Here is a 57,671-nt window from a genome sequence, read left to right as displayed (position 1 = left end):
GCAAGCAGTGCCGACGGCAAACTTGCGCTTGTTCGGTTGTGGCTCGCGCAATGGAACACCCCGACCCGGGGTATCTGGTTTCCGTCGATGACCGAAGGCGACTGGTGGAGGACAAAGGGCGGCGTAAAACAGCACGCGGGTAAGTTCCAAGCAATCGAGCGTTGGCTCGATTCAAAGGCGGCGAGGAAGATATTTGCGGACGATTGGCTGCAGACGTTGCTCACAACTTTCTGCGAACCAGTGGCCGGCAAGTTTCGGTTGTTGGCCCAGAACGTTGCCCTGGAACTCGGCGGGCTCTGGGGATATTGCGAACGCTGCCGCTTCACGCAACGGCCGTTTCCCGGAACAACCCGATGCGTCAACTGCGGGCACGACCGCGTTCGCACGCTAAATCCCGACACCGATCCGGTCTTCCAGGCCCGAAAGGGCTACTACCGTGCCAGTGCGGCCCGGGCTTTGAGTGAACCGCCCGAGCCTCCATTGAGCATCATCGCCGCCGAGCACACGGCACAGCTCAATGCCGCCCAGTCCGACGCCGTATTCTCCACAGCGGAAGAACACGAGTTGCTGTTCCAAGACGTCGACCTCGGCTTGACCCGCCAAGGAGAGCAGTCACGCGCCGCCATCGACGTTCTGTCCTGCACGACCACCATGGAAGTTGGCATCGACATCGGCAGCCTGACCGGCGTCGCGCTGCGCAACATGCCACCGTCGCGCGCCAACTACCAGCAGCGCGCAGGGCGGGCGGGGCGTCGCGGCAACGCTGTCGCTACCGTACTGGCCTTCGGGAGCGCCGACACACACGACGACCACTACTTCCGTCAACCAGAGCTCATGATCCGCGGCAAAGTCGACGACCCAGTGCTGACGATGAACAACGACGAAATCGCGCGGCGCCACGTTATCGCTTACCTGCTGCAGCGCTATCACCAGGATCGACTGCCGGCGATCGAGCCTGACGACCAGCCGCAGCTCTTCGAAGTCCTTGGCACTATCGAGCACTTCGTCGGGACAGCCTCTCCTCTAAATCGGACCGACTTGGAAGAGTGGCTGAGGTCCGAGGGAGACAAGCTGCGTGAGGAGATTGCATCATGGCTTCCCAGTGAACTGAGCCAGACGGACCGCAGAGTCGTCCTAAGCGGTGTCGTCACGAACACACTCCGCGAGATCGACAAGGCACTTGACCTCGATCTCGACGGGAGTCTGCCAGCTACCTCCGAGGGCGATGCGGCACCAGACCCCGATGAGGTCGAGGCAGAGGGCCCCGCCGAAGACGGCGCCGAGGAGCCGAACGCCCGTCGGAGCCAGGCGAACCTGCTTGATCGGCTGCTGTACAAGGGGGTCCTGCCGCGCTATGCGTTTCCGACGGATGTCGTGGCCTTCCACGTCTTCGATCTCGATCGGTCAACGCCATTCAAGGCCGAGTTCCACTATGCACCCAGTCAGGGACTCCCAGTGGCCCTCAGCCAGTACGCACCCGGCAAAGTGGTGTGGGTTGATAACAAGGAGTGGACCTCCGGCGCCATCTACGCACCGGTCCAAGAGGAACGCTTCCAAGCCTGGCGAGACAAACTGCTTTACTTCGAGTGCCAGGTATGCCACTACGCCAAGCATTTCCCTCACGACCCGGCAGAACGGGGGAAAGAGCGCGACTGTCCAGCCTGCGGTGCCGAGGGAAAATTCGGCAAGGCGAAAAACTGGATGCGACCGCCAGGCTTTGCGCACCCGGCCGATAAGGCGCCGGGCACAAGCCCAGACGACGCGCCGGCCCGCAGTTACGCCACACGTGCCAAACTCATGGCGCCCGGACCAACCGAGGAAGCTGCCTGGCAGCGCGTCACCGATCGCTTGGCACAGACCTACCGCCGCGAAACCCTGCTCGTCACCAACACCGGCCCACGCAACGAGGGATACACCTACTGCACGCGCTGCGGGCTAATCGAGCCAACTGCGACGGCGACTGGGGTGGTCGTCGGTACGCACAAGAAGCCGTACCCCGATGAAAAGGCCCCGAACTGTCCCGGCACAGCCTCAACGCGGGGCTTGGTACTCGGGACTGACTTCATTTCGGATGTACTTCTGGTTCGCTTGAAGGTGGCCTCGCCAATCACATTGGGGCCAGCTCTGCTGTCGACGCACGTCGCGCTCCGTACGGTCGCTGAGGCGCTGACGATCGCCGCAACCCAAAGGCTTGATATTGAGGCGACGGAACTACAGGCAGAATACCGTCCTGCACTGACTCCCCTCGGCAAAGAAGGGCTTGAGGCCGAGATCTACGTGTACGACACGCTCGCGGGTGGAGCTGGCTTCGCTCGACGGGTCAGAGACTACGGAGTGGAAATCCTTGAACGGACGCTCGAGCGCCTCGAAGAATGCCCGGCGAACTGCGACGAGTCCTGCTACCGCTGTCTACGGAGCTTCCGTAACCGATTCGAGCACAACCTCCTCGACCGGCACGTCGGTGCCAGTCTGCTGCGCTACCTGATTCACGGGACCCCGCCGAGTCTAGACGAGGGGCGACTCGAACGATCGGCCGACAAGCTCTACGAGGACCTCAACAGCCGGGCGCTCCCCGACATTTCCTTCACTCGAAGGGACAAAATCGACGTTACGGGAGTTGGAACGGTCACCGCACCTATCTTGGCAAAACACGGTGACCAGCGATGGATCTTGGGCGTACACGGCCCGCTGAGCCCTGAGTTGGCTCCAACTGCCGAGTTGCGTGCCGCGCAGCAGTCCGGGAACGTGGTGGTCCATCTGATCGACGACATGGTGATCTCTCACAATCTCCCGTTCGCCAGCCAGCAGGTACTGCAAGCACTGGCCTGAGCGAAATCAGGATCTGGCTCGCCACCGGCGCCGCGGCGCCGGTGGCGGTCCTGTCGTCACCCCCCAACGCCGCCGTTGGCATAACGAAGCCTGAGAACAAAATGAATAGACTTTAGGACGCTTTGACCGCTGGCAGCGACACTAGGAGGGGCATATATGCCGGCCGATGACCTCGAAGAGGCCATGGGTGAAGATGACCTTGCAGAGGGGCAAGTGCCTATCACGGCACTGCAAGAACATTTCAGCGTGTCATTTACGCGAATGATCGCTTACGCCGCTGGATGCTCGATAAAACCTCACGAGACTGACTATGAGGGCGTTGACATTACAATCGTTTCCTCAACGGAGTACCGCGGTTACTACGGTCCACAGTTCGAGCTTCAACTTAAGTGCACTTATCAAGAAAATCTGCTCAAAGATGACAGCATGACCTGGCAGATGAAGGCGAAGCCTTTTCGGAAATTGACGCGCAGAAAGCGATATATCCCTGCCTATCTCGGCGTACTCCTTATCCCGCGCGAGCCAGAGCCATGGCTCCGAGCCGACGAATTTGGATTGTTCACGCGTAGCCGCATGTTCTGGGAGTCTGCCGATAACCTGAGATACGACGGACCGATCAAGGAATATCGCACGGTACATTTGCCACGTCGAAACCTGTTCACAGGCGAGCAACTTTTGGGCATAATGAAAACGATCGGGGACGCAGAGGAGGGTTCACGGTGAGCCGATCTATACTCGACAGTTACCGTGAAATTGCATGCGCGTTGACCCCTCTCGCTGTCTCCCAGTTCCTGGCTTCTCATGATTGGGAGCTGGAGCATCAGCAGCCAGAAGTTCGTCAGGTCTGGCGCTACGGCTTGGGTCACTTGTCCACCGCGCCTCGCATCATGATCCCGCTCGCTACGGACTTCGCAGATTTCATGCCGCGCTTCGTGGATGCTCTCGAGTCGCTAGGACATATTCACGACTGGGATGCAAACCAGCTACTGGAACGCGTCATCGCTACACGCGCGGACCTCTTTTTTGTTCGCCTCGACCAAGGCATGATCGACGGCACAATCCCATTCCAGCAGGCCGAAAAGACGCTGCAGGCTATTTACAAGATGATGAAGGCAGCAGCGACCAGCACCGCTGACCCCCATCACTCGCATAAGGGACGCAGGCCAGCGGCAGTGGGAGAATTTCTGGATGAAGATGTACGGCTTGGCCACACGAAGCGTGGCAGTTTTGTGTTCACTGTCGTAACGCGCTTGGGGGACCCTGGCCCTCAGGCTGCAGAAGGCCCCGAGCGCTCAAACATTGTCTTTCCTCGACGGGTCATGGAAACCCTGGCTAGAGGGCTTGAGACCACAAAGCGCCTGACGCAATCATGGGAACAGGAGGCCCTCAATTTCCCAAGCAGTGTTGGGCTAAGTGCAGGGCTGGTCGAATCGCTCGAAGATATGTCACAGCCCGAGCATCTTCGTTCGCTGGACTTGTCTTTCCAATGGGCAGCAGCTGAACCTAAGCCGGACGTAGGACTCGCAACCATTGTGCTGGACCGCGATGTGATTGACGAGCTCCCGCGAGTTCGGGAGCGGCTCGTACGAAGGGAAGAGCCCGTACGACGGGAGACGTTGGTCGGACTCGTTAAATCACTCACGCGGAATGATGCGACACCGAGCGACAACGAATCGGCAATTATCACCGTGGCGGCGGAGGTAAGGGGTAAAACTCTGCGAGTCCAGGTTCCACTAACTGGAGAGAACCACGGCTGGGCAATAATGGCTTATAGGCGCCAACTGCCCTTTACGGTGGCCGGTGACCTCTCCTACGAACGCCGTGCATGGCGTCTGACGGGCAATATCGAAGTCGATTCGAGCTTCCTGCAGCATCTCTCAGGATCGTCAACCCCCGACTTGGGCGAGGCATGAAGCCAGAGCACTGCAAGCGTCACTGCCCGTCCCTTGCGGGCTGCGATACGCCGGCTCCGGGGTATCGCAGCCCGAGGAACCATCGTGTCGGACGGCCTCCCAGGCAGCGCGTGGGCTGACACCAACGTCTGGGGCAGGTGACGACGGTCTCTTAACTGGAGATGGGGAACATTTCCTCTCCGGGAGTCGACATTCCCTCTCCGACGGGCAGCGGTACGCGGGCACCGTGCTCAACTGGACGGACCAACCGATGCGACCGCATGGACTCAAGAACATGGTCTTGTGTGGCGCGCCGTCGGCACCAGCGCTCAAGCCACCACTCGGAGACCTTGGCGTCCGCTTTGGTAAGTTCGGGATTCAGCAGGTACTTCGGCTCTTGGTCGACTCCGAGCGAGTAGTCCCGCAGGTTCTCGACCAGGGGAACGCCGTACAGGATGCGTTCGCGTCCGTGCTTGAGAAGCTCGTTGGCAGGCCAGCCAAGTGCGGCCAACCCCACTCGGACCTTACGTAGTCGAGGACTGACACCCTCGCCGAAGAGGCTGTTGATCCGGACGGACGAGCCACGCAACGCCGACACTCGGACCAGGGCATCGACGGTCTCATCGGAGAAGTGAGAGGTCCCGAAGGAGCGTGACCGTCCAAGTTCGTGAAAGCCCATGCGGATGTCGCTATCGCCCCCCATGACGTCAGCAGGCCAAAACAGTCGGTTGTACTGACTTGAACCGGTGCCGTAGAGCGACGTGGTTCCGACGAAGGAGAGTCGGGGCTCACGGAGGATCGGGCGGCCGGCCATCGCCGACGCAATCTCACTTGCGCGTGCATACTTCTCGCGGTAAGCGGATAGCACCTGGGGCGAGACGGCAAGCGCCCCCACCAGCTTTCCCGCCGCTAGCGCGTTGTACGGCGCCACAGCGCCGCAAACAGTGAGGTCGGCGATGACAGTTCCGACCCGCTCTCCGCGCGCACGACGCACCACTCGGCGCATCTGCGAACGAGCCTTCGGATCCGAAAAGGCCTTGGTTAGTCCTTCGACCGTGGGCGGAGAGAGATAGCCTCCGAGCAGGCTGGCGATCTCCAGAGCTTCTGCGAGCGCTGACGAACGCTTGCTCCGAAATAGATCAGTCGTGGCGCGCTCCACCCACGCTTCGCGGTCGATGTTGCGGACCGCGCGGATCGTGGTTGCCTGGTGATGCCTCTGCCGGTGACGATCGGCATCGCCCCGGAGCCGAGCGATTACCTCAGGCGTGGGCGCTGCCAGGTCGGTCGGCTGGAGAATCCCATCACGAAGGAGATCGTCGACGTAGATCTCGTGCTGCTGGCCCTCGATCCGCTGAGCCAGCCAGCCAGCAATACCAGCAGTGGGTTCAGCTTGTACCTGCTCGAGAAACTGATCAGTTTCCCAGCCCATCCAGTGGTCACGCTCAGCAATCTGGACAACGGGGCTGGAGATGGCCGCCAACCCGATCACGGCGTGGAACTCCGTGGCAGCGTCCCGGACCAAGATCGGCATCGAACGGCCGGGCACGGTCGCGTAAGCGTTGGACCATGTATGGCGGAAGTAGCGCCAGATGTCGTGAAGCTTGAATCCAGTTAGATCACAAGTCGATGAGTCGACGATCTGAACGTAGGGCTTAACGACGTCCGCAGACGCGCCAACGCGCTGAAGCGCGTCCGCCAGCTCTCGGCCGTCACGCATCAGGTTAAAAACGGAGACCAATCGGCCGCCGTGCTGGTGCGTACGCTCCATCCCCTCGACGAATCGTCGAACACTGCTCTTCCTGAGCTGTCCGTCACGACGGAGATGCTCCTGACGCCGGATCCGGGCCTTCTCCACCTTGCGGTCGCCGTGAACCGAAGAGGGAGTAAAAACGGTCTTGGAGCCATCCACTCGAACCGTCCAGCCTTGATCCACAAGATCGATGGCAACGTGAGCAGCTGCAGCGAGCAGAGGCTGGTCGTACAAGTTATTGATCTTGGATGCCTTCATCCACCGCGCGTGGTCTCCCGCGGCTTCGGCTCCCACCGGCATGCTCGCAAGCTGGGTGCAGAGCCGGGCGAACCCTTGCCGTTCCCGACGGGAGGCGTCGGCCGGAAGGCTGAGAGCAACAAACTTGGCCTCTTCTTTCATGACTTTTGGAGCATCCGTCCGTAGGTCCTGCTCCACATGCGCAGGAGATCGTCGCAGTTGTGACCGTCGCGGCTCAGAAGTGTTGTGGTGCGGGCGAAGGACAGGAGGAACAGTTCGAGAGCAGTGCGGAGTTCTCCTGCCGCCTCATCACCCAACGTCTGGAGAGGCCGGTACAACGCTGCGAAGGCAGGGTGGTCAACGTTCAGCGTGACATCGAGCGTCCGCCGCTTCAGAGTGGAGGCGAACATCTTATCGATCGAAAGTTGCTCAGATCCAATCCGGTAGCTCAGGGCGCCCGAGCCCTTCCCTGCCGTCCGGATGACAGGCAGATCGACGTCAGCAGCCTCCGCTACGCGGCACGACGTCTCCGTGGCCGCTTGAAACTTGACCTCCTCAAAAGCTTGACGGACTCGCGAGTTCAAAAGCCGAGCGATCGCCTCCAACTCCGGCCCGAGGGCCTCCTGGAGTACTTGGGAAGGCCGGATTCCCTGCTTATTGATGGTGATACCAAAGTGCTCGTCGAGGATGGGATCGAACTCGATCTCGCAACGCCACCAGTCGTCGTAGTTCTCTTTACGCTTCGCGCCCATGAGGTGCCAGCCGCTCGCGATCTCTCGACCGGCACGGAGGATGGAGACTCCAGCTCCGCCGACAATGCCGACGCGCCGCTTGGTCACGTTGTCCAGGCGATTCCAATGCTGCACCGGCAGCATCGCGAACCGAACCGTGACGAAGGCCGTCTTGCCCGACGATGCTGCCAGTTCGTAGCGGAGAGGCTCGAACGCCAGGCGTGCGCTGTGGCCCTCGGTCTTCGCGGTCAGGAGCATAGGATCGACTGGATCCACCCGCTTCCCATTGATCGTCAACGCAAGGTCCCCGCTACTGAGGAAGCGGCGGTAGATGCGTCCAAGGTCCCGCCGCAGCGCACGCTCGAGCCAGGCGAGGCGCCGGTACTCGATACGGTCACACTGCTGCCAGGTCACCAAGCAACCCGACCCCGTAGTGGCGCCAGGCTGACGGCGAGCCCGAAGATCGACTGGAGTCCCGTCTGCGATGGCGTCGACGTCCAAGCAGACCTGGTTGGCTGCCTGACCGTTCTGCCATGAGGTCACCTCTACTCGCCGCGCCTGGCTGAGAGACGCGGCTGGCAGCCCCATACCGAACCGGCCGAACGACTGTCTTTCATCGAAGCGTGACGAGCCACCGAAGCGGAGGCATGCCTCGAGTCGGGAGCGCGACATCCCCTCCCCGTCGTCCTCCACACGGATCTCCGGGAGACTGCCCGGCTTGGCTCTCGTGATCGTGACCGCGACCTCCGTCGCTGCTGCCTGGAGCGAGTTGTCGATGAGTTCTGCGAGGGCGGTCGAGAGGCTGACGTAGCCCGACTCCCGGACTGCGCGGATGAAGTTGGAGGAGACCAGAAGGTCGTCCTTACGTTGCGTCTGCCGGCCCATCGCTTCTCCCGATGACTTGCTCAGATTCCTGCGTCGAGAGTAGCTGCATCGAGGCCGCCTGGAAAGCCGGTCATTCGGTGCGGCAACGTCACTCAGACCTGGTCACGATCGTGACCGTGATCCGCTTCGTCTTGGCCGGCTCAGTCAGGTCCACGCCTGATCCGTCAGCCATGAGGAGGCGGACAGTAGGGCGGCTGACCCCGGCAACATGCTGGTAGGGCTCGGCGGATTCGAGCATTACGACCCGGCCCGTACGTTGCAGATCGAACGAGATGCGGTGGCCAGTCGTGTGCATGTTGATGATGCGCTCAGCAACGTCCACCTCTGTCACCGCCTCCCCCACAAGCGCCTCTGGAAGAGGTGAAACGGACTTGAGCGAGTTGACGCCGAGCACCTGAAGCGTGGCGATCTTCTTCCCCTTGAGTCGCTCCAGGAGCGGTGCGATCTCGGCTGCTGACTGGATGGTGGCCATGTGAGCATCATGGCTGAAGAGACAGGCCGTGTGCGCCAAGGCGGTCAGTTGCTGCCTCGAGTATCCGCTGCCCTTCCTGTCAACCTGTGGTGATACACCCGGTATGGCGGATTGTCCGCCCTGAGCAAGACAGGATCCCCGCCCAGATGACCCGCACAAACGGGCCCTAGCCGCAACGCCGTTCAGTTAGGCGTGGGGGCTGTTCGTCAAGGCTGGTGAACGAGGCAGCGGAGCTGCTGTAGAAGAGGTTTGTCCTCCAAGACATCCTCACTACAGGAGCTCCGCTGTTGGAACAGGCTGCCATAACCAGGACGGTCGGGGTAGCGGACGGGGTGTTCGCGCCGGGGCATATCGGTGAGCTGACCCGGATCGTCCCGTTCGAGATGGTCGACGAGGTGCTGGCGGAGACCGGGGCGGTGCAGCGCAGGATCCGTTTGGTGCCGGCGCGGGTCACGGTGTACCTGCTGCTGGCCGAAGCGCTCTTCAACGGGCTGGGATACCGGCAGGTCTTCGACCGGCTGTGCGCCGGGCTGTCGGGCCTGGCAACGGTCCGGCCCGGCGGCAGCGCTCTTCGCCAAGCCCGCCAGCGGCTGGGGCCGGCACCGATGAAAGCACTGTTCCGCCTGGTGAGCGGACCTGCGGCCACGACCGCTGCCGCCGGGCGGTGGCGAGGTTTGAGAGTCGTCGCGGTCGACGGCACCCTCCTGTCGGTTCCGGATTGTCCGGCCAACCTCGCGGTATTCACCCGGCAGCGGCTCGGCAACGGGATCTCGGGTTATCCGCAGCTGCGTCTGGCCGCGCTGGTGGCCTGCGGGACCCGGTCGGTGATCGGGGCCGTGTTCGGTCCGGCCGCAACCGGTGAGCTGGAGTACGCCCGTCGCTTGGCGGCGGACCTGCGGCCCGGGATGCTGCTGCTGGGCGACCGGAACTTCGCCGCCGCCACACTGCTGAACCAGATGGCCGCCACCGGCGCCGATCTGCTGGTGCGCTGCAAGGCAAACCGGAAGCTGCCGACGGTGGCCCGCTGCCGCGACGGCTCGACGCTGACCCGCATCGGGCCGCTGACCCTGCGTGTCATCGACGCCGAGATCACCATCCGTACCGCTCAGGGCACCCGCACCGGCCACTACCGGCTGCTGACCACCCTCACCGACCCCGCTACCCACCCGGCCGGTGAACTCGTCCGGCTCTACCACGAGCGCTGGGAGATCGAGACGGCCTATGCGGAGCTGAAGTCGACAGTCCTGGGCGGGCGCGTCCTGCGGGCCCGCACCCCGGACGGCATCGAGCAGGAAGTCTGGGCCCTGCTGACCGCCTACCAGGCATTACGCACGGCGATGACCGACGCCACCGACAGCGTCCCGGGCACCGACCCGGACCGGGCCGGCTTCACCACCGCCCTTGCCGCCGCCCGCGACCAGCTCGTCCTGGCCGCCGGCGTCATCACCGGCACCGACATCGACCTCGTCGGCACCATCGGCCGCCACATCCTGGCCCACCTACTGCCGACCCGGCGGGTCCGCACCAAAGACCGCATCGTCAAACGCGCGATCTCCAAATACAACGCACGCGGACCCGCCATCGACCGCACCACCTACAAAGCCACCATCAGCATCGCCATACTCACAAGCGACCCTTGACACCCCCAGCCCCGCCCTAACTGAACGGCGTTGGGACTAGCCGGGCCCATGGTCATGGCGTCAAGACCGACTCATCGTTGCGTCTCCCCGGAGCAGAAGCTGTGCATGGTCGCCGAGTACCACGCCGTCTTGACCGGGGGGCGAAGGGGCGATTCTGCACCGTCGGCGGCTACACCGCGGCCGCTACCTGCGCAGCACCCCAACCCGAGAACGTGCGGCAGATCAGTCCGTGGACAGACCTGGAATACATGCCGCAGTTGATCGATTGGCCTGTTCCAGACACCGATTGCGAAGGGGGGTGGGGCCAGTGAGCGATCTGAAACTCTTCCGGGTCGGTGGTGGCCAGGCTGCCGAGATCCCAGGAGCGGCGGTGGCGCTGGAGCGTCACCTACAGACGTTGATCGAGCAGAACATGGAAACCATGCTCGGAATCCGGTTCCTGGCGTCCGAGTACAGCACCGGTTCGTGGCACCGTGGGCGGATCGACTCCCTCGGCCTGGACGAGAGTGGCAACCCGGTGATCGTCGAGTACAAGCGTTCGAATGGTAAGGCGGTGATCACTCAGGCTCTTTCGTACCTGTCGTGGCTGCGGGACCACCGCCATGAGTTCGAGAGCCTGGTGAAGGAGCGGCTGGGCGACGAGGCGGCTGGCTCCGTCGACTGGAGCAACCCCCGCCTGGTGTGCATCGCCGGAGACTTCACGTCGCACGACACGCACGCGTTGGAGGAGATCAGTCGTCGGATCGATCTCGTGAGCTACCGGGACTTCGGTGGGGGCCTGATCGCTCTGCAGCTTGTCGCCTCCGTGACGGCTCGGCGACATCATTCCGAATCCCGAGCACGCCCGCGGGGGCGAATGGACCCGCCGCAGGTCCTGGAGTGGGTGGTTCGACGGTCAAGTCGGTCCGGCAGTTCTACGACGAGGCGCCTCAGTCCCTTCGGGATCTGTACGCCGACCTCGACGCCATGCTGATCTCCGATGCTGATGTGCAGAAGGAGTTCCAGTTGCATTACGTCGCCTACCGGCGGATCAAGAACGTCGCCACAGTCCGATTCCAGCCGCGCAGCCACACCCTCGTGGTCCGGCTTGCCGTCGACCCCGACACGGTCAAGCTGGCCGAGGGCTTCACCCGTGACGTTCGCAAGATCGGCTGTCTAGGAACCGGCCCTCTGGAACTGCGGATCCGGTCGCAGGAGGACCTGGCGAGAGCCAGCGACCTCGTCCGGCGAAGCGTCGACGGCCTCTGACGATCGTCTGGGGGCGGATGTGCATCGGTATTCCGACGGCACACCCGCCCCCGTTCTACGTGTCATCAGGGGTGGCAGTCTGGCGTGGTCTGGTCTCATTCTTCGGGTCCTGCCAGATCGAAGTCGTCCTGGGTCAGGGCGTTACGGAGGCGCTGTTCGGCAATGTCCGCGTAGTGGTCAGAGAGTTCCACACCTACGAACCGGCGGCCTTCAAGGAGAGCGGCGACGCCGGTCGTTCCGGAACCGGTGAAGGGATCGAGCACTGTTCCGGCTGGTGGGCAGATCTTGACCAGTTCGCGCATCACTTCGACCGGCTTCTGGGTGATGTGCACGCGGTCCTTCCTGGGCTGGCTGGCGGTGTAGAGGCCAGGCAGGTAGACGGGGTTCCGGTTGGCGTCAACCGGGCCCTTGGTTCCCCAGACGATGTATTCGCAGGACTGCTTGAGCCTGCCCTTCTGGGGACGGGAGACCGGCTTGTGCCATGACGCGATGCCGCGCCAGGTCCATCCCGCTGCCTGCAGGGCGTCGGTCGTGGTCGGAAGCTGTCGCCAGTCGGTGAAGACGAGTGCGGTGCCGGACTCGACTGTCGCTCGGTAGGACTCAGTGAGCAGGAGAGTGAGCCAGTAGCCGTACGAGCGCTGGTCGCGGTTCTCATCGGGGAAGTTGGCGAGGTTGTGCTCGGCATCGGCCGAGGTGTACTTCGACCGCGCGGTGCGCCCCGTGCGCTCGCTGCTCGTTCGGCCACCGCTGTTGTAGGGCGGGTCGGTGATGACGGCATCGACGCTGCTGTCGGGGATGCCGGTGAGCGCGGTGAGCGCGTCGCCGCGGTGCAGGGTGTACGGCAATTGCACGATTGTCTCTTTCCGGAGAGCGGTCGGAGCGCGCATTTTTCCGTTGCGGAGTATCGCGCGCGTCGGCATGGTCTGCCCGGGCAGACCCACATTCGCAGCCGCCTTGGGACAGGCAATGCGCTGGAGGTTAACCCGTCTTTCCGGCTGCACCCAATAACTCACCTGCCCTTGGCATCGCTCCACATGGCCCCTGCTCAGGAGTCGTTTGGGGCGGCCGGAACTCGTCTTTACAGTCTCGCCGTGCTCGCAGAACGGGGCTTGGTGCCTGCCCTGTTGAGCTGCGCTGATGTGTGCTGTGCCGTCCAGGCTGCGGCGCGCTGGCATCCAGGCCGACCGTCCTGCTCTTCGGAGAAGGAGATTCTTCTGTGTGGCATGTGAGATTACGAGTGCGGCTGGCTGCCGCTTCTATTCATGGATTTCGGTGGCCGGGAGTTAGCCGCTCCCGGCCCCGGTTTCCCCCCTGTCCCTGTAGGGATTTCAGATTCTTGACCGGCGCGGTGCCGGTGGCCTTTCGACGAGAACGCCGGTGCCGCGCTGCCTACGAGTAAGGAGCTGCCGATGCAGCATGTCCAGGCGCGCCCCTCCCCGGGGCTCGGTGTTCCCCCTGACTGTTCGGTGTCCGGTCCGCGACCGTGAAGACGGCTATTGCCGCAGCGGGGGTCGTGGCGCTCGGCCCTCTGTTGTTGATAACGCCCCTTGCCGTTGCTCTCGCCGGTTCCAGCGGTGCTCAGGCTGCTGCCTGCACGGATGGTGCACAGGCTGTGGACAGCGCGGCGGTCGCGAAGCAGGTGGAGTCGATCCTCAAGGGCGACGGCAAAGCGTCGGTGTCCGTGGCCGGGCTGGATGAGCCTGAGGAACAGATACCGAACGCCAAGACGATCCAGGCCACCGGTGTCGCGATGAAGGTGCCGGCGCGTGGCCAGATCGTCGCCCTGGCTACGGCGCTGCAGGAGTCGGGGCTGCGGAACCTCGACTACGGCGACCGGGATTCGCTCGGTCTCTTCCAGCAACGGCCCAGTCAGGGCTGGGGGACGACCACTCAAGTTCGTGATCCGGTCTACGCCTCGACGAAGTTCTACGAGGGGCTGCTCAAGGTCTCGGGCTGGCAGTCGATGACCGTGACGCAGGTTGCTCAGGCGGTCCAGAAGAGTGGGTACCCCGAGGCTTACGCCAAGTGGGAGCCGCTGGCGACCGCCCTTCAAAAGGCCATCGCCAAGTCACTCTCCCAGAAGGCGGATTCCAGCACTGGTGGCCAGACGACCGCCTCCGTGGCTGCTGAGTGCAGTACCGGGTCCGACGGGTCCGAGTTCGGTTCGATTTCCGCCGGCTCCCTTCCCGAGAGCTACAAGATCCCGTCCAGCGCCCCCAAGTCGGTACGTACGGCGATTCGTTGGGGGCTCGGTCAGCTCGGGACGCCATATCAGTGGGGTGGTACGTGTGCTGCCGCTCACGGGCAGGATCCGATGGGCCGGTGCGACTGCTCGTCCCTGATGCAGGCGTCGTACAAGGCCGGCGGTGTCTCGCTGTCTCGGACGACGTACACGCAGGTCAAGGAGGGTAAGGCGGTCAGCCTCGCTGCCCTCAAGCCGGGCGATCTCCTCTTCACCCGCGGCACCGCCTCGGCGCCGGAACACGTCGGGATGTTCATCGGCCAGGGACTAATCCTGCAAGCGCCTAAGACCGGCGACGTGGTCAAGGTCTCGACCCTCGCCAGCTGGCGTGCCGACGTCGTCGCCGCCCGCCGGATCCTCTGACCGACCTCGTCTCTCCCTAATCCCACTTCGCTTCACCTCCCTCCGGGCCTTCTCATGCCCAGACTCGCACTGGAGTTCCACTTGAAATTCATGCAGCACGCCCAGTACTTGGCGTACAACCCTGGCATCACACCGAAGGAGGGCGGGCTTCCCGGCCTCAGCGTGCTGAAGAACGTCATCTCCTCGATCAATCTGTTCGGCATCATCGCGGTGGTCGGCGCCCTGGCGGTCTCCGCTCTGGTGTGGGCCTGGGGGCACCACAGCGGCGGTCACCAGGCGGAGGCGAATGGAAAGAAGGGCACCGTCGTGGCGGCAGGTTGCGCGCTGCTGCTCGGCGCGGCCAACGGCATCGTCGCGTTCTTCTCGGCGATGGGGACGCAGGTCCACTGATGTCGATGAAACGTTCCCGCTCTGCCCAGGAGCACAGCTTGGGGGCGCCGTCCTCGGTCCTGCGGCGCGTCACGCTGGGTGGCACCGTCCTCGCGGTGCTGGTGGCCGTCGCCGGTCTCCTCGCCTACCTGACCCGCCCGGAGACCACCGTCTCGGCGACGCCTGCCCCCACCATGGCATCCGCTACGCCGTTCCCCTCCCCCAAGGCGACTCCCGACAGGCGAACACCTGCTCCTGTTCAGCGGCCGGCAGGGCCGCGAGCGTCGACGTGGCGCCCTCGGGGACGAAGATCGACCACAGATCCGACCAGGACCGCGGCCCATCACCGCGATCGGGGGCAGAGGCGAGGGAGCCCGGCTGCCGGGAGTCATCCGCGAAGGTGCGGAGTTCGCCTCGCGCGTCGGCGTACACGGCGGCACTCGCGAAGCGGCACGTCCTTTTTTCCGTGAGGTCTGCGAGGTGCGTGAATCCGCCGGGCCCGAAAGCTTCGAGGGCCTGCTTGACCATGGGCCCCGGCCAGCCGCCGAACTCCTCGATGTAGAACCCCGAGTCCTCGACGAACAGCGGTCGCCCGAGGATCGCGAAGGCCTGCCGGGCCTTGTGCTGGGCGATTTCCGCGACGGACGTGGTCTGGATCTCGTCCAGCTCCAACGCCACCTGCTCCACCTCAATGCCCCAAGGCGCGAGATGCTCCTGAGCCGTACGGAACTTGCCCAGATTCCCCGTACACATCGCCACCTTGATACCCGGCATGAGCAGTAGACCCTTTCTCAGAGAGTGGCATCCTCGTCCCCTGGGGGATGGTCGACGCTGCGAACAGCCAGCGCTGCGCTCGGGGACATGACGTGGAAGTGATCATTGTGGACTCGGCCGACGCTTCGCCGCAGCAGCTTCCTGAAGAAGGGCCTTCCCGGTCGAGCCTATTCGCCTGACAGGCCCCGGCAGCGTGAGGCCGGACAGTGGCGTGGTGGCACTGCCTCAGCCGGCCGATGGGTGCTGGTTGATCAAGGCTCGTGAGAGGACGCCTGCAACTTCCTGTGCACCGGTGTCCAGCGCAGCCAGGCTGATGGACTCGTCCGGCTCGGTTTGCAGCGTGAACGAGCGCATGTAGCCACCGAGTTCGGCGCGCATACGCGACTGGTGCGGGTTGAACCTGTCAAGCTGGGTCTGCTTGGGATCCGACACACCAACTGCCACGACGATGCGTTCGTGCTGGATCACATCCAGTGCGCCGGTGAACCTCAGCAGGGCGGCGATCTGTTGGGGAAGCGCGTCCTGATCGAGGATGGAACCCATGGCGTCTCGGGGGAGTGTGGCCCGCAGGGATACCTGACCGGTCTTGTGCAGGCGTACTTCTACCAGTTCTCCAGGCCGAGCGGCATCCCAGCTACGGGAGCGGCTGACGGGGATGCTGACGGTCGCATGTGCCTGGAAGTTGGACGGCGTCAGAGCAACATCGTTCTTGACCGTCCCGGTCCGGCGGATCCGGTCCACCAGCGATGTACCGAGCTCCTCGAGTTCCCGGGCAGAGTAGCCAGCGAAACCCACCGGAAGAACGTGCAGTTCCAACAGAGGGACGTTGACGCCGCCTTCGACACCGGCCTCGTCCAGGCTCCAACGCAGTGAAGCGGGCTGGGCCAACGGCGCGAAGGACAGGGGGGACGGGCCTGACTCCAGCTCCTTCACCTTCTGTACAACTTTGGTCATTAGCTCAGAAGTGTCGTGGAACGCGTCACGGAACACTCCGGTGGCGTAGGCCTCCACGGTCCGGGCGAAATCTTGCTGGGCGTCCTCAAACCTGACGTCCAGCTTGCGATGGACCAAGCGTGGCTTGCCCGCTGTTTTGGCCACCATCCACTCGTCGTGTGTTGCCGACTGCCCTGTCTCGGGAAAGACGTGACCGTAGGACGGTCCGAGCAGGAAGATACAGACATCCGCAGAGTCGAGCGCTTCCAGGCAAGCTTCGCGGCTGGGTGTGGTCTGCGCAGAGAAGTCCTCGAACAGGACCGGGGTGTGCCCCAGCGCGCGAATGAGGCCGGGTAGTGCGTCGCGCTCCTCCTCCAGTCCCTTGCGGACGCTGCTGATGAAGATTCTCACGCTACGGTGTCTCCACTACTGAGGGGCTCGTCGAAGCGAACCGGATGACCGGCGAGTGTCTGGAATGCGGGGTTGCTTCATGGCTGAGGTATCGGAAGAGGCGATACGCGCCTACTGGAAGGAGCACCGGGAGCAACTACGACAGTGTGAGACCCAACGCTCGGCGCTGACCAACCTCCTGCTCGTCATCACGGCTGCTTTGAGTGCTCTCATTGTCCAGCAGAAGTTCTCGACCTACGCCATGCCCCTGTGTCTCTTCATGGCGATGACCGGAGGGTACGGGGCAGTGGCCGTCTCCAAGTACTTTGAACGGGCTTCCTACCACCTCTCTCAGGCGCGGGCCCTGACCAAGGACTTGGTGGACCTGGGAGTCCTGGGCTCCGACGAAAGGCTAGTACGCGCGCGAGCCGACCATTACCACAGTTTTCCTCTTCTGCACCGCATTCGCCTTCATCGCCTGTGGGTAACCCTGCACCTTGCCATCACATTGTACGGAATGTTCCTTTTTGGCGTGTGTGTGGCCGTGGCCTGACGCGGGCCTGGAGGGTTCTCGGTTGAGTCTTGCCTGTGCTGACCGGCGGGGCGGGCGGCCATCTGCACGCTGCAGCCCATCCGATGCAGCAGCCGAGCGCTACTGGCAGCTCTCTCGGCTCGCGTGAGGCCTACTCGGCATCGCAGGTCGTGGACTCCGATTCAGCCGGTTCGGTAGACCTCGCGCCAGCACTCTCGCTCTTCTCGCCCGCCTCGATGGGGGCGTAGCTCCGCCGTTGCAGCTCATCGCGTTCAACGTCCGGGATCGTCATCGACTCGGCAAGCACGGCGGCGAGCGCGCCCACTTGAGTGTTGTCCATGTCAGCGTGAAAGAGCCACCGGATGTTCTCGTCGCGCGTGATGAGGTCGATCGCCAAGCGCGCGCTCTTGTCCTGTGTGGTCGTTGCTCGGACGTATCGCACTTGGTCAATCGGGATGTCTTGACGGATCTCGGCTTGCTCAAGGAATGCGTTCGTCTTGGCCGTGATGATGCGGCGATCCGTGACGGCGACCAGTGTCTTTGCCGCAGCCTTGTCCCTCGCTGCCGCCAACTTCTCCTTCGCTCCGCCGACGATCGCGGAAATGGGACCAAGGGCATCGAGCTGGTCGGGGAAGCCGAGGACACGTAGGGTCTCACCGTCCTCGAGGAGCCATCGCAGGATGCGAAGGTACGGCTCGCGATCCAGCGATTCGGGTGCGCAGACGACGCCCGGAGCCTTGAGCGGAGGGGCCGGCGGATGGAGAGCGTCGGCAAGAGGCTCGATCGCCTTCAGAAGACGGGCGGAGGTTTCGCGGGCTGCCTTCACGTCCTTCCGCTTCCCCGGCAGCGGCCATGCGTCGGGGCCGGGGAACTCGGCGGTGATCCGCAGCTCCCGCGTCAGCGCGTCGACGAGGCTCGTCGACTCGGCGAGAGCGGAGTCGAACTCCGCGCGGGTGTCGCGCGCGATGACCTCGGCGTACTGCGCCTCGGCGGCGTCTTCGCGTCCAGCAGCTCTCGCCCTTGCGGCCCGGAGCGCGTGATACCCGGTCCATGCCTTGAGGGAGGACAGGAGGGCGTAGGCATCGAAGGCGATCGCCTCGGCGTTCGTCTGCAGATATTCACGGTGGCTGCGTGCGTCGGCTCTGCCGATCTGCCTGACGTGGTCGCCGACGTTCCCCTGGTAGAGCTCAAGCTGCTTCTGCAGCAGCGCTCCACTGCCCGCGACGTCCTCCCACAAGGACGTCGGGACCGATTCGATCTCTCGCGCCTGGTCGACCGCGCGGTCGACGGCGGCGACGAGCCCTGTCAGTTCGGCCCACTGATCCTTGCGGATGGTGGTGAGGGCCTGACTTGTCACAGCGAGGTTGGTGCTGACGAGGCCCGAGACCTCACTCAGCATCATCTGAAGGGCGACCATGGCCAGCGCCGGCCCGATCGAGGCCGCGGTCTGCGCCTTGCTCACCGCATTCACGGAGTAGAAGCGGGCCTGATGCAGGATGCGGCCGGGAACCATCACCGCTCCGAGGTTCCCGCCGTGCTTGACGGCGAGCGTCGCGCCGCTGTTCAGCAGGGCCTGTGCCGTGTCGCCGATCCTGTAGAGCCCCTGCACGCCGGCGAACGCGTTTCCGAGATTGCCGACCACGGTCGCCGCGTTCCCGATCGAGGCGAGGATCGCTGAGATCTGCTTGCGGTCGGCAGCCGGCACGATCCCGAAGTCGATCAGATCGGGCTTCAGCTCCGGCGGGACCTCACCTGCGACGACAGCCACCCCTGGGAGCACCTCCACCAGAACCGTCGACGCCGTCGTCGAGTCGATGTCCGAGTCGGACGTCGGATCGTCCACAACAGGTGAGTCAGCGGTATTGCTCCGGCCGTTCTCCTCAGGCTCGGCGATCTCCTTCGAGTCCGAAGGGTCCTGCATGCGATCTCCTCCCCCGCGGGCGCGCGCAACGACCGGACGTCGTCGGCGTTGACTGCCGAAGTCTACGGCTCAACGCCCTGCGGTTCAGCCCGAATCCGCCGGGTTGATTCCGCACTGGCTGGTGCCAGGCATGGGTGCGCCCGGCGGCGCTTGTCGGCCACTCCAAACAGGGCTACCAGCAGCCGAAATGCCTTCACTCGCTCGTCTTCCGGGCAGATTGAGATCTTCGTCAGCTGCGCGGGCCTGGATGCAGAATCTGCTCAGGTCCCGTAGGACCTCGAACTGCTCGTCGGCGGCAAGGCCCTCAAACCGCTCGGCCCCCCGTACGAGCGAACACAGTCCCGAACTCGTTGAGCCTGACCGTGCGCTCGTCCATCCACCCCGTGATTCAGCTCAGACCAGTGCCTCTGCAGGCTATCGAAGCAGATCGCGAAGTATGGCTGGAGTACCAGGCCGAGAGCTTCCTCAGCAACACCGAACATCGCTGGATCCACTGCCTGTGGAAGCCTCTCGGCGGCAGCGAGGTGCGCTTGCCTGCATCGACGTCCGAGGCCCCGAGGGACGCCGCTTCGGATCACAGCCTCAGGCAGCCTGATGTTGCTTCCCAGCAGTTGCTGCGCTGAACGACGACCGTGAGTCGGCCGACGAGGTCACACGAGCGTCATACTCGGTTCGTCGGACGGCAGCGTCACCCGCGTGAGGTGAAGGCGGTGCATCCGCACGGTAGTCGCCCGTGTCCTCGGCCGAAGGCTCCGGCTTGATCTCGAACCAGGTCGTCTTGCCCGGGGGTTCCGGTTGCGTCCCCCAGGCGTCCGCCAAGGCGCTCACGAGCAGGAGGCCCCTACCGCTCTCGTCGTTCGGCCCGGCCTCAACAGTGCTTGGCAACGATGCATCCGTGTCCGTGACTTCGACACGAAGCCGTTCATCGGCCCGCATCACAGAGACGTCGCACGGAGCGTCTGTGTACAGGACAGCGTTGGCGATCACCTCGCCAGCCAGCAACTCGACGGTCTCCAGTGCCTGGTCCGACAGCGGAAGCCCCAGATCCTGGGCTAGCGAAACAACTTGGCGGCGTGCGGCCGGGACAGCGTCGACAGCAGCCGCAACCGTGAATCCGTACGTCGGACGTTCGGGACTGCGACGCGCCATGACGACAACCTCACCTGGTAGTGGCCTCAGTGAAAAGGAAGCCTTCCACCCGACAAGAGCTGTGTGAGGACAGTCTGTCCGTAGGCGCGCCCGGCAAGACGCCTTGACGCTTCAGCGTGTTGTGGTACGCAGATCGGCTTCCACCGAGGCAGGAAACACCGAGAGACGCACGTCGCGTAAACCGTACCCGTCCGCACCTCACATCAGACCTCCCTCGCTGCCGGTCATGTCGGCCGTTCGGAGTCAGCTTGACTGTCCGGCGAGCTGCTTGATCAAGAACCGTGCAGGGTCGGCGACCTCGTGTCGCGAGCCGTTGTGTCGATGTAGAGGTAGCGGAAGCCAGATTCCTGGTAGCCGAGTCGGAGGTAGAGCGCGGTGGCGCGGCCACCTTTCCAATGACCAGCCTCTACGAAATCTCCTGGACGCGATTGATGCTCGCGGCGTGAAGGCACCGGCTAGATGACGCTGGCGCTGTCCGGCTGCGGGCTGTGTGGCTGGTCACGCTGCATGGCCCTTGACCGGGGCCGCAGCAATGGCTGGTGTCGAGCCAGTCTTCTCGTCGGTGCATCCAATGCCGAGGACACTGAGCAGGTCGGCGGTGATCACGCGGTAGGCGTTGCCGAAGCGGAGCACCCTGCACGGATACTGGCCGCGCTTGGCCAGCGCATACCCGGTGCTGCGGCCGAGGACCAGCGCGCGGTTAGCCGTGTCGAGGTCAATCGCGGCGGGGAGGGCGAGAATCTCCGCACGCGTCAGGGCCTGCGATCCACGACCAGCGTTAGGTGTAGCCATGATGTACTCCGACCCCGTGTAGGTGCCCCAGCGACGAAACGATGTTGCAGCCACCTTTTTTCTCGTCGTAGGTTGCAGCTATGACAACCGACGACTGGTCGACGCGACTCACCGCCCGCGTCGCCGAGCAAATGCGACGGGCCCGCAAGGCGGCCGGGCTCACGGTGGCGGAAACAGCCGACGCCTGCGCCGCCCGGGGCCTGGCTGTACCGAAGACGACGATCACGAATCTGGAGACCGGACGCCGTGGCTCGGTCGACCTCGCGGAGTTCCTCGTCCTGGCCGCTGTCCTCGGCGTTCCGCCCATCACCTTGCTGTTCCCCCTCGACGCCACGCCCACGGTGGACGTACTCCCGGGCCAGCCGGTCTCGACCTGGGACGGCCTTGCCTGGTTCACCGGCGAAACGGCCTCGTCAGAAGCCGCGCCCAAGGGCAGCCCACGCGAGCTGCTCGACGTCTTCCGGTCACACAGCGACGCGGTAGCCGCCGCTGCGGTCTCGACAACCATGGCGAAGGACAGGCGGCGGAAGGCAAGCACCACGCTCGACCCGGCCCGTCGCACGGATCTCCTGGAGACCGCCGCCGGCTACGAGCAGCTCGCGTTCGACGACTGTCGGGCGCTGCGTTCATACCGTGAGGGCATGCGCGAGCGGGGCCTGGTGCCTCCGGTCCTGCCCGCTGACCTTGCCTTTGTTGACCAGCCGGAAACCACTTCCAAGGACGATGCGTGAACGGGACGGCCACCCGCCGCTGCTCTTGCCGCAACCCTGATACTGGCAATCCCTATGGCGCGCAATGCCCGAAACGCGCCAACAAGCGGCACGGCGCTTGGAGCGTCATGCAGGAGCTGGTCCCGGGTGAGGACGGAAAGCGTCGGCGTTTCCGCCGGTCAGGGTTCGCGACCTCCGCCGCCGCTACGGAGGAGCTGAACAAGGTCAGCGCGCTCATGGCGATACCGGAGGAGGACGACACCGCCGGGCAGATAGCCATCAGCGATCTACTCGAAGCATGCGCCAAGGCCAAGGAGCCCCTGCCGGACTACGACGAGACCCGTCGCCGATTCGCCGTCGGCCAGAGCCTGAACTCCAGGATGACGGTCGGCGAATGGCTTGACATCTGGCTCGCGGGGCGCAAACGCCTTCGCGTGACCGGGCTCAAGCGCTATGAGTGCGATGTGCGCGTCCACCTCAAACCCCACCTGGGTGAGATACGTCTGGACAAGTTGCGTGTGCACCATCTGGACAAGATGTTCGACGCAATCAACGAGGCCAACATCGAGATCGTGGAGCAGAACGCCCAGCGGCGGTCCGCGACCGAGCTGTTGAAGACCGTCCCGTGGAAGGGCGCCAAAAACCGGGCCCGCCGCAAGTGGCTCCAGGCGTCGATCGAGGCGATGCCGCCGTTCCGCCGGGTTACCGGCGCCAGCACCCAGGCGCACATCAAAGCCACGCTGCGTGCGGCCCTCAATGTCGCCATCGCGCAGCAGGAGATGGCCAACTTCAATCCTGCCGAGCACGTCGAGCTGGAACCCGGCGCCAAGCCCAAGGCGCTGGTGTGGACTGACGAGCGGGTAGAACACTGGCTGGCTACCGGGGAGAAGCCATCCCCGGTGATGGTCTGGACGCCCGAGCAGACGGGACGCTTCCTTGACTTCATCGCCGGGAGCCGCTTGTACCTCCTGTGGCATCTGATCGCGTTCCGGGGCCTTCGACGCGGTGAAGCCTGCGGGCTCCGCTGGATGGATCTGGATTTCGGGAGCGCGTCACTGTCCGTTGCCACCCAGCTTGTCCAAGACGGCTGGGAGGTCATCGAGGGTGCGCCGAAGACCAACTCCGGAATTCGTCTCGTCGCGTTGGACAGCGAGTCCCTCCAGAACGCGCGAGACCACAAGCGCCGACAGGACAAGGAACGGCGCGAGGCCGGCGACAAGTGGAAGCTGACGGGTCGGATCTTCATCCAGGAGGACGGCTCCTGGCTCCACCCCGGCAAGGTCTCCGACCTCTTCGAGCGCCTGGTCGCCGCCGCCGACTTGCCGCCCATCCGCCTGCACGACCTCCGACACGGCGCCGCGACGCTGATGCTCGCTGCAGGGATCGACATCAAGGTCGTCTCCGACACCCTCGGGCACAGCGACACCCGCATCACCCGCGACATTTACCAGGCCGTCCTCGACGACCTCGCCCGCGCCGCCGCCGAGGCAGTCGTCAAGTTGGTGCCTCGTACCCGTGGTCGACACCGATCCGGCAAGGACACCCAAGCGAAGCTCCCTGCCATGCGCAAACCCACCACGCCACACCCCATGCAGGCCGACGGAAACGACGAAGAGCACACTGCATAACGCGCACCTGAACGGGAAGCCTTGGCCTCGGCGCGGCCCCCGCATGACATGCGGCGCATAACAAGTGCCGAGCCGCGGCGCAAAGAACGGATACAGCTCATGCGCGGTGACTAGCTGCTTGAACCGCGGGGACGCGTCCGCTCGATCGAGGTCACAATCCCGCCCGGCGTCAGACGAACAGCCCAACATCACACCTCCGAAGCTGAGCCGAACGGATAACGGCCACCCTCGACAGGAGACAAGATCAACTGTTGCGGCTTTGGGCGTCCCTCGGCGACACCCCAGATTGTGTCCGCTGAACCAGACGCTTCATGGCGGTCAGGTTGAATCACCGCAAGCATGTCGGCGAACGGACACGAAAGCCCAGGTTAGGACCAGTGCAGTTCCCGCCAGCGGGCGAGTGCCTCGTAGGCCACCTTGCCCTGTCCGAATCCGAAGGAACTGAGCCCAGGTGGCAAGCCTAGCTCGAAGGTGTGGAACGAAAGTGCCTCTCCGGATGCACACGCCTCGCCCTCGACGCTCCCCGCATATGTGACGGACACGGCGTTCTTCCGTGGATCGTGCAGTTCACCTGGCCGGGCTTGGCGGTAGTACTGGTACACGCCAACCAGGACCAGACTCGCCACGTCGACACTCACGGCCCCACCCAGCGTCGCGCCCACGTGTCGTTCCACCGCCTCGACCAGGGATTCATCAAGGAGCACCCCACCACCGACGAGGTTCAGGCCGCGGCCGCCATCGTACGTGTCCCGTTCGATGAGTCCGAATCTGCCGGTGCCTCCGATCACCGGAAGGAGGTCCACACACAGGATCGGCACCCGCGCGCAGATGAACTGGTAGTCCTCCTCTGGAATCCATCGGTCTCCGGCGTTGGTGTGCTCCTGCACGGTCCCTCCAGAAGGGCTTCGCCCTCAGTCCGTCAGTTCCTTCAGCCGTCCGTCTCGTCTCGCGTATTGCATAGTGCGGATCAGCCCCACAGCCTCGTCGAGCCACCTCGAGAGGAGGTTTTTCAAGCTTTCTCGCTCAGGATCGGCCATTACCTTCATGAACTCGCGGCAGCAGGCGGCCCGCTCGAGCAGGATGTCGGCGCGCAGCAGGTCCATCCGCCCCCGGTCCGCTTCGAAGGCCGCCTTGTCTAGATCCTCCAGCGCTCGGGCATAGTCCCCGTCCTCGACGTGGTGGCGGATCCGGTAGAAGCGCGCTCGCTCCAGAAGCCCGCGCACGCTGTAGTCGGCGTAGCCTGCAGTCCGGAACATGGCCACGGCTTCGTCCAGGATTTCTTTGGTCTCGTATACGAAGTCGGTGCTGTGATCAGCGCGTTCCATCAGGCACAGCCGGGCTGCGCCTAGCACGAGCGAGCGAATGGCCTTGGAAAGGAGCGAACTGTCCTGGCCGTTGGTACCCCACTCCTGGTCGCGCTCAGCCTCGGCCAAGACCCAATCCGCGTGACCCGTCTCGATCAGGAAGTATCCGTAGCGGAATAGGCTTTGCGAGTAGAGGAACGGCGGACGCGGCGTGTCCTCTCGATCGATCTCTCTGGCTTGCTCGAAAAGCGCTTCCGCCTGCGGTTTCTGTCCGAGCATCAAGTACACCTCGGCGAGTGAGGTGCGCGCGTGCATCTTGAAGTAGGGCTCCCGTCCACGGTCGGCGTATGCCACTGCGGACTGGCCGCTGGTGAGGGCCGATTCGGATTCACCGGCTTCGGGTTCTGCGAGCCTGCCCGCGATCAGGAGAAGTTCGCAATACTGAGCCGCTGCATAGGAAGCATCCTCCATCTCTTCCGGATCAGACGCTTCAGGGCCAATCTCTCGGACGACCGATCCGAAACACTGCCGGGCGTCACTCAGCCGCCCGAGTTGTCGCAGTCGGACGCCGGCGTTCGTCATGAGCAGGGTTCGCGCCCGGTGTGTCAGCGGGAGCTGGCGGAGGTCAGTCCAGCGGTGTTCGAAGAAGTTGGAGAGAGCCACCAGGTCGGACCCAGTCATCCCGAGCCGCCGCGTCGAGAAGTTCATCCGGCGGTCGCGCCAGATCCGTTTCAGGAGGACTTGTTCAAACACCTCTTCGTACGCACCTGCCGCACAGCCGTGGTTGACCGCGCTGTAGAGATGCGTCATACCCGCAAACTCGTCGGGCAGGCCCGGTGCCCGCGACCGATAGTATTCGAATAGTCTCCGGTTGCCTTCCTCCCACGTGCCGGGGTCCTGGCGAAGAAGGTCGCGAAAGTGCTCGCGGACCAGCGGATGGGCATCGAGAGCGCCAGGCCAGGCCGGAATCTCCCGGTTTAGCAGGCCCATACCCCGCAGCGCGCCGACGCAGCGGTTCCACTCGTCACTCCCGACCCGCCCCAGTCGTGCCAATGTGTCCATAGCAGGCTCCGCCAGGAGCGCCCCCATTGCTTCCGGGAAGGCCGGACGGTCGAAGAGACCGATCACGCGAAGCACTGCCAACTCGGCGACCCGCTCGTGCCCCTGCAGCCACCGGACGTAGGAAGCCATAACCCGACGAGCATGCCCTCCCTCTCTCTCGTCGACGGTCAAATTCTCCAGGTCGAACTGGCAGGTGATGTTTCCCTGGTGAACGTCCCGGAGATAGTTGCCCAGAAGCGTCACAGCAAGCGCATGGCAGCCCACGTCCCTGACAACGGGCTGTAGTTTCCTGAACTCCCACTCTCCGCCGACTAGAGAACGAAGGAGCTCCGCGCCAGCCTCTTCGTCGAGGTTGTCCAGTTCCCATTCAGTGACCGTACCCACGGTCGGTTTCTCAAATGGTCGAAGATCCATGACGGGGACGCGAGTGGTGATGACGCAGAGGCCTCGCCAGTCCGACTTCGCCAGCTCTTCGAGCAGGGCGCGTACCGAGTCGTCCGTTAGTTGACCTCCGACGTCCGGGGCAGTGAGCGGGTACTGCAACGGTTCCATGCCGTCCAACACCAGCAGGAAGGCGTGACGCTTGATGAGGGTTGCGAGTTGCACACCTCTTTCCCATGGATTCAGTGACTTCTCCGAAGAGTCGCCTCCCAGCCAGCTGGTCGCGAATTCGACAAACGGATCGGCGGAGACCAGGTTGTCCTTGGTGCCCTGGCTGTAGAAGGACCAGGCCAGCACCTTCTGAGCGCCGGGAAAGTCGGCTTCCTGTAGCTCACCCAGCCAGGTGTTGATCAGCGAGGACTTCCCGGTACCTCCGGAGGCTACGATCGTGAAGATCCGGGTCTGTTCGGACTGCCACGCTGCCCTGAGCTCTGCCAGTTCCCTGGTGCGGCCGACGAGGTTCCGGGTGGTCATCGGCAACCCGCGGTTAAAGTACTGCTCCCTGGTAAGGCGGGAAGGGACTGGCAAGTCGACGTCCGGATGACTAACGACTCGTCTGGCGGGGAGCCCCTTAGTGTCGACGGTACTGATCTCCAGCAGGGAGCCGAGGATCTGATGGGTCTGCCGTGCCTGCTCCTCGGTGCCCGAGACGATCATCAAGGGGAAATGGTCGTGGTCCGCCACCTGCCACGTCCTCAAACGATTCACGGCGTTCCGCACGTCGACCCAGGCGTCTGAGGCCTGCCGGTCATCTAGATCGATACCGATCATGCCGCGAGCGAAATGGGGCATCGTAGGGCGGTTCACCGCCTTGGCCACCTCCCTCAGATCGTGAAAAGCGTCGTAGATCCGGTAGCCGTGCCATCCCGCTCGGGCGAGGCAAGCAAGCAGTCCCTTGCTGCGGTGCGCTCCCTGCTCCCCCACGATCCACAGCACGCGGATACTGCCACCAAACTCGTTCCAGGGCGCCGCCACCAGCCACTTGTCGAGGGCCTTGCCCAGGTCCGCGAACGTTTGCTGGAGATTGGGGAGATGGCCACCCCGAAGGTCGTTCACATCGGGGGCCCTTTGGCCATCGAAAGGCGAGGGCGATTGGTCGTTTTTTGTGATGGCATGGCCGAATTCCACATCCGTATCGGTCCAGATGTAGACGCCCGTTGCCCGGAGTTCAGCTTCCCACTCCGCGACGATGGGGGTGGGCTCGTCCACGCAGACCACGTCATCCCAACTACCCGGGTTCCCTCGCAGTTCCATAGCGTTGCTGCTGAGGATCCTTTGGCCCCGGCTGGCCAACTCCGTTCCCTCGCAGACAAGTGAAGGAACGACCGGCGCGGCATAGCCGCCCAAGCTTGTGGAGCGTCCTCTGGTTGCCACCATCATGCCGACGACGCCACCATGGCCCGGCGAGACCAAGGGAGCTCCGGAAAGCCCGGGCTCCGCATTGCCTTCCTTGAAGCGAAGGTATCCGTCGGCTTCCACACCCTCGAACCGGAAGGTGGCGGGCGAGCCACCCGGATCCACACCATGCTCGCGCTCTGGGAAGCCGAAGCCGTGGCAGACCTCCTCGCTCATCGGTCGCCCACTGTGGTCCAGCACAACGCAGGGGTGATTGATCTCCTCCTGGAGTTGCAGCAGCGCGATATCCGGATAGCCCAGAACCTGGCCGTCCACCGGCCCGCCCGACCGAGCCACGACCTCGGCCGATACCGGAGTATTGTTAAGCGGCGGGTTCGGGATGATCCCGATCCTCGAAAAGTCCCTCACCACATGAGCACACGTCACAACCCAGCCGGGAGCAACGAAAAAGCCCGTACCGAGCGTCCCTGTCCTATCGAAGCTGCAGATGCGTACGATAAAGCGGCGCAGGGCAACCGTATCGACTGATCTGATCATTGTGCGTCAGGCCTCTTGGGCCTTCTCCCAGTTCAGGGTGACCTTCAGATTCGCCGACCCGTTAGCGTCGACAATGAGTCCAGTCAGCAGGCCGCCTTTGGCCGTGATCGCAAGCCCGAACTCTACACTCGCCGAGTCAGGTTTGACGTGATTCCAGACGACGGCCACTTCCCGTGCTACCGCCTCCACCGTGTCACGGACGCCCTCAAACGACATCGCCTGACCCGCGCCGACGACCTCGGGTCCTCCGGTCTCGACGAGTTCCACATAAAATTTGGCATCACCCGACTCAACCAACTGAATGCGCCGCGCCATTGAGGGCACTGGGTTCGCCATTACAGCCCCCTATTTGCGTGGGCATCGCGCACACGCCCGGGGCTGCTAAATCCCGCCGAGCAGCCATTCCGTCCAAATTCCGGACCCGCTTCGGGAGCGCCCGGATGCCTCTCTGTTCAGTGGATGACTTCCCGATCGAGCTGTCAAATTGATCTTGATTTGGTATTCTACGGCCGCGCGGAGCGACCTCGTACGGGCCATGGCAGATCTCCGCCCCCGTGGATAATTGTGCGCGCAGTGACCGAACCGGCCGCAAAGAACCACAGGATGACGCCGTGGCCAGCCCGGCGGCAGCAGCGTCTCAAACGTCGTGCACTCATCATCCGTCCCCGGTTGTAGATGCCGAACGCCGGGCCAGCACCATGGGATCCCGTGGTGCGATCAATCGGCTATGAGTCCGCCCCGGCACGCAGCTGGCGGGCCAGCCCCGCGTCCGTGCGCATGACCGGCACGACCTCGACGTCCACCTCGTCCTGCTCGTGCGCCTCCCCGCAGGGGCAGATGCTCCAGCCCTCGGACTCGATCTTCCCTGCCACAGACTCGACCACTTGCGCCAACTCGTCCAAGAGCCCGACGGGAACCTCGGTCTCCTCGCCAACCCGGTCAGCCGCGAGGGCCGCTCCGAGTTCAGTTGCCAAGTCCATCGCCTGTGCCGCGGCGCGGCCGTCGCCGTTCAGACTCGCGTACTTGCCGGCCTGCGCAACAGCCATGACCAGGCGCCCCAGGACACGGACCGCCGCCGAGACCGTACGTGCGTCCACCCGTACCGGACGCACACCGTGGACAGCCTCCGCCCCTTCGAGTGTCTGGTCCGAAGCTCCCTACCGCATCCGCCACGGTTTCTGACCTGACCAGGTGGACCGCTTCCTCGGCGTCCATCCCCGTCTGATGTGCGAGCACCTCGACCATGTGCGCGACGACCTCCCGCACCGCCACCGGCTCCACCTCCAGGCCGCGCGTCAGCAGACGGCGGTCGCCTCCGTTACCAACGCCTTGAACTTCACGGTGCTCTTCACATCCGACACGCGACCCAGCGTAGGAGGTAACACTCGCCCCCCCAACCGTCGGCCCTTGTCGAGTGCTTACAACGGAGGTACAGGCGAACATCGGTCCCGAATCACGGTCGCGCCACCACCCGCGCCTCTCCCGCAGCCCTCACCGACGTCAACTGCTCAGCCACTCCTCGGTCACCCCGTTGCATTGGCGCTGCACCGTCTCTGTCCAAATGGCCACCCCTTGGCCACCCCTTGGATCTGACGGTCTTCCGAGGGTCCCCACTACCTACCCGCAAAACGTAAAGGAAAAGAAAAAACCCCAGGTCACGGCGAGTGAGTCCTGGGGTTTCTCTGAGCCGCCTTCGGGATTCGAACCCGAGACCTACGCATTACGAGTGCGTTGCTCTGGCCAACTGAGCTAAGGCGGCAGGCTGCCGATGTACGCGTCCTCGCGGGACACGCTCTCATCAGCAGCGGCGCCAAGTCTACAGGGTTCTCAGGGGTGCCCCGAACCACCTGCCGCGCACCCCCGCGGACGGCTCAGCAGCGCTTGCCGTCCTGCGGTGCCTCACCCTCCAGGAGGTAGGTGTTGATCGCCGTGTCGATGCAGTCACTGCCCCGGCCGTAGGCGGTGTGGCCGTCGCCGTCGTACGTCAGCAGTCGACCGGACGACAACTGGTCGGCGAGGCTCTCGGCCCACTTGTACGGCGTCGCCGGGTCGCGGGTTGTACCGACGACCACGATCGGCGCCGCGCCCTTCGCCTCGATGGCATGGGCCTTGCCGGTGGCCCGGGTGGGCCAGAAGCTGCAGTTCAGGGAGGCCCAGGCGAAGCCGCGACCGAAGACCGGGGAGGCCTTCTCGAACGTGGGGAGCGCGGCGCGCACCGCGTCGGTGCCGTCGAAGGCGGCCGGGAGGTCGAGGCAGTTCACGGCCGCGTTGGCGAACATCAGGTTCGCGTACGAGCCGTCCGCCTCGCGCTCGTAGTAGCTGTCGGCCATGGCCAGGAGCGGGGCGCCTTCCCCTTCCTGAGCGGCCGCGAGTGCGGAGCGCAGCTGGGGCCAGGCGCCGTCGTCGTACATCGCGGCGATCACACCGGTGGTGGCCAGCGACTCACCGAGCCGACGGTCCTCGCCGGTCGGCACGGGTGACGCGTCGAGTTTGGCGAAGAAGTCCTTGAGGCGGGCGCTCGCGTCGGCGACGGACGTGCGGCCCAGGGGGCAGTCCGCCTGCTTCACGCAGTCGGCGGCGAAGGCCTTGAAGGCGGTCTCGAAGCCGGCTGTCTGGTCGCGGTTCAGCTCGCGCGCCGGGAGAGCCGGGTCCATCGCCCCGTCGAGGACCAGTCGGCCTGCCCGGTCGGGGAAGAGCTCGGCGTAGGTCGCGCCGAGGAAGGTGCCGTACGAGGCGCCGACGTAGTTCAGCTTCTCGTCGCCCAGGACCGCCCGTGTGATGTCCATGTCACGGGCCGCCTCCTCGGTCGAGACATGGGGGAGGATCTTGCCCGAGAGCTTCTCGCAACCGGCGGCGAAGTCCTTGTACGCCTGCTCCAGCTTGCTCGCCTCGGCTGCGCCGTCCGGCGTCTGGTCGACCTGGGTGTACTTGTCCATCTCAGGGCCGGTCAGGCATTCGACGGGTTCGCTGCGGGCGACACCGCGGGGGTCGACGGCCACCAGGTCGTAGCGCGCGCGGACCGGCGCCGGGTAGCCGATGCCGGCGTACGCCTGGAGGTAGCCGACGGCCGAGCCGCCGGGTCCGCCCGGATTCACGAGCAGGGAACCGAGCCGCTTGCCCGGCCCCGTGGCCTTGGCCCGGGAGACGGCGAGCTCGATCGAGTCGCCCTCGGGGTCCGCGTAGTCCAGCGGCGCCTTCATCGTGGCGCACTCGAAGCCCGGCACGCCGCACTCCCGCCAGTCCAGCTTCTGTCCGTAGTACGGCTTGAGGGCCGCGGAGGGCGCCGCCCGGCCGGCCGCTCCCGGCGCGTCCGACTCCCCGGACGACGGGCCGGCGGCCGTACAACCGGAGACAAGGAGGCCGACCGTGGCCAGCGGGAGGGCGAAGGTGCGGAACAGGCGCCTGGTGTCCATCCAACGGAGCGTAATGGCAGCGGGCGGCCGATGCCGGTCCCGGCTCGCGCGGACGCCCCGGTCGACCGGGGCCCGCACCGGGCGCCGGGGCCGTCAGCCCGCCCGCAGAGCGACCGCCATCGCCTCGACGGCCAGCAGCGGTGCGACGTTGCGCTCCAGTGCCTCACGGCAGGCCACCACCGCCTCTATCCGCCGCAGGGTGCGCTCCGGTGTGGAGCTCTGTGCGACGCGGTCGAGGGAGTCCTGTACGTCCTCGTTGGCGAGCGCCACCCGCGATCCCATCTGGAGCGCCAGCACGTCCCGGTAGAAGCCGGTGAGGTCCGTGAGTGCGAGGTCGAGGCTGTCGCGCTGGGTGCGGGTCTTGCGCCGCTTCTGCCTGTCCTCGAGCTCCTTCATCGCGCCGGCCGTCCCGCGCGGCATCCGGCCGCCCGCCTGCGCGCCGAGCGCGACCTTGAGGTCCTCGGTCTCCTTGGCGTCGATCTCCTCCGCGACCTGCTTGGCATCGTCGGCGGCGGCGTCGATGAGCTCCTGGGCGGCCCGCAGGCAACCGCCGATGTCCTCCACCCGCAGGGGCAGCCTCAGCACGGCGGTGCGGCGCGCACGGGCCCGCTCGTCGGTGGCGAGCCGGCGGGCGCGGCCGATGTGGCCCTGCGTGGCGCGGGCGACGGCCGCCGCGACATCCGGCTCGATGCCGTCCCTTCTGATCAGTACGTCGGCCACGGCGGCCACCGATGGCGTACGCAGGGTGAGGTGACGGCAGCGGGAGCGGATGGTGGGCAGCACATCCTCGAGGGACGGCGCGCACAGGAGCCAGACAGTACGGGGCGCGGGTTCCTCGACCGCTTTCAGCAGGACGTTTCCCGCGCCCTCCGTCAGGCGGTCGGCGTCCTCCAGGATGATCACCTGCCAGCGGCCGCCCGCCGGCGAGAGCTGGGCCCGGCGGACGAGCTCGCGGGTCTGGCCGACACCGATGGAGAGCAGGTCGGTGCGGATCACCTCGACGTCGGCGTGCGTCCCGACGAGCGTGGTGTGGCACCCGTCGCAGAAGCCGCAGCCCGGTGCGCCGCCTAGGGCACGGTCGGGGCTGGTGCACTGCAGCGCGGCGGCGAACGCGCGGGCGGCGGTGGAGCGCCCGGAACCGGGCGGCCCGGTGAACAGCCACGCGTGCGTCATCTTCGAGGCGGCGGCCACCGGTTCCCGCGCTGCCTGGGCGGTGACGTGCGCGTCGGCGTCGCGTGCGGCGGCAGAAAGCTGCTCCTGGACGCGCTCCTGGCCGACCACGTCGTCCCACACGGCCATCTGCCGTCACCGCCTTTCCTGCTGCGGTCTCCCATTGTGGCGGAGGGCACCGACAGTGCCGTCCACCTCGTCCGCCACGGAGTCCCGTAACCGGAAGGGGCACTACCGGAAGAGGCGCCGCCGTAGAGGACCGGGCACCCGCACGGTCTCTACGGCGGTGTCCGTCAGCCGCGCCTGCCCCGGCGCCCGCGGCCGCCGTCGTTCCCGTCGTCCTCGTGCGGCCCGAGGAGTTCGTCCGCGAGCGTCGGCAGGTCGTCGAGCGGTGTCTCCTCCGCCCAGTCCGAGCGCCGGCGCTGCTGCTGCGCCGAGGGATCCATCTGGGGCAGCTCCGCGGTGCGCTCGTTCCCCCTCTCGACGCGCCGCTCGTCGCGCTCGTCGCGGAAGATGCCCCGCGGCACACGGTCGGCCGGGTCGGCCGGCCTCGCGTCCCCTACCGGCGGCAGCACCGCCGTCTCGTCCGTCGCACGGTCGTCGCGCACCGGCGGCAGCACGCTTGTCTCCGCCTCGTCCGGAACCTGGGGCAGCACGCTCGTCTCGTCGTGGGCCCCGCCCGGCATCGGGACCTCCTGCGTGATGTCGTCGGGCCTGGCGACGGGAGTCGGCACCGTCATCTCGGCGGCCGACGTGGCAGCGGCGGAGGCCGCGGCGGCCTCTGCCGCGCGGCGCGCCTCCTCCGCCCGCAGCAGCGCCTCCTCCGCCTTGCGCTGCTTCTCCAGGCGGCGTTCCTCCGCCTCCTTGCGCAGCCGGGCCTCTTCCTCCGCCTGCTTGCGCAGGCGCTCCTGCTCCGCCTGGCGTGCCTTCTCCTCGGCCTCGAGGCGGCGCCGCTCCTCCTCGGCCCGGCGCCTGGCCTCCTCCGCACGCTGCCGGGCCTCCTCCGCCTGCCGCTCGGCCTCGCGCTGCCGCGCCTCCTCCAGTTCCCGGCGCTTGCGCTCCTCCTCCTCGGCGCGCAGCCTGGCGAGCTGTTCCTGCCGCTCGCGTTCGCGGCGCTCCTCCTCGGCCTTGCGCGCGGCCTCTTCCTCGGCCTTGCGGCGGGCTTCCTCCTCGGCCGCCCTGCGCGCTTCTTCCCGGGCCTTGATCTCGGCGTCGGACAGGGGCAGCAGCTGGTCGAGCCGGTGCCGTACGACGGTGGTGACCGACTCGGGCTCCTGGCCCGCGTCGACGACCAGGTACCGGCCGGGGTCGGCGGCGGCCAGCGTCAGGAAGCCGGAGCGCACCCGCTGGTGGAACTCCGCGGGCTCGGACTCCAGACGGTCCGGTGCCTCGGTGAAGCGCTCCCTCGCGGCTTCGGGCGAGACGTCGAGGAGCACGGTCAGGTTCGGCACGAGACCGCCCGTCGCCCAGCGCGAGATCCGGGCGATCTCGGTCGGCGACAGGTCGCGGCCGGCGCCCTGGTAGGCCACGGACGAGTCGATGTACCGGTCGGAGATGACGATCGCGCCGCGGTCTAGGGCCGGGCGGACCACCGAGTCGACGTGCTCGGCACGGTCGGCCGCGTACAGCAGCGCCTCCGCCCGGTTGGACAGACCGGCGCTCGACACGTCGAGCAGGATGGAGCGCAGCCGCTTGCCGACCGGGGTCGCACCGGGCTCGCGGGTGACGACGACTTCGTGGCCCTTGGCGCGGATCCACTCGGCGAGGGCCTCGACCTGGGTGGACTTCCCGGCCCCGTCGCCGCCCTCGACAGCGATGAAGAAACCGCCTGCCGCGGGTGCCTGGGCCGGGTCCGCGCCGCCGCGCAGCGCGTCGCCGAGGTCACGGCGCAGGGGTACACCGGATCGGTCGTCGGTCTTGGCGAGCACGATCGCCGCGACGGGCAGCAGCAGCGCCCCGACCAGCATGAGCGTGAACGCCGCCCCGCCGTGCGCGAAGACGAAGTCGCCGCCGGCCAGCCGGTGCGGTCCGATCGCGGCGGCCAGCAGCGGAGCGGCGACCGCGGCCAGCGCGGTGACCGCACGGACGACCGCCTGCAGGTGCAAGGTGATCCTGGGCCGCCGGAACTCCTCGGTCTCCTGGTCGATGAGCGTGTGCCCGGTGTTCGCGGCGACGCCGGCGGACACGCCGGCGACCGTGGCGAGGAACAACCCGGTCGCCGTGTCCGGCACGAGGCCCAGGGCGAGCAGGGCCACGCCGGTCAGGGCGACGGCGAGCGGCAGCAGCCTGCGGCGCGACAGCGACGGCAGCACGGCGCCGGCCCCGCGGACACCGACGCCGGTGCCGCCGATCAGCGCCAGGACCAGCAACGCGAAGGTGACGGGCCCGCCACCGAGGTCGAACCCGTGCAGCACCGCGACGGCCGCGGCGGAGGCGATGGCTCCGGTGACCGAGGCGCAGGCGAGGACGAACAGCGGAATGCCGCCGGTGCGGCCCTTGTCCACGCCGTCACCGGCGGACGGCCGGCGCAGGCCCTCGAGCGGCGAACGCGGCCGGGGCGTCTGGGAGCCGGGCAGCTCGACGAAGTACAGGGTGGAGACGGACGCCGCGAACAGACCGGCGGCCAGATAGGACCCGAGGGCGGCCTGGTGGGCGGAGAACCATTCCACGCCTGTGCCGAGCAGCTCGCCGATCAGCGTGGCGACCAGCAGCGCCACGGCTGCGACGGGGATGACCCCGAAGCCGGTGCGCAGCCACAGCCTGCGCAGCGCGTCGAGGTGGTCGGGCAGCGGCCGGACCGCCGCGCCCTCCGGCGGCGGCGCGGGCAGCAGCGCAGGCGCGGCGCCCTCGCGGGCGACGGTCCAGAACCGCTCCGCGACACCGGTCAGGAAGACCGTGACGAGGAGGATCGCGAGTGCGTTGTCGGGCGTCCAGTCGATCCACAGCGGCGCGACGACGAGCAGCCCCAGCCGCAGACCGTCGGACCCGATCATGGTCCAGCGTCGGTCGAACGGGCCGCTCGGCGCCGTGAGCGAGGTCATGGGACCGAGGAGTACGGCTCCGAAGAGCAGCGTGGCCAGGACGCGGGCACCCAGCACGGCGGCGACCGCGAAGGCCGCCCCGCGGTATCCGCTCCCGAACGAATCCGACGCCACCGCCGCCTGCAGCGACAGCAGCAGCAGTACGAGAACGGCGAGTGCGTCACCTACGCCGTCGACCACCTGTGCGTTCCACAGCCGCCTCAGCGGCGGGTGGCGCAGCAGGGATCGCACGGCCCGTTCACGTGAGTCCGTGGCGAGTGCGTCGGAATCCGATGCGTCTGAGGCAGTCTCTGAAGCGGTGCTGATGACCGCCTGCTGCTCGGCTGGCTGCTCGGCTCGCGTCATTCGGCCAGCCTATCCGGAGCGGGACGCTCCCCGGAGGGGTGCCCGAACATACGGGCGCTTTGTGGCAAGGGTGTGAAGTTTTCCTGCCGCCAAACGCCCGTACGGTCACTCCGCCGGCGGCGCCCCGAATCCGTCCGTCAGCTGTCCGTCGATGCCTCGGCCGACGAGGCCGCTCTCTTGGCAGCGGTCTTCTTGGCCGCGGTCTTGGCGGTCGTCTTCTTGGCGGCGGTCGTCTTCTTGGCGACTGTCTTCTTGGCGGTGGTGGTCTTCTTGACAGCCGTCTTCTTCGCCGGCGCCTTCTTGACCGTCTTCTTCTTGGCGGGCCCCTTGGCACGCTTCTCTGCGAGCAACTCGTAGCCGCGCTCAGGCGTGATGTCCTCGACGCTGTCGCCGGTCCGCAGGGTGGCGTTCGTCTCGCCGTCCGTCACGTACGGGCCGAAGCGGCCGTCCTTGACGACCACGGGACGCTCGCTCACCGGGTCGGTGCCCAGTTCCTTCAGCGGCGGCTTGGCTGCGGCCCGGCCACGCTGCTTGGGCTGCGCGTAGATCGCCAGCGCCTCGTCCAGCGTGATCGAGAAGAGCTGCTCCTCGCTCTCCAGGGAGCGCGAGTCGGTGCCCTTCTTCAGGTAGGGGCCGTAGCGACCGTTCTGCGCGGTGATCTCGACGCCTTCGGCGTCCTTGCCGACGACCCGCGGCAGGGACATCAGTTTCAGCGCGTCCTCGAGCGTGACCGTGTCCAGGGACATGGTCTTGAAGAGGGACGCAGTACGCGGCTTGACCGCGTTCTTGCCCGTCTTCGGGGTGCCCTCGGGAAGGATCTCCGTGACGTACGGGCCGTAGCGACCGTCCTTGGCGACGATCTGGTGCCCGCTGACCGGGTCGGTACCCAGCTCGAAGTCGCCGCTCGGCTTGGCGAGCAGTTCCTCCGCGTACTCCACCGTGAGCTCGTCGGGCGCGAGGTCGTCCGGGACATCGGCGCGCTGGTGGCCCTCGGCTTCCTTCTCGCCGCGCTCGACGTAAGGCCCGTAGCGGCCGACGCGCAGCTTGATGTCGTTGCCGACGGGGAAGCTGGAGATCTCCCTGGCGTCGATCGCGCCGAGGTCGGTGACCAGTTCCTTGAGGCCGCCGAGGTGGTCGCCGTCACCGTTGCCCGCCTCGGAGGCGGCGCCGGTCGCCTCGCCCGCACCGAAGTAGAAGCGCTTCAGCCACGGCACGGCCTGCGCCTCGCCCCGGGCGATGCGGTCGAGGTCGTCCTCCATCCTGGCGGTGAAGTCGTAGTCGACGAGTCGGCCGAAGTGCTTCTCGAGCAGGTTGACCACGGCGAAGGAGAGGAACGAGGGGACGAGGGCCGTCCCCTTCTTGAAGACGTAACCGCGGTCGAGGATGGTGCCGATGATCGAGGCGTACGTCGACGGACGGCCGATCTCGCGCTCTTCGAGCTCCTTGACCAGCGAGGCCTCGGTGTAACGGGCCGGCGGCTTGGTCGCGTGACCGTCGACCGAGATCTCCTCGGCGGAGAGGGCGTCGCCCTCCCCGACCTGCGGCAGGCGCCGCTCGCGGTCGTCAAGCTCCGCGTTCGGGTCGTCGGCGCCCTCGACGTAGGCCTTCATGAAGCCGTGGAAGGTGATGGTCTTGCCGGACGCGGTGAACTCGGCGTCACGGCCGTCGGACGCCCGGCCGCCGATCTTCACGGTGACGGAGTTACCGGTCGCGTCCTTCATCTGCGACGCGACCGTCCGCTTCCAGATCAGCTCGTAGAGCTTGAACTGGTCCCCGGTCAGCCCGGTCTCGGCGGGCGTGCGGAAGCGGTCGCCGGAAGGCCGGATCGCCTCGTGCGCCTCCTGCGCGTTCTTGACCTTGCCGGCGTACACCCGCGGCTTCTCCGGCAGGTAGTCGGCGCCGTACAGCTGGGTCACCTGCGCACGGGCCGCGGAGACGGCCGTGTCGGAGAGCGTGGTGGAGTCCGTACGCATATAGGTGATGAAGCCGTTCTCGTACAGCTTCTGCGCGACCTGCATGGTGGCCTTGGCCCCGAAGCCCAGCTTCCGGGAGGCCTCCTGCTGCATGGTCGTCGTACGGAACGGTGCGTACGGCGAGCGGCGGTAGGGCTTGGACTCGACCGAGCGGACGGCGAACGACGCTCCCTCGAGCGCCGCGGCCAGCGCCCGGGCGTTCGCCTCGTCGAGGTGGAGCACCTGGCCGGACTTGAGCCGGCCGTCCGGGCCGAAGTCGCGGCCCTGCGCGACACGCTGCCCGTCGACGGTGTTCAGGCGGGCGGTGAGCGTGGACGGGTCGGAGGTGTCGCCGGCCCGGCCGGTGGAGAAGGTGCCGGTCAGGTCCCAGTACTCGGCGGAGCGGAAGGCGATGCGCTCGCGCTCACGCTCGACGACGAGACGGGTGGCGACGGACTGCACACGACCGGCGGACAGCCGGGGCATGACCTTCTTCCACAGGACCGGCGAGACCTCGTAGCCGTAGAGCCGGTCGAGGATGCGGCGGGTCTCCTGGGCGTCGACCATGCGCTTGTTGAGCTCGCGCGGGTTGGCGACGGCGTCGCGGATCGCGTCCTTGGTGATCTCGTGGAAGACCATCCGGTGGACGGGGACCTTGGGCTTGAGGACCTCGAGGAGGTGCCACGCGATGGCTTCGCCCTCGCGGTCCTCATCGGTGGCGAGGTAGAGCTCGTCGGATTCCGCGAGCCGCTCCTTGAGCTTCCTGACCTGCGCCTTCTTGTCGGCGTTGACGACATAGATGGGCTGGAAGTCGTGTTCGACGTCGACGCCGAGGCGGCGCACTTCACCGGTGTACTTCTCCGGGACCTCGGCGGCGCCGTTCGGCAGGTCGCGGATGTGCCCGACGCTCGCCTCGACGACATAGCCGGGGCCGAGATAGCCCTTGATCGTCTTCGCCTTGGCAGGCGACTCGACGATCACGAGTCGGCGGCCGCCCTGTGCGGTCTCGCTGGTCGGGGACAACTTCGCTCTTCTCTCCGGTCGACGCTCGATGGGCGCTCACAGCACTGCGGCACGCGGTACTCATGCCTTGCCGCGCTGCTGTGGCGCTGCTGTCGCTGCGGAGTGTGACGGTACAACCCGCCCCCGTGTCAAACGGTAAAAGCCCGCAACGGCCACTCGAACGGTAACCCGACTCCAGCCATTCATGTCGCCCGGACCCGGCACGTCGTCTCCCGGGCACCGCCTCAGAGTCTGCTGAAGCACCACAACGCGAGAGTGAGGAACGCCGCACCGAACAGCATCCCGAAGGTGCCCGCCGTGGCCGTGGTCACACCGTGCGCGACGGGCCGTCGGTGCACCAGGCGCGTCCCGGTCCACAGCAGCAGTCCGGCTCCGAACAGCGCGAACGCCGTCCCGGCGAAGATCGCTGGCCCGCTCTCCATGCCTCTACCCGGTCCTTCCTGATGCCGAGGTCCCCTGTGCAGGGCGAGGCTGGCACCTCTGGGCGTCGCGGGCACGAACTGCGGGTGAACGCCACGGGGGGTTCACCCGCCCGGTCGCGGCCGATGTCACAGGAAATGGTGGCGCAAAGCGAACGTTGGCCGGAATTCCCTGTCGCTTCCGCCACGGGACGTCCGGGGCGCCACCCGTCGACGAGCGGTCGGTTCAGCGAACCGCCGGGGAGGCGAGTGGTCGGCTCAGCGAGCGGTCGGATCAGCGAACAGCCGGGGCGACGAGCGGCCGGTGCGCCCCGCGGGGCAGCCGACGGCGGGATCGACCGGCCGCCGGGTTCAGCCGGCGGCCGGCTCCAGGAAGCCCTCCTCCACCAGCAGCCGCAGGGCCTGCGGTGTGCGGTCGCGCAGCCGGACGGGGTCCTCCCCGAGCAGCTGTGCGATGGCGTCGAGGATCTGGCCGGCGCTCAGGCTGCCGTCGCACGCACCGGCGAAACCCGCGCCGACCGTGTCGACCTTGGTGGCACGCCGCATGCCGCGGTTCTGGCGCAGCACCACATGTTCCGGGTCCTCGGCCCCCGGCAACCCGACCTGCTCCTGCATGACCTCCGCAGCGAGCACGAAGTGGTCCGCGAGCAGCGCCGCGTCGTCACGCGCACGCAGGTACTCATGCCGGTCGAAGTGTGCGCGCACACTGTCACCGAGCGGCTGCTCGATGGGATGCGGCCACTCCTCCGTGAGGATCGAGGGCCGCTCGGAACCGGACTTCTTGAGGGTGATCCAGCCGAAGCCGACCGCTTTGGTCTTCCGCGCCTCGAACTCGTCGAGCCACGCGTCGTACCGTGCCGCGTACTGCGCCGGGTCCGCACGGTGGTCCCCGCTGTCGCGCAGCCAGAGCTCCGCGTACTGCGTCACGTCCTGCACCTCGCGCTGCACGATCCAGGCATCGCAGCCGCGCGGCACCCATGAGCGCAGCCGCTCCTGCCAGTCCTCCCCTTCCACGTGCTGCCAGTTGGCGAGGAACTGGGCGTATCCCCCGTCGTTGAGCCTGTCTCCCGCCTGCGAGACGAGCGAGCGGCACAGATCGTCCCCGCCCATCCCGCCGTCCCGGTAGGTCAGCCGGGCACCTGGGGAGATGACGAACGGGGGGTTCGACACGATCAGGTCGTACGTGTCGGAGCCGACGGGCTCGAACAGCGAGCCCTCCCGAAGATCGGCCTGCCCGGCCCCGGACAGGGCGAGCGTGAGCCGGGTGAAGTGCAGTGCGCGAGGATTCAGATCAGTGGCCGTCACCCGTGTCGCGTGCTGGGCGGCGTGCAGCGCCTGGATCCCGGAGCCGGTGCCCAGATCCAGCGCAGAGGCCACGGGCGTACGCACCGTGATGCCGGCCAGCGTGGTGGACGCGCCGCCGACCCCGAGGACCACTCCCTCGCCCTGGCCGCTCGCACCGCCGGCTCCGCCGACCGCGCATCCGAGGTCGGACACGATGAACCAGTCCTGGCCCTCCGGGCCGCCGTACGGACGGATGTCCACCGCGGCCCGCACCTCGTCGCCGTCGCGCACGACCCAGCCGTCGGTGAGGCACTCCTCGAGGGGGAGCGCGGCACGCGCCCTCTCGTGCGGCACGGCGCACTGGAGCAGGAACAGCCGGGTGAGGGTCTCCAGGGCACCGGTCCCGCGGGTGGCGCGCAGCGCGGGCACGGTCTCGCTGCGGGCGAGCGCCGCGTAGGCGGGCGCGCCGAGCAGCTCGAGCAGCCCGTCGGCGGTGAAGGCCGCGGCGAGGAGCGCTTCGCGGAGCCGGGGCGAGTGGGCAGGCACGGGGAGGCTGGTCGTACTCACCCGCCCATTGTGGCCGCCGGCGCCGACAACCGCCGCACGGCCCGGCGTTTCAGGCCGCCGTCTACGCCTGACCGTCCGACGCGGAGCCGCCGCTCGCGGGACTGGAAGTCTTGGGCTTCTGGCAGCCGGGCTGCTTGGCCATGGCCTTGCCCAACTCGCCCGACTGGAGCTTCTCCAGGGCCGCCTGGTCCATGCGCTCGATCTTCTTCAGCCCGTCCGCGACGGTCTGCAGGCCGTCCGCGAACTTCTGCTGGTCCTTGGGGTCGAGCTCGTCTACCTTCTTCTTCAGGTCGAGGTAGGCGCCCGCGGTGCCCTCGAGTTCCTTCACCGCGTCCTGCTGGAGCTTCTCGCCGTTCTCGACCGGGGGCGCACCGGCGTCCCTGATCGCCTTGGCGAGCGCCTTGTCCGCCGCCGCGATGTCCGCGAACGCCTTGGAGTCGGCCGCCTGGATGTCGGCAGGCTTGCCGTCCGCGGCCGTCGAGATGATGGCCTGCTGGGCGTCGGCTCTCTTCTTGATCTGCGGCTGCGCCTGGTCGCAGACCTCCTTCGCCCAGGCGTTCACCTTTTCCTCGCTGTCGTCGCCACAGCCCGACAGTGTCAGTACCAGTACCGCACCGCTGGACAGTGCGGCTGCAAGCTTCTTGTTCACCGGATCGGTCCCTTCCAAGGCCTCTCGGCCCCGGAACATACACGCCAACTGGGCGACAACCGCGTGCCGTACGTCCGATTCAACACCTATTAGGGCCATTTGCACCAAGGGAGACAAGGCTCACCCGCCTCCCCTGGAACACACACGGGCGGGCGGGCAGCGCCTCAAGCCGCGCCACCCGCCCGCCTGTTGATCGAAAGTCAGGAAACCACCGCCGCATCGGTCGGCTTCGCGCTGCGCTCCGCCGTACCGCTCTCGTCGTCGACGGCGATGCCGCGACGCTTCGAGATGTAGACGGCACCGACGATGATCAGCATGGCCAGGACCGCCACGATCGCCCGCACACCGGCGTTGGCGTCGTCCCCGTAGCTGAACTGGATCACCGCGGGCGCGATGAGCAGCGCCACCAGGTTCATCACCTTCAGCAGGGGGTTGATCGCCGGCCCCGCGGTGTCCTTGAACGGGTCGCCGACCGTGTCGCCGATCACCGTCGCGGCGTGTGCCTCGCTGCCCTTGCCGCCGTGGTGCCCGTCCTCGACGAGCTTCTTGGCGTTGTCCCAGGCGCCACCGGAGTTGGCGAGGAAGACGGCCATCAGAGTGCCGGTGCCGATCGCTCCCGCGAGGAACGAGCCGAGAGCGCCGACGCCGAGCGAGAAGCCGACCGCGATGGGCGTCAACACGGCGAGCAGGCCCGGTGTGGTCAGCTCGCGCAACGCGTCCTTGGTGCAGATGTCGACGACGCGTCCGTACTCCGGCTTCTCCGAGTAGTCCATGATCCCGGGGTGCTCGCGGAACTGCCGCCGCACCTCGTAGACCACGGCACCGGCGGACCGGGACACGGCGTTGATGGCCAGCCCGGAGAAGAGAAAGACGACCGCGGCGCCGAGGACCAGGCCCACCAGGTTGTTGGGCTGCGAGATGTCCATCACCAGGTTCATCGGTGCGTTGTCGCCCAGCTTCTCGCCGACGTCCGTGGCCGCCGTGGCGATCGCGTCACGGTACGAACCGAAGAGCGCGGCAGCCGCGAGCACGGCCGTGGCGATCGCGATGCCCTTGGTGATGGCCTTGGTGGTGTTGCCCACGGCGTCCAGATCGGTCAGGACCTGGGCACCCGCACCGGTGACGTCACCGGACATCTCGGCGATGCCCTGTGCGTTGTCCGAGACGGGGCCGAAGGTGTCCATGGCCACGATGACGCCCACGGTGGTGAGCAGGCCGGTGCCGGCCAGCGCCACCGCGAAGAGCGCGAGCATGATGGACGTACCGCCGAGCAGGAAGGCCCCGTACACGCCGAGGCCGATCAACAGGGCGGTGTAGACGGCCGATTCGAGGCCGATGGCGATCCCTGCCAGGACCACGGTGGCAGCACCGGTCAACGACGACTTGCCGATGTCCCGCACGGGGCGCCGGTTCGTCTCCGTGAAGTACCCGGTCAGCTGCTGGATCAGCGCCGCCAGGACGATGCCGATGGCGACGGCGACCAGCGCCAGGATCCGCGGGTCACCTTCGTGCGCCTGGACCGCGGCGTCCCCGACTCCGTCCAACTCCGCGTAGGAGCCGGGCAGATAGACGAAGGCGGCCACGGCCACCAGGGCGAGCGAGATCAGCGCGGAGATGAAGAAGCCGCGGTTGATCGCGGTCATCCCGCTGCGGTCGGCGCGCCGCGGGGCGACCGCGAAGATGCCGATCATCGCGGTGACCACGCCGATCGCCGGGACGATGAGCGGGAAGGCGAGGCCGGCGTCGCCGAACGCCGCCATGCCGAGGATGAGCGCCGCGACGAGTGTGACGGCGTAGGACTCGAAGAGGTCGGCCGCCATGCCCGCGCAGTCGCCGACGTTGTCGCCCACGTTGTCGGCGATGGTGGCGGCGTTGCGCGGGTCGTCCTCGGGGATGCCCTGTTCGACCTTGCCGACGAGGTCGGCGCCGACGTCGGCCGCCTTGGTGAAGATGCCGCCCCCGACACGCATGAACATGGCGATCAGCGCGGCGCCGAGGCCGAAGCCCTCGAGCACCTTGGGCGCGTCCGCCGCATAGACGAGTACGACGCAGGAGGCACCGAGCAGGCCGAGGCCCACCGTGAACATGCCGACCACGCCTCCGGTACGGAAAGCGATCTTCATGGCCTTGTGCGCGACTGCCGTCAGATCCTTTTCCGGTTCGCCTTCCGCCGGTGTCGCTTCGCGCGCGGCCGCGGCGACACGCACATTGGCCCGTACCGCAAGACGCATGCCGATGTATCCGGTGGCTGCCGAGAAAAGGGCACCCACCAGGAAAAACACGGAGCGTCCGGCACGCTGCGACCAGTCGTCGGCAGGGAGAAGCATCAGCAGGAAGAACACCACGACGGCGAAGATGCCGAGTGTGCGCAGCTGCCGCGCCAGATAGGCATTCGCGCCTTCCTGCACCGCGGCCGCGATCTTCTTCATCGACTCGGTGCCCTCGCCCGCCCCGAGTACCTGGCGGACCAGGAGCTGAGCGACGACGAGCGCCGCCAGGGCGACGACCGCGATCACAATAACGATCAGCCGGTTGTCGTCCGTGAGTACCGCTGCTGCAAGAGAAGTGGGGTGATCGATCAGGTGTGGGTTGAAGAGCCCCGCCATTCGTCCTCCTTGACGTTCAGAGCTCAAGATGTGGACGGATTGTAGGGAGCGGAACCTGATCAAAACAGGGCGCCGGAAATGTAATTGACCTTGACTTGCTACTCAGCAAATGATCGGCTTCTGAAATCGACCCCGAAAGCGGTAACGGGGCAAAAGCATTGACGCCGGATCGATGATCTAGAAAATACGAAAGAGGCCCTGCTCAGCAGGGCCTCTTCGCTCGATAATCACGCAGTATGATCAGCCGGCAAAAGATCGGTTCCTGGCGCCGACGCAACCGGCCCCGTCCGCATTCCGGACACAGGACTGTCCGGTCCGCGCGGTCCGGTCAGGGAGTAGTGGCCACGACCGACGTGGCCGGCCAGCTCATACGGATGACCCCGCCGTACTCCGTGGTGGAGACCTCCACGTCGTCCACGAGGCCGCTGATGACGGCGAGGCCCATCTCGTCCTCGCCCTCCGCGTCTGTGTCCTCGGTCGCTGCTCCACCGTCGGCGGACGCTGCCGTGGAACCGGCGCCCGAAGTCGGCACCTCGTCACCGACCTCGATGGAGAAGGTCTTCTCCTCCTCCGCCAGAACCACCCGTACGGGTGCGGTGATGCCATGGCTGCGGTGCAGCCCGACAGCACGGCTGCAGGCCTCTCCGACGGCGAGCCGGACCTCGTCCAGCACCGCCTCCTCGACCCCGGCACGGCGAGCCACGGCAGCGGCGACCAGTCGGGCCGTTCTGACGTGTTCGGGCTGGGCGCTGAAGCGGAGCTCAACGGTGGCCATGCGGTCCCCCTCGGACGTTCGGGCGTGCCTCTCAGGGGCCCGGGCTGGATGCCCGGGGCCCCTCCCTGCTTCCGGCAGTCTCCGGCCGACCGTCAGTCGGTCGCGGCGACGGCTTCGTCGACCGTGGTGTGGATCGGGAACACCTTGGTCAGCCCCGTGATCCGGAAGATCTTGAGAATGCGCTCCTGGTTGCAGACCAGGCGCAGGGAGCCCTCGTGCGCACGCACACGCTTGAGCCCGCCCACGAGAACGCCGAGGCCGGTGGAGTCGAGGAAGTCCACGCCCTCCATGTCGACAACCAGGTGGTAGCTGCCGTCGTTCACCAACTCGACCAACTGCTCGCGCAGCTTGGGCGCGGTATACACATCAATCTCGCCACCGACCTCGACGACCGTACGGTCGCCACCAGGGCCGGACACATTGCGAGTCGACAGGGACAGGTCCACGGATCCTCCAGCACCTTGCTATCGAGCGGCCGCCCTTCAAGTCTCCCCGACGGAGCCGGAAGACGGTCGCCAGCCGCGATGGCATTCAATCACTTACCAGCAGCCATGCACGACGCCTTGGGACCATTGTCCGCTACGCCAGTGACACACTCGGTGCCGATGGCCAAGAATCACCGTCCCAGTCGACCGCCCAGCAGCGGGGAAAACCGTCCCTCGCCCGACTCGGTCCTCGACCGGCTCGCCGCGGGGGCGAGCCGGGCTGCGCGCATCACTCATACGGAGCACCTGCCCCCTCGACCGGGCAGGCATGCAGTGTGGCCGGACCGCATCCGGGCAGAGGTCATCAGCGCCGTCCAGCGCGCCGGGATCGAGCACCCCTGGGCCCACCAGGCGACCGCTGCGGAGCACGCCCTGAACGGCGAGTCCGTGGTCATCGCGACCGGTACCGCGTCCGGCAAGTCCCTGGCGTATCTGGCTCCTGTGCTCAGCACCCTGCTCGATGGCGCCGAGGCCCCCAACGGCCGCGGCACCACCGCCCTCTACCTGGCGCCCACCAAGGCACTCGCCGCCGACCAGCGGCGCGCGGTGAAGGAACTCGCCGCCCCGCTCGGCAACCGGATCCGGCCGGCCGTGTACGACGGCGACACGCCGGTCGAGGAGCGCGAATGGGTGCGCCAGTACGCCAACTACGTCCTCACCAACCCGGACATGCTCCACCGCGGCATACTTCCCTCCCATCCGCGCTGGTCGTCCTTCCTGCGCTCACTGCGCTACGTCGTGATCGACGAGTGCCACACCTACCGCGGCGTCTTCGGCTCCCACGTCGCGCAGGTACTGCGGCGGCTACGCCGTCTGTGCGCCCGCTACGGCGCGAACCCGGTCTTCCTGCTCGCCTCGGCCACCTCTGCGGAACCGGCCGTGGCCGCGGGCCGACTCACCGGCGTGCCCGTGCGGGAGGTCGCCGACGACGCCTCACCGCGCGGCGAAGTGGTCTTCGCCCTGTGGGAACCGCCCCTGACCGATCTCCAGGGCGAGAAGGGCGCTCCGGTGCGCCGTACGGCGACCGCCGAGACCGCCGACCTCCTGACCGACCTGACGGTGCAGGGCGTACGCAGCGTGGCCTTCGTGCGCTCCCGGCGCGGCGCCGAGCTGATCTCCGTGATCGCCAAGGAACGCCTCGCCGAGGTGGACCGCTCTCTGCCCCGGCGTGTCGCCGCCTACCGGGGCGGCTACCTCCCCGAGGAGCGCCGCGCCCTGGAGCGCGCCCTGCACTCCGGCGAGCTCCTCGGCCTCGCGGCCACCACCGCGCTCGAGCTCGGCGTGGACATCGCCGGCCTGGACGCCGTCGTCATCGCCGGGTACCCCGGCACGCGGGCCTCCCTGTGGCAGCAGGCGGGCCGAGCCGGCCGTTCGGGCCAGGGCGCCCTCGCCGTCCTGGTGGCCCGCGACGACCCGCTGGACACCTTCCTCGTCCACCACCCGGAGGCGCTGTTCGACCGACCGGTGGAATCCACGGTCCTCGACCCGGACAATCCCTATGTGCTCGCGCCGCATCTGTGCGCAGCCGCCGCCGAGCTTCCGCTCACGGACGCCGACCTCGATCTCTTCGGGCCCGCCACGGCCGGGCTCATGTCCCAGCTGGAAGCCGCCAGGCTGCTGCGGCGCCGTGCTTCCGGCTGGCACTGGACCCGCCGCGAGCGGGCCGCCGACCTCACCGACATCCGGGGGGAGGGCGGCCGTCCCGTGCAGATCGTCGAGGCCGCCACCGGCCGGCTGCTCGGCACGGTCGACGAAGGGGCCGCCCACACGGCGGTCCACGACGGCGCGGTCCACCTTCACCAGGGCCGTACGTATCTGGTCGAACGACTCGACCTGGACGACTCCGTCGCCCTGGTCTCCGAGGCGAATCCGCCCTACTCGACAACCGCTCGCGACACCACCTCCATCTCCGTGCTCGAAACAGACATCGAGATCCCGTGGGGGGACGGACGCCTCTGCTACGGCTCCGTCGAAGTCACCAACCAGGTCGTCTCCTTCCTGCGGCGCCGACTCATCACCGGCGAAGTCCTCGGCGAGTCCAAGCTCGACCTGCCACCTCGCACGCTGCGGACCCGGGCCGTGTGGTGGACGGTCACCGAGGACCAGCTGGACGCCGCCCGCATCGCCCCCGAGCAGTTGGGCGGTGCCCTGCACGCCGCCGAACACGCCTCCATCGGGATGCTGCCGCTGTTCGCCACCTGCGACCGCTGGGACATCGGCGGCGTCTCCGTACCGCTCCATCCCGACACGCTGCTGCCGACAGTCTTCGTGTACGACGGGCACCCGGGCGGGGCCGGCTTCGCCGAGCGGGCCTTCCACACGGCCCGCGAATGGCTCACCGCAACCCGGGAGGCGATCGCCTCGTGCGAGTGCGAGGCGGGCTGCCCTTCGTGCATCCAGTCGCCCAAATGCGGCAACGGCAACGATCCGCTGCACAAGCGGGGAGCGGTCCGGCTGCTCACGGAGCTGCTGCGGGCGGCCCCGGATCCAAAAACCCCGGATCCGGAAGGATCGACTCCGGAAGAATCGGCTCCCGCAATCCCGAAAGCCCCGGTGGCCCCGCCCGAGCCCTGACCGTCGGCGCGTACGGCCCGAACCGGGCCAGCGCCGTCACGTCCGCGACCTCGCCCGTCACGGCGCACCGCACCACCTCCGCGCCCTGGGCCCGCGCCACCCGGTCCGCCGTCGCGCAGGCGCCGGCTGCGCCGCTCAGGGCCTGATCGGCAGCCGCGAGCGCGGCAAGATCGGCGGCAGCCCCTGCCCGGTGGCGGGCCACCACGGCCTGGCCCATGGCGAGCACGATCGCGAAGACCGCGCACAGCACGCTGGTCGCCATCGCCACCCACACGGTCGCCGAGCCACGGTCCTCGACGACCGCCCCACCTCCGTCGTTCACGGCATCACCTCCACCGTCTCGGCCGTGCCTGGGCGTGGCCTGGGGCGCTCCAGGCCCGCCGACACGCCGACGAAGCGATCCGGCTCCTTACCGCTCCGAGAACCTCCTCGGTCTTTGCCCGCATGGAGAGTCGGCTCCCGGATGCCGGACCGCCCGGCATCCGGAGCAGGGGCCGCCCTGGAGGCGGGCACGAGCGGTCCCTCCGACGCCACGATCGGGGCACGAACCGCGCCCGGAGCCGAGAACTCCTCGTCGGCAACGGCCCGTACGACGCTGGTGCCGGCCCGGTGTCCGGCGCCTCGATCCTCGGCGTCCCGGCCTGCGGCCCCCGACCCCGTGGCCTCGGCCTCCTGCCCCACGGTGTCCTCGGCGAGCGCCACCGCCTCGGCGCTCAGTGTCAGGGCCAGCGCACCCGGACCAGGTGTGTCCGACTCGACGTTCACGCGCCACAGGTCGCCGCTCCGCGTCAGCGTGACCACGGAGCCGTTCGGTGCCGCCGACCGGGCGGCGGCAAGCGCGGCCGCCCGGGGCTCGGACCGCGCGGCTGCCCGAGCACCGGCCCGTGCGGCGTCCACGCACTGGATCTGTGCCGCGGCGGCCGTCAGCGCCCAGACCAGGGCCATGACGAACAGCACCAGGGCCGGACAAGCCACCGCCGCTTCCGCCGTCACGGAGCCCCGGTCCCGGCCATCAGCGGCACGTGATGCGTCAGAACTGCGCATCGAGCGCCTTTCCGATCACCGCTTCGAGCGCTCCCGAGACGGTCCCGCTGGTGACGATCTTGTAGAGGACCGCTGCGAAGGCACATGCGGCGATCGTTCCCATCGCGTACTCGGACGTCGTCATTCCGTTGTCGGTCCGCATTCCGCGCCTCAGCGCACTCATCCGACCGCGCATCGCTTTCCACATGCCCTTGCCCAAGTCCTTGCGCATCACTTTGCTCACTTCTGTACCTCCAGATGTCAAAATTGCTATTTGTCTTATTGGTGTGTATTTCGGCAATGTCGGGGGGCAGTCTGCGTCAATGGCCGCGCAGAAGTCCGCCCGCCAGGCCGATCACCACGGGTGCCACGCCGACCGCGAGAAACGCGGGCAGGAAGCACAGCCCCACCGGTGCGGTGATCAGCACCTGCGCCCTGCGCCCCCGGCGGGCCACTGCCCGGGCCCGCTCCGCTCGCAATCTCTCGGCCAGGCGCGCCACCGGTTCGGCGGCCGGCGCTCCGGTGGAGTCGGCCCGCTCGAGACAGCGGGCCAGTGGCTTCGCGCCCGGTATCCCGCCGAACCACCGCCAGGCAGGCGCCGTTTCGGCACCGAGCCGTAGTTGTGCGGCAGTTCGCGCAAGGCGTGCGCCGACGGGGCCGCCCAACGACTCCCCGACCGCCTCCGCGGCCTCACGAGGGCTTGCGCCCGCCGAGATGCATGCGGCCATCAGGTCTGCTGCCAGCGCCAGTTGACCCGCCGCTTCGCCGTGCTCGCCGGTCTCCGCTCCGCCGGCCCCCTCTGGCCGGTCACGCCCACGCTGCCATCGACGCACGCAGAAGGCTGCCGCGATTCCCACGGCGCCGCCCGCGAGCCCACCGATCAGGAAGCCGAGACCTGCCGCTCCCAGAGGCGCCGCCCAGCAGCTCGCCCGTCGCCAGAAGTGCGCTTGCCCGCACCGGGGTTCAGGCGCCTGGCGCAGGAGGGCCCTGGCCCTCCTGCGCGCTCTGCTCTCCCGCCGCTTCGCCGCGATCAGCATGACCACGCAGCCCGCCGCGGAGAGAACCGCCACCACTCCCCCCGACCCGTGCACGACTTCGCCGTTCATGCCTTCTCCCCGGCACGCACGATCCGTCCGGCCCAGCACAGCCCCGCCGCTTCCAGCAGCCCTCCGATCACCAGGCACGCAAGACCTGCCGGGGTGTGGAACAGCACGTGCAACGGGTCCGCCCCGAGCGCCCCTCCCATGGCAAGGCCGGCGACCGGAAGCAGAGCGAGCAGCGCGATGGTCGACCAGGCACCCGCCAATTGCGCCTTCAGGTCCTCACGTTGGTCACTCTCGGCCCGCAGGGCCGCTTCCAGGCGGTCCAGCCCGGCGGCCAGGCCCGCGCCGCTGTCCACGGCCACCCGCCAGCAGGCCGCCATTCCGGCCAAGCCCTCGGCACCCGGCTGCCGTGCCGCCGTACGCAACGCCTCCGGCACGTCACCCCCGAACCGTGCCGCTGCCAGCACCGCGGCCTCCGCCTCGCCGAGTACGTCCGTCGAACCGGCGGCGAACAACAGGGCCTGTGCCGGCTGAAGGCCCGCCCTCAGTTCGCCGGCAGTGGCGCCGCACAGACCGATGACTCCCTGGACCCTCCGGGCCTCGTCCCTCCTGCGCTCCCTGGCCCGCAGCCACCGCCGCACCAACGGCACGGCAACTGCCCCCAGGACCAGAGGCAGTGGGGATTCACCCGCAACGGCCGCCACAAGCGCAGCAGGCAGGCACAGCCACTGCCTGTGAAGCCTGATCACGGACAGCAGCCGCTCCCAGGACCACCACGGGGGCAGCGCCACCGCGCCCGAGTCCGCGAACAGCAAGCGCGCCCTTCGCCGCCCCCGCTCCTGGCCGCCGGCCAGGAGCCAGACGGCCCCGGCCAGGCACAGCGCCGTCGCGCACAGCAACTGGAAGGCCGTCACAGCGCATCACCGACCAGTGCCCGCAGCCTTTCCCACCCGGCCTCGGCCACGAAAGCCCCCTTGCCCCACCTCAGGGCGGGCACCGTCACCACCAGCCCCGCCGCATCACGCTCCAGCACATGGATCTCGGCCACCCGCCGACGGCCTCCCCCGTCCCGTACGAGGTGGATCACCACCGACAGGGCCGCCGCCAGTTGGCTGTGCAGGGCGGCCCGGTCGAGTCCGGCCGCGGTACCCAGCGCCTCCAGCCGGGCAGGTACGTCCGCTGCCGCGTTGGCGTGGACCGTGCCGCACCCGCCTTCGTGACCGGTGTTGAGCGCCGCGAGGAGTTCGGTCACTTCGGCGCCACGCACCTCGCCCACCACCAGCCGGTCGGGGCGCATCCGCAGCGCCTGCCTGACCAGATCCCGCAGCGTCACGCGCCCGGCACCCTCCTGGTTCGCCGTGCGCGACTCCAGCCTCACCACATGCGGATGCTCGGGACGTAGCTCGGCCGAGTCCTCGGCCAGCACGATGCGCTCCCGCTCCCCCACCATTCCCAGCAGACTGCTCAGCAGAGTCGTCTTGCCGGAGCCCGTACCGCCACTGATGAGGAACGAGAGCCGGGCCTCGACCAGTGACCGCAGCAGCCTGTCACCGCCCGGCGGCACCGTCCCCGCCTCGACCAGCTCCTCCACGGAGAAGGCGCGGGGCCGCACGACGCGCAGCGAAAGGCAGGTCGAGCCGACGGCAACCGGAGGGATCACGGCATGCATGCGCGTCCCGTCCGGCAGGCGGGCGTCCACCCACGGGCGGGCGTCGTCGAGCCTCCGCTCGGCCACTGCCGCAAGCCGCTGGGCGAGTCTGCGCACCGACGCCGCGTCGGTGAACGTCACCTCGGTGAGCTCCAGGCCCCTGCCCCGGTCCACCCACACCCGGTCGTGTGCGGAGACGAGTACATCCGTGACCGACGGGTCGGCGAGCAGCGGCTCCAGCGGCCCCGTGCCCACCAGTTCGCAGCGAAGCTTCTCCGTGCCGCCCAGCACTTCGGCGTCGCCCAGCAGCCGCCCCTGGGCCCTCAGCGCAGCGGCCACCCGGGCCGGCGTGGGCTCCGCGCCGCTCTCCGCAAGCCGCTGCCGCACCGCCTCCAGCAGCCCGGAGCTCATCCGACGCCCTCCCCGACCAGCGCACGCTCCCAGAAGGCCGTGCAGAACCTGGCCAGCGGTCCGCGGCCGTTCCCGCCCGGCGGCGCTCCTCCGCTCTGTGCGGCCGTCAGTCCGGGCTCAGTCGGGAGCTCACCGGCGAGCGGCAGGCCGAGGGCTTTTGCCACCCATTGCTCGTCCAGCCCCGGCGCATACGGTCCGCGCACCACCACCCGCAAGTCGGGAAGGACCATGCTCACGACTGACGCCACGCGGTTGGCGGCGGCGACAGCCCGCAGCTCACCGGGCACGACCAGCAGGCCGAGGTCCAGCTGCGCCAGCGCCTCCGCCACACCTTCGTCGACGCGGCGCGGCAGATCGACGACCACCGATCCACCGCGTCGACGGGCGGCCGCCAGGACCGACCGCATGGCCTCCGGAGGAATCACCACCGAATCACCGCGGTCCCAGCTGAGTACGCGAAGAGCGTGCAGTTCGGGCAGCGACTCCTCCAGTGCCCCACCGGCGACCCGACCCTTCGAAGCGGCGAAATCCGGCCATCGCCTGCCCTCTGTGTGCTCACCCCCGAGCAGCACGTCGAGCCCTCCGCCGAGCGGGTCCCCGTCGACGAGCATCGTTCGCCGGCCGCTGCGTGCCGCCGTCACCGCGAGCGCGGTTGCCAGTGTGGAGGCGCCGGCACCGCCACGGCCGCCGATCACCCCGACGGTCAGCGCCTGCCGTCCGGCCCCTTCGACGACATCGGCGATGCGGTCGACGAGCCAGCTCTCGGCGTCGGGCAGCCGCAGCACGCAGTCGGCTCCGATCTCAACGGCTCGCCGCCAAACGTCCGGGTCGTCCTGGTCCCGGCCGACGAGGAACACCCCGCGCCTGCGCGAGGCCCCGCGGCAGCGTGCGGCCGCGTCGTCGCCGACAAGGACCAGCGGCGCGTCCTCCCACCCGCCCTTCTGCTCCGGTGGCGAATGGTGCACAGCGGGCTCTGCGCCGGCCGCCGCGCACAACCGCAGTAGATCGTCGAGCAGTTCCAGGTCCTCGGTGACGATCAAGGGTCCGCCCCGCCGCTCCTCCGCGGCGCGCGAGCGGTCCGATGTGATGGATCCGGCCACGATCTCCACCCCTTCCCTCTGCGATCTCGTATCGCATCGAGATCCGTGATTCCTTCGGCCCGCGACTTACGCGGCTGGAATCACGGTGCAGCGCCGTGAGAAATCGTGTGGATCTTGCCGAAAAACTGTGGACAACTCGCCACTTGTGAATATCCCCGTAGCTCATACCAGTGAGTGCTCGTCCGCTGATGGACGACTGGGTGAGAGCGCTCCGGAGGCTCGCCCGGCGGCCTGCCGGAGAGCAGCCTGACGGTTACACGGAGTGATGAACCTGGGGGTGAGCCCCCCGGTGCCCTGGAGACGCACAGAGGAGCCGCTCCAGCGGCTCGGAGACACACTGAGCGGGAAAACGTGCCCGGACATGCGACGACCCCCGCCGGGGGGGAGAGCGGGGGTCGTCTCTCCGGCCGACTCGGGGGGGGAGGAGCCGGACCGGGTTAGCACGGTCGCGAACGATCCGTGACTTCCATGGTGTACCCGAGAGCCTTCTCAGGCAAACCCACACGCGCCAGCGTACGCCGAATGGCGGGCACATATGCTCAGCTCGTGGAAAACCACTCGTTGCCGCGCACAGCCGCCTTCTTTGACCTGGACAAGACGGTCATTGCGAAGTCTTCGACTCTGACCTTCAGCAAGTCCTTCTACCAAGGCGGGCTGATCAACCGGCGCGCCGTACTGCGTACCGCCTATACACAGTTCGTTTTTCTGGCGGGCGGCGCGGATCACGACCAGATGGAGCGGATGCGCGAGTACCTCTCCGCGCTCTGCAAGGGCTGGAACGTCCAGCAGGTCAAGGAGATCGTCGCCGAGACGCTCCACGACCTCATCGACCCGATCATCTACGACGAGGCCGCCTCCCTCATCGAGGAGCACCACGCCGCAGGCCGCGACGTGGTCATCGTCTCCACCTCCGGCGCCGAGGTCGTGGAACCCATCGGCGAGCTGCTCGGAGCGGACCGGGTCGTGGCCACGCGCATGGTGGTCGGCGACGACGGCTGCTTCACCGGCGAGGTGGAGTACTACGCGTACGGGCCCACAAAGGCGGAGGCCATCAGGGCACTCGCCGAGTCGGAGGGGTACGACCTGAGTCGCTGCTACGCGTACAGCGACTCGGTCACCGATGTCCCCATGCTCGCGGCGGTCGGACACCCCTACGCGGTGAACCCGGGGCGCGGACTGCGCCGGGAGGCGGTCCTGCGGGGCTGGCCGATCCTCGACTTCAACCGGCCCGTGCGCCTGAAGCAGCGACTGCCCGCCTTCTCCATGACACCGCGGCCGGCCGTGATGGCGATGGCGGCCGTCGGAGCCGCAGCGGCCACGGCCGGACTCGTCTGGTACGCCAGTCGCCGGCGCACGGTGGCGGCACGGACCGCGGCGCGGGCCCCGGCCCTGTGACCTCGCCCGCCGAGGGCCGGCCACGCGATCCGGCGGAGAGATCCGTCCGCATTTGAAGCTACAAGTAAAGAAGTGCGGGCAGGGCTTCCACATCCATGCCCGCAGTAGTACAAAGGAGTCACGGCCCGCGAGACCGAGGCACATCCGAAAGGATCACCTTTAAACGCATAAAGGCCCCACGGACCGAAGCATGAAAACTGAGCACCCACGCGACGTCGACCCGTCGATTACGGGCCAGCCGCACCAGGTGACGGGCAAAGTTCCCGACCTGATGGGCAACTTTTCGAGGACGCATGGTAACTCGGCGCTCATGCCAGCGGCGGTACCGAAATCGGTACCGCCGCAACCCTTTGTGCAGGTTTCTGCCCCTGTGCGCAGACCTCAGGCGGCGCCCCGCTGAAGCGCCTCGCACACCGCGGTCGACTCCCTGACGCCCAGCTCCACCGCGCGGCCGCAGTGAGCGATCCACGCGGCCATCCCCTCCGGCGTCCCGGTCAGGTACGCCTCGAAGGCGGCCACGTACGCGGCCCTCCCCTGCTCGGCGTGGCCGACCTCCGCCGGGCAGATCGACTTCGGGTCGAGCCCACTACCGATGAGCACGATCCGCTCCGCCGCCCTCGCGACCAGTCCGTTGTGCGAGACGAACGGCCGCAGCGCCAGCAGCTCGCCGTGCACCACGGCGGCGGTCACCAGGGCAGGAGCCTCGGTGCCCGCGATGATCAGCTCCGCCAGGCCGTCGAGCCGGCCCGTCACCTCGGCGACATCCGGCAACGGCGCCTTGATCAGCGGCTCGTCCACCACCTCGCCGGGAAGGCGGGGGCGCCCGACCGTGTCCTCGTCGCCCGCACCGCTCGCCGCGACAAGGTGCAGCCGCGCCAGCACACGCAGCGGCGACTGCCGCCAGATGGAGAGGAGCTGGCCGGCCTCCGCGGTGAGCCGCAGGGCGGCGCCCACCGTACGCGCCTCCGGCTCACTGCCGAAGTCGGTACGCCTGCGGACCTCCTCCAGCGCCCAGTCCGCCCCGGACAGGGCGGCGGAACCGCGCGCTCCGCGCAGCGCCGCCTCCGAGGTGATCTCGTTGCTGCGCCGGCGCATGACCCGGTGGCCGTAGACCCGGTCGACAGCCTTGCGCACGGAGTCCACGGAGTCGGCGACGCCCGGCAGGGTGCCGAGGGTGGCGAGGGGATCGGCCGACGAGGCGTTCGTACTCATAGGTAGCGAGGCTACGCGCCGCACCGGCCTCGCCCCACCTTGGAGTGGCGTTCCTCACCCTGAGGGGCAACTCCAAGCGATCGTTCCACTACCCTAGGTGAACATGAAGATCGCTTTCGTAGGGAAGGGCGGCAGCGGCAAGACGACGCTGTCATCCCTCTTCATCCGTCACCTGGTCGCCAACGAAGCCCCTGTCGTCGCAGTGGACGCCGACATCAACCAGCATCTCGGCGCCGCCCTCGGTCTCAGTGAGGCGGAAGCGGCCGAGCTGCCCGCGATGGGGGCGCATCTGCCTCTCATCAAGGACTACCTGCGTGGCTCAAACCCCCGCATCACGTCGACCGAGACGATGATCAAGACGACCCCTCCCGGTGAGGGGTCACGTCTGCTGCGCGTCGTGGAGGACAACCTCGTGTACGAGGCCTGCGCCCGCACGGTCCGGCTCGACGACGGTGACATCAGGCTGATGGCCACGGGGCCCTTCACCGAGTCGGACCTCGGTGTCTCCTGCTACCACTCCAAGGTCGGGGCGGTCGAGCTCTGTCTGAACCATCTTGTCGACGGCGCCGAGGAGTACGTCGTGGTCGACATGACCGCCGGCTCCGACTCGTTCGCCTCCGGGATGTTCACCCGCTTCGACATGACGTTCCTGGTGGCCGAACCGACTCTCAAGGGCATCTCGGTCTACCGGCAGTACAAGGAGTACGCCCGCGACTTCGACGTCGCGATGAAGGTCGTGGGCAACAAGGTGCAGAGCCCCTACGACATCGAGTTCCTCCGCGACCAGGTGGGGGACGACCTGCTTGTCACCCTCCGGCACTCCGACTGGGTGCGTGCCATGGAGAAGGGCCGCCCGCTCCGCTTCGAGCTCCTCGAGGCGGACAACCGCATGGCCCTGCAGACACTGCAGAGCACGGCGGAGGACTCGTACGCCACCCGCGACTGGGAGCGCTACACGCGTCAGATGGTGCACTTCCACCTGAAGAACGCGGAGAGCTGGGGGAACGCCAGGACCGGGGCCGACCTTGCGGCACAGGTCGACCCGGACTTCGTACTCGGCGAGCACACACTGGTGCCACAGCCCGGCTGACATGAGGCGGCCTCCGTCCCGCGTCGCGGGCGGGGACCGCCGCTGTCGTCCTCATGGAGCCATCGGCACCCCCCACCCGGTCAGCGCTCCGCCCGCTTCTCCCCCGGCTTCCCGGCCGCGTTCGCCTCCGCCCGCTTACCGGACTTCCGGGCCGGCGGCGCCGCCGGGGCCACCGGTTTACCCAGGAACTGCTCCCAGCCGCCCGGGGGCGCCTCGCCGACCTCGAGGCCACGCAGCTTCTCGAGAATCTTCGGGTCCT

At 67.3% G+C, this 57,671-nt stretch carries 47 protein-coding genes, 1 tRNA gene and 1 pseudogene (2 of these 49 only partly in view); 15 read left to right on the top strand and 34 right to left on the bottom strand.

Annotated features, from left to right (window positions below; all coding sequences use genetic code 11):
- The 3 genes from IE198_RS22900 to IE198_RS22890 form a co-directional block, all read left to right on the top strand.
- On the top strand, positions 1-2,829 hold the 3' portion of the coding sequence (locus IE198_RS22900; RefSeq protein ID WP_189889532.1) for a DEAD/DEAH box helicase. The gene continues 2,739 nt to the left of window position 1, outside the view; 2,829 of the gene's 5,568 nt are visible here — the last part of the coding sequence; its start codon lies off the left edge, out of view; it ends in the stop codon at positions 2,827-2,829.
- A gap of 156 nt (positions 2,830-2,985) precedes the next feature.
- Positions 2,986-3,552, top strand: coding sequence for a DUF4365 domain-containing protein (locus IE198_RS22895; RefSeq protein ID WP_189889530.1), 567 nt, complete (start codon positions 2,986-2,988; stop codon positions 3,550-3,552).
- Positions 3,549-4,742 carry a hypothetical protein gene (locus tag IE198_RS22890; protein WP_189889528.1) on the top strand — a complete coding sequence of 398 codons (1,194 nt, stop codon included), beginning with the start codon at positions 3,549-3,551 and terminating at the stop codon, positions 4,740-4,742. The genes IE198_RS22895 and IE198_RS22890 overlap by 4 nt, the downstream gene beginning before the upstream one ends.
- A 151-nt stretch (positions 4,743-4,893) precedes the next feature.
- Here IE198_RS22890 and IE198_RS22885 read toward each other — a convergent pair whose 3' ends face one another.
- The 3 genes from IE198_RS22885 to IE198_RS22875 all read right to left on the bottom strand — a co-directional run bounded on the left by IE198_RS22885 (position 4,894) and on the right by IE198_RS22875 (position 8,796).
- Positions 4,894-6,870 carry a Druantia anti-phage system protein DruA gene (locus tag IE198_RS22885; RefSeq protein WP_189889526.1) on the bottom strand — a complete coding sequence of 659 codons (1,977 nt, stop codon included), beginning with the start codon at positions 6,868-6,870 and terminating at the stop codon, positions 4,894-4,896.
- A complete protein-coding gene (locus tag IE198_RS22880) occupies positions 6,867-8,324 on the bottom strand; it encodes an ATP-binding protein (protein ID WP_189889524.1) in 1,458 nt (485 codons plus the stop codon). The genes IE198_RS22885 and IE198_RS22880 overlap by 4 nt, the downstream gene beginning before the upstream one ends.
- Positions 8,325-8,412: 88 nt before the next feature.
- Complete coding sequence (locus IE198_RS22875) at positions 8,413-8,796, bottom strand: hypothetical protein (RefSeq protein ID WP_189889522.1); 384 nt, start codon at positions 8,794-8,796, stop codon at positions 8,413-8,415.
- A 287-nt stretch (positions 8,797-9,083) separates the two neighbouring features.
- On the opposite strand from IE198_RS22875, the gene IE198_RS22870 reads away from it, so the two are divergent.
- From IE198_RS22870 to IE198_RS36405, 3 genes are all read left to right on the top strand, one after another.
- The gene (locus IE198_RS22870; RefSeq protein ID WP_189889520.1) at positions 9,084-10,436 is read left to right on the top strand and encodes an IS4 family transposase; all 1,353 of its coding nucleotides are present in this window, start codon (positions 9,084-9,086) and stop codon (positions 10,434-10,436) included.
- A gap of 370 nt (positions 10,437-10,806) precedes the next feature.
- Positions 10,807-11,409, top strand: coding sequence for a PDDEXK family nuclease (locus IE198_RS36410; protein ID WP_308426843.1), 603 nt, complete (start codon positions 10,807-10,809; stop codon positions 11,407-11,409).
- On the top strand, positions 11,403-11,684 hold the full coding sequence (locus IE198_RS36405) for a hypothetical protein (protein WP_308426842.1): 282 nt from the start codon (positions 11,403-11,405) through the stop codon (positions 11,682-11,684). The genes IE198_RS36410 and IE198_RS36405 overlap by 7 nt, the downstream gene beginning before the upstream one ends.
- Before the next feature lie 95 nt (positions 11,685-11,779).
- Here IE198_RS36405 and IE198_RS22860 read toward each other — a convergent pair whose 3' ends face one another.
- Positions 11,780-12,529: a DNA-methyltransferase gene (locus IE198_RS22860; RefSeq protein ID WP_189889577.1), complete on the bottom strand. Its 750-nt coding sequence runs from the start codon at positions 12,527-12,529 to the stop codon at positions 11,780-11,782.
- 638 nt (positions 12,530-13,167) lie between these two features.
- Between IE198_RS22860 and IE198_RS22855 the strand changes: the two genes are divergently transcribed.
- The gene (locus IE198_RS22855; RefSeq protein WP_189889518.1) at positions 13,168-14,289 is read left to right on the top strand and encodes a C40 family peptidase; all 1,122 of its coding nucleotides are present in this window, start codon (positions 13,168-13,170) and stop codon (positions 14,287-14,289) included.
- Positions 14,290-14,343: 54 nt separating this feature from the next.
- Positions 14,344-14,679: a DUF6112 family protein gene (locus tag IE198_RS22850; protein WP_229834248.1), complete on the top strand. Its 336-nt coding sequence runs from the start codon at positions 14,344-14,346 to the stop codon at positions 14,677-14,679.
- A 183-nt stretch (positions 14,680-14,862) separates the two neighbouring features.
- Here the strand turns inward: IE198_RS22850 and IE198_RS22845 are convergent, their stop codons facing one another.
- Together IE198_RS22845 and IE198_RS22840 are read right to left on the bottom strand one after the other, a co-directional pair.
- Positions 14,863-15,432 carry a non-canonical purine NTP pyrophosphatase gene (locus IE198_RS22845; RefSeq protein ID WP_189889516.1) on the bottom strand — a complete coding sequence of 190 codons (570 nt, stop codon included), beginning with the start codon at positions 15,430-15,432 and terminating at the stop codon, positions 14,863-14,865.
- 225 nt (positions 15,433-15,657) lie between these two features.
- Complete coding sequence (locus IE198_RS22840) at positions 15,658-16,776, bottom strand: DUF4062 domain-containing protein (protein WP_189889514.1); 1,119 nt, start codon at positions 16,774-16,776, stop codon at positions 15,658-15,660.
- A gap of 79 nt (positions 16,777-16,855) precedes the next feature.
- Between IE198_RS22840 and IE198_RS22835 the strand changes: the two genes are divergently transcribed.
- Positions 16,856-17,308 carry a hypothetical protein gene (locus tag IE198_RS22835; protein WP_189889512.1) on the top strand — a complete coding sequence of 151 codons (453 nt, stop codon included), beginning with the start codon at positions 16,856-16,858 and terminating at the stop codon, positions 17,306-17,308.
- Positions 17,309-17,438: 130 nt separating this feature from the next.
- Here the strand turns inward: IE198_RS22835 and IE198_RS22830 are convergent, their stop codons facing one another.
- Positions 17,439-19,208 (bottom strand): hypothetical protein, encoded by a 1,770-nt coding sequence (locus IE198_RS22830; RefSeq protein WP_189889510.1) that lies wholly within the window; start codon positions 19,206-19,208, stop codon positions 17,439-17,441.
- A 62-nt stretch (positions 19,209-19,270) separates the two neighbouring features.
- Positions 19,271-19,547 (bottom strand): annotated as a pseudogene (locus tag IE198_RS36665) (DUF5958 family protein).
- An 11-nt stretch (positions 19,548-19,558) separates the two neighbouring features.
- Here IE198_RS36665 and IE198_RS35485 point away from each other — a divergent pair.
- Positions 19,559-19,831, top strand: a complete 273-nt coding sequence (locus tag IE198_RS35485) for a hypothetical protein (protein WP_229834247.1) — start codon at positions 19,559-19,561, stop codon at positions 19,829-19,831.
- Here IE198_RS35485 and IE198_RS36660 read toward each other — a convergent pair.
- Together IE198_RS36660 and IE198_RS22820 are read right to left on the bottom strand one after the other, a co-directional pair.
- A complete protein-coding gene (locus tag IE198_RS36660; RefSeq protein ID WP_189889508.1) occupies positions 19,791-20,357 on the bottom strand; it encodes an ATP-binding protein in 567 nt (188 codons plus the stop codon). The genes IE198_RS35485 and IE198_RS36660 overlap by 41 nt on opposite strands.
- Positions 20,358-20,855: 498 nt before the next feature.
- Positions 20,856-21,149, bottom strand: coding sequence for a hypothetical protein (locus IE198_RS22820; protein ID WP_229834245.1), 294 nt, complete (start codon positions 21,147-21,149; stop codon positions 20,856-20,858).
- Positions 21,150-21,229: 80 nt separating this feature from the next.
- On the opposite strand from IE198_RS22820, the gene IE198_RS22815 reads away from it, so the two are divergent.
- Together IE198_RS22815 and IE198_RS22810 are read left to right on the top strand one after the other, a co-directional pair.
- Positions 21,230-21,880 (top strand): helix-turn-helix domain-containing protein, encoded by a 651-nt coding sequence (locus IE198_RS22815; protein ID WP_189889506.1) that lies wholly within the window; start codon positions 21,230-21,232, stop codon positions 21,878-21,880.
- Positions 21,877-23,487, top strand: a complete 1,611-nt coding sequence (locus IE198_RS22810; RefSeq protein ID WP_189889504.1) for a tyrosine-type recombinase/integrase — start codon at positions 21,877-21,879, stop codon at positions 23,485-23,487. Before IE198_RS22815 ends, IE198_RS22810 begins: the two co-directional genes overlap by 4 nt.
- 368 nt (positions 23,488-23,855) lie before the next feature.
- On the opposite strand, the gene IE198_RS22805 is transcribed toward IE198_RS22810, so the two are convergent.
- The 15 genes from IE198_RS22805 to IE198_RS22735 all read right to left on the bottom strand — a co-directional run bounded on the left by IE198_RS22805 (position 23,856) and on the right by IE198_RS22735 (position 45,877).
- Positions 23,856-24,374: an NUDIX hydrolase gene (locus IE198_RS22805; protein ID WP_189889502.1), complete on the bottom strand. Its 519-nt coding sequence runs from the start codon at positions 24,372-24,374 to the stop codon at positions 23,856-23,858.
- A 24-nt stretch (positions 24,375-24,398) separates the two neighbouring features.
- A complete protein-coding gene (locus tag IE198_RS22800) occupies positions 24,399-28,187 on the bottom strand; it encodes a trypsin-like peptidase domain-containing protein (RefSeq protein ID WP_189889499.1) in 3,789 nt (1,262 codons plus the stop codon).
- Positions 28,188-28,193: 6 nt separating this feature from the next.
- Positions 28,194-28,523, bottom strand: coding sequence for a CU044_2847 family protein (locus IE198_RS22795; RefSeq protein WP_189889497.1), 330 nt, complete (start codon positions 28,521-28,523; stop codon positions 28,194-28,196).
- A gap of 389 nt (positions 28,524-28,912) precedes the next feature.
- Positions 28,913-29,233, bottom strand: a complete 321-nt coding sequence (locus tag IE198_RS22790) for a hypothetical protein (protein WP_189889495.1) — start codon at positions 29,231-29,233, stop codon at positions 28,913-28,915.
- A gap of 639 nt (positions 29,234-29,872) precedes the next feature.
- A tRNA-Thr gene (locus tag IE198_RS22785) sits at positions 29,873-29,946 on the bottom strand.
- A 112-nt stretch (positions 29,947-30,058) separates the two neighbouring features.
- Entirely contained in the window at positions 30,059-31,600 is a 1,542-nt protein-coding gene (locus IE198_RS22780) for an alpha/beta hydrolase (RefSeq protein ID WP_189889493.1), read from the bottom strand.
- Positions 31,601-31,693: 93 nt separating this feature from the next.
- Positions 31,694-32,899 carry a DNA polymerase III subunit delta' gene (locus IE198_RS22775; protein ID WP_189889491.1) on the bottom strand — a complete coding sequence of 402 codons (1,206 nt, stop codon included), beginning with the start codon at positions 32,897-32,899 and terminating at the stop codon, positions 31,694-31,696.
- Between the two features lie 164 nt (positions 32,900-33,063).
- On the bottom strand, positions 33,064-36,156 hold the full coding sequence (gene tmk, locus IE198_RS22770) for a dTMP kinase (protein WP_189889489.1): 3,093 nt from the start codon (positions 36,154-36,156) through the stop codon (positions 33,064-33,066).
- 137 nt (positions 36,157-36,293) lie between these two features.
- On the bottom strand, positions 36,294-39,131 hold the full coding sequence (gene topA / locus IE198_RS22765) for a type I DNA topoisomerase (protein ID WP_189889487.1): 2,838 nt from the start codon (positions 39,129-39,131) through the stop codon (positions 36,294-36,296).
- 224 nt (positions 39,132-39,355) lie between these two features.
- Positions 39,356-39,553, bottom strand: coding sequence for a hypothetical protein (locus tag IE198_RS22760; RefSeq protein ID WP_100108367.1), 198 nt, complete (start codon positions 39,551-39,553; stop codon positions 39,356-39,358).
- A 348-nt stretch (positions 39,554-39,901) separates the two neighbouring features.
- Positions 39,902-41,401 (bottom strand): DUF7059 domain-containing protein, encoded by a 1,500-nt coding sequence (locus tag IE198_RS22755; RefSeq protein ID WP_189889485.1) that lies wholly within the window; start codon positions 41,399-41,401, stop codon positions 39,902-39,904.
- A 61-nt stretch (positions 41,402-41,462) separates the two neighbouring features.
- Entirely contained in the window at positions 41,463-42,050 is a 588-nt protein-coding gene (locus IE198_RS22750) for a small secreted protein (RefSeq protein WP_189889483.1), read from the bottom strand.
- Positions 42,051-42,250: 200 nt separating this feature from the next.
- Entirely contained in the window at positions 42,251-44,656 is a 2,406-nt protein-coding gene (locus IE198_RS22745) for a sodium-translocating pyrophosphatase (protein ID WP_189889481.1), read from the bottom strand.
- Between the two features lie 328 nt (positions 44,657-44,984).
- On the bottom strand, positions 44,985-45,431 hold the full coding sequence (locus IE198_RS22740) for an ATP-binding protein (protein ID WP_189889479.1): 447 nt from the start codon (positions 45,429-45,431) through the stop codon (positions 44,985-44,987).
- A gap of 92 nt (positions 45,432-45,523) precedes the next feature.
- Positions 45,524-45,877: an STAS domain-containing protein gene (locus IE198_RS22735; protein WP_003967428.1), complete on the bottom strand. Its 354-nt coding sequence runs from the start codon at positions 45,875-45,877 to the stop codon at positions 45,524-45,526.
- Positions 45,878-45,955: 78 nt separating this feature from the next.
- Here IE198_RS22735 and sftH point away from each other — a divergent pair, with 78 nt between their 5' ends.
- Entirely contained in the window at positions 45,956-48,490 is a 2,535-nt protein-coding gene (sftH, locus tag IE198_RS22730; RefSeq protein WP_189889477.1) for a DEAD/DEAH box helicase, read from the top strand.
- Here the strand turns inward: sftH and IE198_RS22725 are convergent.
- From IE198_RS22725 to ssd, 7 genes are all read right to left on the bottom strand, one after another.
- Complete coding sequence (locus tag IE198_RS22725) at positions 48,375-48,752, bottom strand: Rv3654c family TadE-like protein (protein WP_189889573.1); 378 nt, start codon at positions 48,750-48,752, stop codon at positions 48,375-48,377. The genes sftH and IE198_RS22725 overlap by 116 nt on opposite strands.
- A gap of 56 nt (positions 48,753-48,808) precedes the next feature.
- Positions 48,809-49,483 (bottom strand): TadE family type IV pilus minor pilin, encoded by a 675-nt coding sequence (locus tag IE198_RS36400; protein ID WP_308426841.1) that lies wholly within the window; start codon positions 49,481-49,483, stop codon positions 48,809-48,811.
- Between the two features lie 37 nt (positions 49,484-49,520).
- Entirely contained in the window at positions 49,521-49,721 is a 201-nt protein-coding gene (locus IE198_RS22715) for a DUF4244 domain-containing protein (protein ID WP_189889571.1), read from the bottom strand.
- A 112-nt stretch (positions 49,722-49,833) separates the two neighbouring features.
- A complete protein-coding gene (locus tag IE198_RS22710) occupies positions 49,834-50,619 on the bottom strand; it encodes a type II secretion system F family protein (RefSeq protein ID WP_189889473.1) in 786 nt (261 codons plus the stop codon).
- Positions 50,616-51,452: a type II secretion system F family protein gene (locus IE198_RS22705; protein WP_189889569.1), complete on the bottom strand. Its 837-nt coding sequence runs from the start codon at positions 51,450-51,452 to the stop codon at positions 50,616-50,618. Before IE198_RS22705 ends, IE198_RS22710 begins: the two co-directional genes overlap by 4 nt.
- Positions 51,453-51,466: 14 nt before the next feature.
- The gene (locus IE198_RS22700; protein WP_189889471.1) at positions 51,467-52,615 is read right to left on the bottom strand and encodes a TadA family conjugal transfer-associated ATPase; all 1,149 of its coding nucleotides are present in this window, start codon (positions 52,613-52,615) and stop codon (positions 51,467-51,469) included.
- Complete coding sequence (gene ssd, locus IE198_RS22695) at positions 52,612-53,724, bottom strand: septum site-determining protein Ssd (RefSeq protein ID WP_373299934.1); 1,113 nt, start codon at positions 53,722-53,724, stop codon at positions 52,612-52,614. The genes IE198_RS22700 and ssd overlap by 4 nt, the downstream gene beginning before the upstream one ends.
- 513 nt (positions 53,725-54,237) lie before the next feature.
- Here ssd and IE198_RS22690 point away from each other — a divergent pair.
- Entirely contained in the window at positions 54,238-55,110 is an 873-nt protein-coding gene (locus IE198_RS22690) for an HAD family hydrolase (protein WP_189889467.1), read from the top strand.
- A gap of 381 nt (positions 55,111-55,491) precedes the next feature.
- Here IE198_RS22690 and IE198_RS22685 read toward each other — a convergent pair whose 3' ends face one another.
- On the bottom strand, positions 55,492-56,322 hold the full coding sequence (locus IE198_RS22685) for a Fic family protein (protein WP_189889465.1): 831 nt from the start codon (positions 56,320-56,322) through the stop codon (positions 55,492-55,494).
- Between the two features lie 103 nt (positions 56,323-56,425).
- On the opposite strand from IE198_RS22685, the gene IE198_RS22680 reads away from it, so the two are divergent.
- Entirely contained in the window at positions 56,426-57,412 is a 987-nt protein-coding gene (locus IE198_RS22680; protein ID WP_189889463.1) for an ATP-binding protein, read from the top strand.
- A gap of 80 nt (positions 57,413-57,492) precedes the next feature.
- Here IE198_RS22680 and IE198_RS22675 read toward each other — a convergent pair whose 3' ends face one another.
- Positions 57,493-57,671, bottom strand: partial view of a polysaccharide deacetylase family protein gene (locus tag IE198_RS22675; RefSeq protein ID WP_189889461.1) — the end only. 1,126 nt of this gene lie beyond the right edge of the window; only the last 179 of its 1,305 coding nucleotides appear in the window; the start codon falls outside the window, past its right edge; its stop codon occupies positions 57,493-57,495.

The organism is Streptomyces xantholiticus (assembly GCF_014651015.1).
Lineage (GTDB): Bacteria > Actinomycetota > Actinomycetes > Streptomycetales > Streptomycetaceae > Streptomyces > Streptomyces xantholiticus.
The sequence above is the reverse complement of the archived record's forward strand: the minus strand, read 5'-3'. Positions and strand labels throughout refer to the sequence as shown.

Excerpts from the sequence above, each read along its gene's own strand:
- IE198_RS22895 (WP_189889530.1), top strand. The coding sequence starts at position 2,986 with ATGCCGGCCGATGACCTCGAAGAGGCCATGGGTGAAGATGACCTTGCA.
- IE198_RS22885 (WP_189889526.1), bottom strand. The coding sequence starts at position 6,870 with ATGAAAGAAGAGGCCAAGTTTGTTGCTCTCAGCCTTCCGGCCGACGCC.
- IE198_RS22880 (WP_189889524.1), bottom strand. The coding sequence starts at position 8,324 with ATGGGCCGGCAGACGCAACGTAAGGACGACCTTCTGGTCTCCTCCAAC.
- IE198_RS22875 (WP_189889522.1), bottom strand. The coding sequence starts at position 8,796 with ATGGCCACCATCCAGTCAGCAGCCGAGATCGCACCGCTCCTGGAGCGA.
- IE198_RS36405 (WP_308426842.1), top strand. The coding sequence starts at position 11,403 with ATGCTGATCTCCGATGCTGATGTGCAGAAGGAGTTCCAGTTGCATTAC.
- IE198_RS22850 (WP_229834248.1), top strand. The coding sequence starts at position 14,344 with ATGCCCAGACTCGCACTGGAGTTCCACTTGAAATTCATGCAGCACGCC.
- IE198_RS22845 (WP_189889516.1), bottom strand. The coding sequence starts at position 15,432 with ATGCCGGGTATCAAGGTGGCGATGTGTACGGGGAATCTGGGCAAGTTC.
- IE198_RS22835 (WP_189889512.1), top strand. The coding sequence starts at position 16,856 with ATGGCTGAGGTATCGGAAGAGGCGATACGCGCCTACTGGAAGGAGCAC.
- IE198_RS22830 (WP_189889510.1), bottom strand. The coding sequence starts at position 19,208 with ATGCAGGACCCTTCGGACTCGAAGGAGATCGCCGAGCCTGAGGAGAAC.
- IE198_RS36660 (WP_189889508.1), bottom strand. The coding sequence starts at position 20,357 with ATGGCGCGTCGCAGTCCCGAACGTCCGACGTACGGATTCACGGTTGCG.
- IE198_RS22820 (WP_229834245.1), bottom strand. The coding sequence starts at position 21,149 with ATGGCTACACCTAACGCTGGTCGTGGATCGCAGGCCCTGACGCGTGCG.
- IE198_RS22815 (WP_189889506.1), top strand. The coding sequence starts at position 21,230 with ATGACAACCGACGACTGGTCGACGCGACTCACCGCCCGCGTCGCCGAG.
- IE198_RS22800 (WP_189889499.1), bottom strand. The coding sequence starts at position 28,187 with ATGATCAGATCAGTCGATACGGTTGCCCTGCGCCGCTTTATCGTACGC.
- IE198_RS22795 (WP_189889497.1), bottom strand. The coding sequence starts at position 28,523 with ATGGCGAACCCAGTGCCCTCAATGGCGCGGCGCATTCAGTTGGTTGAG.
- IE198_RS22790 (WP_189889495.1), bottom strand. The coding sequence starts at position 29,233 with ATGGCTGTTGCGCAGGCCGGCAAGTACGCGAGTCTGAACGGCGACGGC.
- IE198_RS22780 (WP_189889493.1), bottom strand. The coding sequence starts at position 31,600 with ATGGACACCAGGCGCCTGTTCCGCACCTTCGCCCTCCCGCTGGCCACG.
- IE198_RS22775 (WP_189889491.1), bottom strand. The coding sequence starts at position 32,899 with ATGGCCGTGTGGGACGACGTGGTCGGCCAGGAGCGCGTCCAGGAGCAG.
- tmk (WP_189889489.1), bottom strand. The coding sequence starts at position 36,156 with ATGACGCGAGCCGAGCAGCCAGCCGAGCAGCAGGCGGTCATCAGCACC.
- IE198_RS22760 (WP_100108367.1), bottom strand. The coding sequence starts at position 39,553 with ATGGAGAGCGGGCCAGCGATCTTCGCCGGGACGGCGTTCGCGCTGTTC.
- IE198_RS22745 (WP_189889481.1), bottom strand. The coding sequence starts at position 44,656 with ATGGCGGGGCTCTTCAACCCACACCTGATCGATCACCCCACTTCTCTT.
- IE198_RS22740 (WP_189889479.1), bottom strand. The coding sequence starts at position 45,431 with ATGGCCACCGTTGAGCTCCGCTTCAGCGCCCAGCCCGAACACGTCAGA.
- sftH (WP_189889477.1), top strand. The coding sequence starts at position 45,956 with ATGGCATTCAATCACTTACCAGCAGCCATGCACGACGCCTTGGGACCA.
- IE198_RS22725 (WP_189889573.1), bottom strand. The coding sequence starts at position 48,752 with ATGGCGACCAGCGTGCTGTGCGCGGTCTTCGCGATCGTGCTCGCCATG.
- IE198_RS22715 (WP_189889571.1), bottom strand. The coding sequence starts at position 49,721 with ATGTGGAAAGCGATGCGCGGTCGGATGAGTGCGCTGAGGCGCGGAATG.
- IE198_RS22710 (WP_189889473.1), bottom strand. The coding sequence starts at position 50,619 with ATGAACGGCGAAGTCGTGCACGGGTCGGGGGGAGTGGTGGCGGTTCTC.
- IE198_RS22700 (WP_189889471.1), bottom strand. The coding sequence starts at position 52,615 with ATGAGCTCCGGGCTGCTGGAGGCGGTGCGGCAGCGGCTTGCGGAGAGC.
- IE198_RS22690 (WP_189889467.1), top strand. The coding sequence starts at position 54,238 with ATGGCGGGCACATATGCTCAGCTCGTGGAAAACCACTCGTTGCCGCGC.
- IE198_RS22685 (WP_189889465.1), bottom strand. The coding sequence starts at position 56,322 with ATGAGTACGAACGCCTCGTCGGCCGATCCCCTCGCCACCCTCGGCACC.
- IE198_RS22680 (WP_189889463.1), top strand. The coding sequence starts at position 56,426 with ATGAAGATCGCTTTCGTAGGGAAGGGCGGCAGCGGCAAGACGACGCTG.